Source organism: Mesorhizobium sp. J8 (assembly GCF_016591715.1).
Lineage (GTDB): Bacteria > Pseudomonadota > Alphaproteobacteria > Rhizobiales > Rhizobiaceae > Mesorhizobium.
This window is the reverse complement of record NZ_AP024109.1, coordinates 3,490,907-3,547,057: the sequence shown is the minus strand read 5'-3', so window position 1 is coordinate 3,547,057 and position 56,151 is coordinate 3,490,907. Positions and strand designations below refer to the sequence as shown.

Below are 56,151 nucleotides of genomic sequence, written 5' to 3'. Positions count from 1 at the left end.
GGGTTTGTGAACGAAAAAGAGGCGCCGATCGGTCGAAATGGCTACTGCTCGGTGACTGGAATGCCCGAAAATTTGCCGTCGATGAGCTTTTCAGACCTGCCTGATTCGTCGTTTCCCGAGCCACTGAAATGACCGGCAATGGTCTTTGCGGCAGCGTCGTATTTGTCGATGACGATCTCGCCGCTGGCGAAACGGACGTGGCCGACCATGGCACCGGAATCGAGGATATTGAAATTGGCGCTGTTCGGGGCGGACCCGGTCTTGAGTTTATAGCTGCCGGCAAGGTCGTTCGGATTCTTGAGCACCAGCATCGAATTGAAGGTCTTGGTCGGCGAGCCCTGCTCGGTTCCCGACAGGTTCAGCATTGGCTTGCCGGCCATCAGCATCGTCTGGGCCAGGGTGAAGGATGCCGTCCAGGGTTTGCCTTCGAAAGTCGCCGACATGACCGCTTCCTCGGCGGAGACGTGCTGCAATGTCAGCGGAAGCCCTAGTGCGAAAGGCAAGCACAGCAGCAACAATGCGCGACGCCTGACGGCCATTCGGTGCCCTTCAAATCGGCTAAACCCGAGATGGTTCTAGCTGAGCGTCGTCTTCAGGGCGATTCACCAGATCGTGTGTGCCGACTGTTCAGTAGCAATCCAGGAAAAGTGCGCGACGGCTTTCCGCGCGAAATTGCGCAGATGGAACACTCAACCCGCGGCGGTTTCCAGCTCGCCGCGCGCCTTGGCCTGGGCCACCTGACGGATCGCGTCGGCAAGCGTGTCGGCATCCTGCGCGCCCATCACAGCGTATTTGCCTTCGAGCAGGAAGCAGGGCACACCGGTGATGCCCATGCGCGAGGCGGTGGCGATCTCGTTGCGCACGGCATCGACATCGGCGTCGGTCGGCAGCAGCGTCTCGACCACCGACGCATCCATGCCGGCCTCGCCGGCGGCCTTCACCAGCACGGAATGGTCGCCGATATTGGCCCCTTCCTCGAAATTCAGCTGGAAGAGGCGACGCACCAGCCGGTTCTGTACGTCCTCGCCGGCAGCGCCCGCCCAGCGGATGACGCGATGCGCGTCCAGCGTGTTGGCGGCGACCTTGATGGCGCCAAAGGCAAAATGGATGCCGTCGGCCTCGCCGAGAGGCTCGATGCGCGCATGGATCTCGCGGATGCGTTCCTCGCTGCCGAATTTGCCGAGCATGTATTGGCGGCGATCCATGCCTGCGGGAGGGATGGTCGGATCGAGCTGGAACGGCCGCCAGCGGATGTGCACGTCGACGTCGCCTGCCGCAGCAACAGCCTTATCCAGACGCTTCTGGCCGATGAAACACCAGGGACAGACGACATCGGACACCACGTCGACGGTGATGGAGTTCTCGGCGCTCATGCTCGTCTCCTGTTTGGTTCCGATTTGGTCGGGGCTGCGTCAATTGGGCTTTCGCCACCAGGTCGGCAGCTGATAGCCGAATATGGGGGTCTTTTGCGGATGTTCCAGATAGCTCCAGTAAGCGAGCCATTGCTGGGTGTTGTACTGCATCGGCACGATATAATTGCCGGAGATCAGCAGCCGGTCGAGCACGCGCACCGCAGCAACATAGTCTTCCTTGGTGCGGGCGTTCAGCATGGCGTCGATCGCGGCGTCGATCGCGGGATCGGCGACGCCGGCGAGATTGAACGATCCTTCCGTTTTCGCTGCGACCGATCCCCAGCGGCCGACCTGCTCGCTTCCCGGCGACAGCGAATTGCTGAAGCCGCTTGTCCCGATCAGCACTTCGAAATCGTAACGCTGCTTGCGCGACTGGATCTGGTCGCCGTCGAGGGCGCGGATGCGGACGTCGATGCCGATCTTTTCCAGCGTGCGCTGGTAGATGGCTGCCAGCCGTTCTTCGTCCTGAGATGAGGTCAGGATCTCGAAGCCGAAAGGATTTCCCTGCGGGTCGAGCATCTTGCCGTCCCGCACGCGGAAGCCGGCGCCCTTCAGCAAGTCGAAGGCGGCTTTGAGCACCTTGCGATCCTGGCCCAAACCATCCGTCACGGGCGGGCGCCAGGTACCGTCCATCACATCCGGCGGCACGCGGCCGGGGTAGGGAGCAAGCAGCGCCTTTTCCCGGTCGTCGGCCGGATGGCCGAGCGCGGACAGCTCGGAATTTTGCCAATAGCTCATGGTGCGGTTGAACTTGCCGCCGAACAGGTTCTTGTTCGCCCATTCGAAGTCGTAGAGCATGCCGAGCGCGCGGCGAACCACGGGATCGGCGAATTTGGGCAGCCGGGTGTTGAACAGGAAGCCGGTCACCACCGGAGGAATGCCGGTGTTGAAATATTCTTCCTTCACATCGCCCCTTCGAAACGCCGGAAAATCGATGTCGCGCTCGCGCTTGACCGGATCGGTCTCGTCGTCGAGGGCGCAGATGCCTTTCTTGAACGCTTCCGTCTTGGCGTTGGCGTTGAGAAAATACTCGATGGTGACCTGGTCGAAATTGTCGAAGCCGCGTTTCGACGGAACGTCCTTGCCCCAGTAGTCCGGATTGCGCTTGAAGACGATACGCTGCCCCGGCAGCACCTTGTCCACGGTGTAAGGGCCGCTGCCGATCAGCGGCTTCAGCGTGGTCTTGTCGAAAGTGTCCTTGTCGAAGGCGTGCTTGGGAACGATCGGCGTCAGCGCGACGATCAGCGGGAATTCACGGTTGGCCTTGTCGTTGAAGGTGAATTTCACGCTGTGCTCGCCGGTCTTCTCCAGCTTGGCGATCATGCTCATGCGGTCGCTGTAGGGAGGGCGGCCCTTGTCCCTAAAGACGTCGTAGGTGAACAGCACGTCCTCCGGTGTCACCGGCTGGCCGTCCGACCATCTTGCGTTGGGATTGAGATGGAACTCGATGCTCTTTCGTTCCGGATCCATGTCGGCGCTGTCGGCCAGCAGCCCGTAGAGGCTGAAAGGCTCGTCATAGTTGCGCTGCATCAGCGGCTCGAAGACGAGGTTACCGTAGACCGTATCGATCATCCCGCGCGCGGTGGTGCGCAGGCTCTTCAGGATGAAGGGGTTGAGGTTGTCGAAGGAGCCGACGACGCAATAGGTGACGCTTCCGCCTTTCGGCGCGTCCGGATCGACGTAGTCGAAATGCTTATAGTCGGGCGGCAGCGCCGGCTCGCCCTGCATGGCGATGCCATGCTTCGGCTCCGATCGTGCCGGAAGGAGCGAAAGGGCCAGAAACGACGTCGCGGCGATCAGCCGAACGAGAACGCGGTCCATGACCGTCTCCTTGCCGGGCGGCTTTGTGATTCGCCATGCACGGTAGAGCATTTCGCCGTCCGATTGAATCGGCGCGCCAACGGGAATCGGCTTCAGCCGCTGCATCGCCGACCGCACTCTCCCCCGGACACCAAACCGCAAAGAAATCGCGGAAACCGGGCTGGATTCGACGCCGCTGGCAGTGTAACACGCGCTCCGAAGTCATCCTGTTGCCTCATTTGGGCAACAGGTAGCTGGACCACACGGCACGAAGAAGCCGGTCCCCGGGATCATTTGAGAGGAAAGTGCACCATATGACGATCAACGCGTACCGCCTTTCGGTGCTGGCCGCAGGCGTGGTCGGCGTTCTGGGCGCCGGGCTTTTCACCGCCTCGGCCCAACAGCAGCCGCAGATTCCTCAGGGCTGGTTCAAGGCCTGCACCAAGCAGGAAGACGTCGACATCTGCAACGTGCAGAACATCGTCACCGCCGGCAACGGCCAGCTCGTCACCGGCGTCAGCCTGATCGAGCTCAAGGGCAAGGTGAACCGCAAGGTCTTCCAGGTCACGGTGCCGACCGGCCGCCTCGTTCCTCCGGGCATCGCGCTGCAGATCGATTCCGGCAAGGCGCAGAAGCTCGATTATGTGATCTGCTTCCCGGATCGCTGCGTGGCGGAAGTGCCGCTGAGCGACCAGCTCGTCGCGTCCTTCAAGAAGGGGCAGGGGATCACGCTCACCTCGATCAATTTCCAGAACCAGCCGAACCCGATCAAGATCGCGCTTACCGGCTTCAGCGGCGCCTATGACGGCCCGCCGCTACAGCAGTCGGACATCGAGGACCGGCAGAAGAAGCTGCAGGACTTCGTCGCCAAGAACAACCAGGATTTCGCCAAGAAGCTCAAGGACGAGCAGGACAAGGCCAAGACCGCGAACTGATCGCCGGAGCATCGTCCGGAAACAAAAGCGGGGCAATTGCCCCGCTTTTTCGTTGTCGACGCTGTGCGCCCTGGAAGACGCGTTTCCGACTAGTGCTTCGATTGGCGCTTCGGCTCGTAACGGCCGTCCGGCAGCTTGTCGAACATCTCGCCGATCTGCGGATGCCGCACCGGCTCGCCCGACCGGTCCTCGAGCAGGTTCTGCTCGGACACATAGGCGATGTATTCGGTCTCCGAGTTCTCCGCCAGGAGATGGTAGAAAGGCTGGTCCTTGCGCGGACGCACGTCGGCGGGAATGGCTTCGTACCATTCCTCGGTGTTGGCGAATTCGGGATCGACGTCGAAGATCACGCCGCGGAACGGAAACAGCCTGTGGCGAACCACTTGCCCGATCGAGAATTTGGCCGTCTTCATCACGTTCACCACTTAGGTTCCGAGGCGCCTTTCGTGGCTGCGCACAGGGCGCCTAAGACCTTGAATTTACACGTCACGCAGCCAGAAATCGACCCCGACTTTCGGCTTGGGCCTATTTGGCGCAGGCACTGCCGCAATTCAATAGCCAAGTCATTGACCTCGGGCGAAACAACGGGCTAGCCCGCGCGGGAGTTTTCCCGCCCGAGCGAAAAATGTCTGACGTCATCGGCCTCGTCCTTCCGTTCTTCGGCATGATCTTCATCGGTTTCCTGGTGGCGCGCATCACCAGGCAGCCGCTGGAGGCACTCGGCTGGATGAACATTTTCATCATCTATGTCGCACTGCCGGCCTTGTTCTTCCAATTGCTCGCCAAGACGCCCTTCGAGCAACTGACGGAATGGAGTTTCATCCTGGGCTCGCTCATCGCCACCTACGCGATATTCACGCTGATGTTCGCCTGGTCGGTTATCGTTTCCCGCGGCGGCATCGCGCAGGCGACGATCACCGCCCTTGCCGCGGCTTACGGCAACATCGGCTATATGGGGCCGGGTCTTGCCTTGCTGGCGTTCGGCGAACAGGCGGCGGTGCCCGTGGCGCTGATCTTCTGCTTCGAGAACATCGTGCATTTCACCGTCGCGCCGATGATGATGGCGCTGTCGGGCAAGGAGAAGGCGCCACCGCTCCAACTGGCGCTCGGCGTCCTGAAAAAGATCGCGCTGCACCCCTTCATCATTGCGACGGCGCTTGGCGTTGGCGCCGCCTATATGGAGTTCCGCCCGCCGCTGCCTGTCGACCGTTTCCTCGACTATCTCGCACGCGCGGCCGCGCCTTGCGCCTTGTTCGCCATGGGTGTGACGCTGGCGCTGAGGCCGCTCAACCGCGTTCCGCACGAGTTGGCGTTGATCGGCGGGCTGAAGCTGATTGTCCATCCGCTGCTTTGCTATGTCGTGCTGAGCTGGATCGGCAATTTCTCGCCGACCTGGGTCTTCTCCGCCATGCTGCTCGCGGCGCTGCCGACGGCGACCAATGTCTTCGTGATCGCGCAGCAGTACGATGTATGGGTGCAGCGGGCCTCGGCCAGCGTGCTGATCACGACATGCTTTTCGGTGGTGACGGTGACCGCTCTGCTCTACGCGATCCGGCACGGAATCCTACCGGCCGACCTCTTTCCGTAGGCCGCCGGCAATGGCGCGAAAGCCGCTGCCCGGCCGCAATCCCTCGCGCATGAAGAAGGCGCGTAGCGGGGCGAAGCTGCCCAATGCATTGAGGCCAGCGCTGCGCGCCAGCTGCGCCGGCAGCATATCGGACAAGAGCGACATGTTGAGCAGGTTCACCGCGCCGCTGCGCGCCCATATGTCGGGCCGGCGCCTCGTGTCATAGGCGGCGAGGGCTCGGCGCGATCCGGGATCGCTGACGTTTTCACTCGCGATTCCAATCAGATCTTCGATATCCCTGATGCCGAGGTTGAGACCTTGGGCGCCGATCGGCGGAAACACATGCGCCGCTTCGCCGACCAGCGCCACGCGGTTTTGCGCGAAGCGGCCGGGCGAGGCCGCCGACAACGGATAGACCTGCCTACCCGGCTCGACCGAGACCCGGCCGAGCATCGATTGCATCTGTTCCTCGACACGCCCCGACAGGGCCGCATCATCGAGCGCGGCAAGCTCTTGCGCCGTCTCAGGCTTCACCACCCAGACAAGACTCGAGCGCTTGCCGGGCAGCGGCACCTGTGTGAACGGCCCCGTTTCGGTGTGGAATTCGGTCGAGACGAAGCCGTGCTCGCCGCGGTGGCCGAAATTGAGGACGAGCGCCGACTGCGGATAGGACCGCGCGAAGGCGCGAATGCCGGCGGCTTCCCGCGCCGGAGACAGGCGTCCGTCGGCGGCGACTGCGAGCGAAGCCGAGACTTCGCTGCCGTCGGCCAGCCCTGCATGGGCCTGGTCGGCGTCAAGGGCCCAGGACTCGACGGTGGATTTCAGCCAATGAATGCCGTCATGAGCTGAAACGGCTCTGGCAAGGACGGGGATAAGAGCCTTGTTCGGCAAATTGAGCCCGAACTGTTCCTCGCCGATCTCGCCGGCGCGGAAGGTCACGGTCGGACTGCGGATCAGTCGCCTTGTGGCATCGACGATTCGCATCGCCATGAGCGGCGCGGCCTGCGTCCTCAGTTCGGCAAGGACGCCCAGCCGTTCAAGGACCTTCAGCGCCGGATTCATGAGGGCGGTGGTGCGGCCGTCGGCGGTGTTGGCCTCAGGGCCGACCAACGTCACGTCGAAGCCGGCCCCGGCAAAGCCGAGCGCCGCGATCAGGCCGGCCGGACCGCTGCCGGCAACCAGGATGCGGGCTTTGTCGTTGTGCTCCACGCCAGGCTTCCACGATGCGAGGCGACCCGTCGGGCCTTTATCCGGATATAGGTCAGATCGGCCGGCTTGATCAACGCGGCGATTCAGCCCATTCGAGTGCCATGAGCGGCGAGCAGCACGATTTCAGCCATCTCGACCGCGCCGGCCGCGCGGCGGCGGGCGTCGCGCGCAGCCCGCGTCTCGCGGTCATGCTGACGATCGGGATCGGCATCGCCTTTGCCTGGTTCCTCCTCGGCGCGATGGCGATCCGTGGCGCCGAAGGCCGCCCCGCCGGCGCGCCCGGCGACATGCTGCTGAAAAACCTGCCGAGCCTGCCGTTGCCGGATTTTCTCGACCGGTTCTTTGCACTTTGCCTCGCGCCGGCACCGCTTGCAGGCCCGATCGGCCTGCAAGCGCCGGCGCTTGTGCTCATGTGGTTCCTGATGGCCGTCGCGACGATGCTGCCTTCGGCGGCGCCGCTGATCCGCACCTATTGCGAGATCGCGGATACCGCGAGGATCAATGGCGAAGGCGTCGTTCATCCGCTGGTGCTTGTTGCCGGATACCTCGGCACGTGGCTTGCAGCATCCGCCGGCTTCACCGCGTTGACGCTCGCGGTCTACGCCCTTGCCGACTCCGGCCGGATGCTCGATCCTGCCGTCGGCTTTGCCGGCGCCGCGGCGCTGCTCGTAGCCGGCCTCTATCAATTCAGCGGCCTCAAGCAGGCATGCCTGGAAAAATGCCGCAACCCGTTCTCGATCCTGTTCGCCAACTGGAGCGCGAAACCGGGCCGCGTCTTCCGGCTTGGCCTGAAAGAGGGCGTCTGGTGCCTCGGCTGCTGCTGGGCGCTGATGCTGGTGATGTTCGCCGTAGGCGCCATGAACATCTTCTGGATGGCGCTGATCGGCCTGTTCACCCTGATCGAAAAACAGACCACAGGCAGGGTGGCCAGCCGGGTCGCCGGTGCGATACTGCTTGTGTGGGCGGCAGCCCTGCTATTAGTTTCGGCATGAGGGGAGAATTCGATGACCGACCAAAGCTGGGCGATGAAAGGAGAGCTGGTACTCTCCTGCAATTGCACGGTTTTCTGTCCCTGCGTGCTGTCGCTGGGCAGCCATCCGCCGACCGAGGGTTACTGCCAGACCTGGGCCGGCTTCCGCATCGACGCGGGCCATTTCGGCGAAGTCGACCTTTCAGGCCTCAATCTCGGTCTGATCATGGAAATCCCCGGTTACATGAGCCGCGGCAACTGGACGGCCGGCCTGTTCATCGACAAGCGCGCCTCGATCTATGCGGTGAAGGCACTGGCCAAGATCTTCACCGGCAAGGCCGGCGGCACCACCTCGCTGCTGTCGATCCTCGTCGGGAAATTCCTCGGCGTCGAGCAGGTGCCGATCACCTACGAGACGCGCGACAAGACGCGCGTCTTCCAGATACCGAAAATCATCGACGGCGCGGTGACGCCTATCCCCGGCAAGGACCGCGAAAAAGATACGGTGATCACCAATTCCGAATATTGGATCGCGCCGGAGATCATCGTGGCGAAGTCCGACAAGAGCAAGATGCGCGCCTTCGGCCGCAACTGGAATTTCGCCGGCCGCTCGGCCGAAATCTGCAAGCTGGACTGGCGGGGACCGTGAGCAAGAACACAAGGGCCGGCAAGGCAGCCAAGAAGATCGCGGAGCGGATCCCGTTGCCGAAGAAGAAGGTGACGTGGCCGCAGGCGCGCGCGTTCTCCGTGCACCTGCTCACCGCGTCGGGATCGTTCCTTGCCTTCCTGTCGCTGGTGGCGGCGAGCGAGGAGCGCTGGACGGCGATGTTCTGGTGGCTGGGGTTGGCGCTGTTCGTCGACGGTATCGACGGGCCGATCGCCAGAAAGCTCGAGGTGAAGGAAATCCTGCCGACGTGGTCGGGCGAACTCCTCGACAACATCATCGACTACGTGACTTACGTGCTCATCCCGGCCTTCGCGCTCTACCAGCGCGGCTTCATGGGCGAGAACCTGTCTTTCCTGTCCGCGGCGATCATCGTCGTCTCCAGCGCGATCTACTATGCCGACACCGGCATGAAGACGAAGGAGAACTTCTTCAAGGGGTTCCCGGTCGTCTGGAACATGGTGGTGTTCACGCTCTTCGTCATCGAGCCCGGGCAATGGGTGTCTTTCGCCGTGGTGGTGGTTGCCGGCATCTTGACCTTCCTGCCGATCAACTTCATCCACCCGGTGCGGGTGGTGCGGCTCAGGTCGCTCAATCTCGGCATGATCCTCTTGTGGTGCGCCTTCGGCGCGCTGGCGCTGGCGCAGGCCGCGCTTGCCAGCTTCTACAACAAGATCGGAGTGCTGGGTGAGCAGGTCAGCGACTTCACCAAGATCGGTATCACCATCACCGGGCTCTATCTCGCCTGCATCGGGGGCGTCATGCAGATGTTCCCCAATCTGGGTGCCAAGAAGCCCTGATCCTGGATCAGGATATTTTTGGCCGAATGGTCATCCTGACCTAGCTATCTATCGGCGCACGATCTTCCGAAAATCGGCTCTCCCCGTTTCGGGGGTCATGCTCCGGTTCACGTACCCTTCAGAGAGTTGAGCGATGTCCAAGGCAATCCGCATCCACGCCAATGGCGGCCCCGAAGTCCTGGCCTATGAAGATGCCGATCCGGGCCAGCCCGGAGAAGGCCAGATCCTGGTCCGGCATACGGCGATCGGCCTCAACTTCATCGACGTCTACTATCGCTCCGGGCTTTATCCGCCACCCGGCGGTCTCCCGCTGATCCCGGGCGGCGAGGCGGCGGGCGTCGTGCTGGCGCTCGGCGCCGGCGTCGATTGGCTGAAACCGGGCGACCGCGTCGCCTATGCCGTCAATGTCGGGGCTTATGCCGAGCAACGGGTGATCGCAGCCGACCGCGTGGTCAAAGTGCCGGACGGCATCAGCGACGAGCAGGCGGCGGCGATGATGCTGAAGGGCATGACGGCGGAGTATCTCCTGCGCCGTACCTTTCCGGTGAAGGCCGGCGATACGATCCTCTACCACGCGGCGGCCGGCGGCGTTGGCCTCATCCTCGGCCAGTGGGCAAAGCATCTCGGCGCGACCGTGATCGGCACGGCGAGCTCCGCCGACAAGATCGAACTCGCACGGGCGCATGGCTTCGACCACGTCATCAACTACAAGGAGCAGGATTTCGTCGCCGGTGTCGCCGCGCTTACCGGCGGAAAGAAATGCGACGTCGTCTACGATTCCGTCGGCGCCGACACATTTCCGGGCTCGCTCGATTGCCTGCGGCCGTTGGGCATGTTCGTCAGCTTCGGCCAGTCGTCCGGCCCGATCCCGCCTTTCTCGATGTCGCTCCTGGCACAGAAGGGCTCGATCTATGCGACCCGGCCGACGCTCTTCGTCTACAACGCCAGCCGCGAGGATCTGGTGAAGTCGGCCGAAGCACTTTTCGACGTGGTCAAGAGCGGCGCCGTCGAGATCAAGATCAACCAGCGCTATGCGCTGAAGGACGCCGCAAAGGCGCAAGCCGATCTCGAAGCCCGCAAGACGACGGGAACGACTATTCTCATTCCCTAGAGCTTTCACGGCTTCACGCTTCCAGGCACCGTACCTCTAGCCGGCTGCCTTGTTTTTCAGCGGCTTGCCGTGCCCGAAGGCATGGCTTGCCTGAAAAGCGATGCTGATTTGCCGTTGTTCTCAGGAGATCTATCTTAACCCTTGAGTTTCCGCTGAAATTCTTGAAGCTCTTTCAAGTTGGGTGCTGCTTTCCGATGGGAGCCGGCCGCGCATACCATGCTTTCGGGAACACAGAACATATCCGGGAAACTGGATGGGAGGCACTGTGAGTGCAAATCATGACAGGTCGAACCTGCTCGAGGTTCGTGGCCTTACCAAGGTTTTCGGCACGCTGACGGCGTGCGACCACATCGATCTCAACATCGCGAAGGGCGAGATCCATGCGCTGCTCGGCGAGAACGGCGCTGGCAAGTCGACGCTGGTCAAGATGTTGTTCGGGTCGCTGGAGCCGAACTCAGGCGAGATCTTCTGGGATGGCAGGCCGGTCAAGATCACCAGCCCGGGCGTGGCCAAAAAGCTCGGCATCGGCATGGTGTTCCAGCATTTCTCGCTGTTCGAGGCGCTGACGGCGGCCGAGAACATCGCGCTTTCGCTCAATGACGGTTCGCCGATCAGCACCATCGCGGCGAAGGCGAGGGCGCTGTCCTTCAGCTACGGCCTGCCGCTCGATCCGGATACGCTGGTCGGAGACCTCTCCGTCGGCGAACGCCAGCGCATCGAGATCATCCGCTGCCTCCTGCAGACGCCGCAGCTCATCATCCTCGACGAGCCGACCTCGGTGCTGACGCCGCAGGAAGCCGATAAGCTGTTCGAGACGCTGGAGCGCCTGCGCTCGGAAGGCAAATCGATCCTCTACATCTCGCATCGGCTGGAAGAGGTCAAACGCATCTGCGACCGCGCCACGGTGCTTCGCCATGGCAAGGTCGTCGGCCACTGCAATCCGCGCGAGGAGACGGCCGCATCGCTTGCCCGCATGATGGTCGGCAGCGAGGTGAAGGCGGTGGTGCGTGCGCCGGCCGAGGGCATCGAGACCGCGCCGGCGCTGCTGGAAATCCGCGATCTCAGCCGCAAGCCGGCGACGCCCTTCGCAATCCCGCTCAAGAACATCAACCTCACCGTGCGCGCCGGCGAAGTGATCGGCATAGCCGGGGTCGCCGGCAACGGCCAGGGCGAGTTCTTCGAATCCGTCTCCGGCGAAGTGCTGCAGCAGGATGCCGGTTCCGTGCGCATCCGCGGCAAGGACGCCGGTGGCCTGTCGATCACCGGCCGGCGGCTGATGGGAGCCGCTTTCGTGCCGGAGGAGCGGCTCGGCCATGGCGCGGCGCCGCGCATGAAGCTTTCGGAGAACCTGCTGCTCTCGCGCCACGCCACCGACGGCAAGGCTTTCGTCGGTTCGGGCGGCACGGTCAAGAACGGGGCCGTTTACAGCGCCGCCCAGCGCATCATCAAAGCCATGGACGTGCGCAAGAGCGCGCCCGATCCGGAGGCCGCCGCGCTGTCGGGCGGCAACCTGCAGAAGTTCATCGTCGGCCGCGAGCTCGACCGCAAGCCGAGCGTCATGATCGTCAACCAGCCGACCTGGGGCGTGGACGCAGGTGCCGCCGCCCACATTCGTCAGGCGCTGATCGAGCTTGCCCGCAGCGGCTCCGCTGTCCTGGTCATCAGCCAGGACCTCGACGAATTGTTCGAGCTGTCGGACGCGATCGCCGTCATGCACAACGGAGAATTGTCGGCGCCACTGCCGATTGCCGAGGCGACGTTCGAGAAGATCGGCCTGTTGATGGGCGGCGCCGAGCCCGGCCACGCCGAACACACAATGGAGGTGGCATGATGCGCATCGAACTCGTCAAACGCCCGCAGCGCTCGGCGCTGTTCTCGATGCTGTCGCCCTTCATCGCCTTTGCGCTGACGATCATCGCCGGCGCCATCATGTTCGCGCTGCTCGGCGTCAATCCGCTCAATGCGTTCGAGATCTATTTCGTCGAGCCGATCAGCCAGGTCTGGCAGTTGCACGAACTGGCGATCAAGGCGGCGCCGCTGATCCTGATCGCGGTCGGCCTGTCGGTCTGCTACAAGGCCAACATCTGGAACATCGGCGCCGAAGGCCAGTTCATTTTCGGCGCGATCTTCGGCTCGATCATCCCGGTGCTGTTCCCGCAATTCGAAGGTCCGCTGGTGATCCCGCTGATGCTCCTGCTCGGCATGGTCGGCGGCGCCCTTTACGCATCGATCCCGGCGTTTTTGAAGACGCGCTTCAGCACCAATGAGATCCTAACCAGCCTGATGCTGGTCTATGTCGCGCAGCTTTTCCTCGACTGGCTGGTGCGCGGCCCGTGGCGCGATCCGCAGGGCCATGGCTTTCCGCAGACCATCCAGTTCGGCGATTCGGCCGTGCTGCCGGAACTGATGCCGGATGCAGGCCGCGCCAATTGGGGCTTCGTCTTCGCCCTGGTGGCCGCCGTAGCGATCTGGCTGATGATGAGCCGGATGTTGAAAGGTTTCGAGGTGCGCGTGCTGGGTTCCAGCCCGAGGGCAGGGCGCTTTGCCGGCTTCGGCTTCAACCGGATGGTGTTCTTCACCTTCCTTCTGTCCGGGGCGCTGGCGGGTCTGGCGGGCATCTCCGAGGTCTCCGGCGCCATCGGCCAGTTGCAGCCGGTGATCTCGCCCGGCTACGGCTTCACCGCCATCATCGTCGCCTTCCTTGGTCGCCTCAACCCGCTGGGCATCGTCGCCGCGGGCCTGGTGCTGGCGCTGACCTATCTCGGCGGCGAGGCAGTGCAGAGCGCGCTCGGCATTTCCGACAAGGTGGCGCGCGTGTTCCAGGGCATGCTCCTGTTCTTCGTGCTCGGCTGTGACACACTCATCCATTACCGCATTCGCCTGATCGGCATGGCGCTGATGAAGCCGAACGGCGGGAAGCTCGAAGCAGCGCCGAAGCTCGAGGAGGCCCGCTGATGGACATCACCGTCAACATCCTTTTGACCATCGCGACCGCGGCGACGCCACTTCTGATCGCGGCCATCGGCGAGCTGGTTGTCGAGCGCTCCGGCGTGCTCAATCTCGGCGTCGAGGGCATGATGATCATGGGCGCCGTCGGCGGCTTCGGCGCCGGCTACCTCACCGGATCGCCGTGGATCGGCCTGCTTGCCGCAATCATCGTCGGCGCGCTGTTCTCGCTGCTGTTCGCCGTCATGACGCTGTCGCTCGCGACCAACCAGGTGGCGACCGGCCTGTCGCTGACGCTGCTCGGCCTCGGCCTCTCCGGCATGATCGGCACCAGCTTCGTCGGCCAACCGGGCGTCAGGCTGCCCAACCTCGACATTCCGAGCATCAGTTCGATCCCGGTCGTCGGCAAGCTGATCTTCGGCCAGGATCCGGTGTTCTATATCTCGATCGCGCTGACAGCGGCGGTGATGTGGTTCCTGTTCAGGACGCGCACAGGGCTTACGCTGCGCTCGATTGGCGACAGCCATACGTCGGCGCACGCGCTCGGCATCAAGGTCATCCGCTACCGCTATCTCGCCGTGATCTTCGGCGGCGCCTGCGCCGGTCTGGCCGGCGGGCACCTGTCGCTGGTCTATACGCCGCAATGGGTGGAGAACATGAGCGCGGGCCGTGGCTGGATCGCGCTGGCGCTGGTGGTGTTCGCGTCCTGGCGCCCGTGGCGGGTGCTGGCCGGCGCCTATATCTTCGGCGCGGTGTGGATCGGCCAGCTTCATGCACAGGCTTTTGGCATTCCGGTGCCTTCGCAGTTTCTTTCTTCGCTGCCCTATCTGGCAACCATCGTGGTTCTCGTTCTAATCTCCCGAAACAAGCGGCTGACGATGATGAACACGCCGGCTTCGTTGGGGCAGCCATTCGTTCCGGATCGTTGAAAACAACAAAAAGACGGGAAGCTCCAAGGCTTAACTCAGAGAGGTAACACAATGAAAAAACTGCTTATTGCGTTGATGACCACGGCGGCGGCCCTGTCGCTGGCGGCAGCCGCCGAGGCCGCCGACAAGCTGAAGGCCTGCTGGGTCTATACGGGTCCGATCGGCGACTTCGGCTACTCCTACCAGCACGACCAGGGCCGCCTCGAGGTCGAGAAGGCGCTGGGCGACAAGGTCGAGACCGCCTATCTCGAGAACGTCTCGGAAGGCCCGGACGCCGACCGCGCTTTCGAGCGCCTGGCGCGCGAGAACTGCAAGATCATCTTCGGCACCTCCTTCGGCTTCATGGATGCCGAGGTGAAGGTCGCCAAGAAGTTCCCCAAGGTGATGTTCGAGCATGCCACCGGCTTCAAGACCGGCGACAATCTCGGCATCTACAACGCCCGCTTCTATGAAGGCCGCTACGTGCTCGGCCAGATCGCGGCCAAGGAATCGAAGAAGGGCCTCGCCGGCTACATCGTCTCCTTCCCGATCCCGGAAGTGGTGATGGGCATCAACTCCTTCATGCTCGGCGCGCAGTCGGTCAATCCCGACTTCAAGGTCAAGATCGTGTGGGTGAATTCCTGGTTCGACCCGGGCAAGGAGGCCGACGCCGCCAAGGCGCTGTTCGACCAGGGCGCCGACATCATCGTCCAGCACACCGATTCGACCGCCGCGCTGCAGGTCGCCGAGGAGCGCAAGCTGCACGGCTTCGGCCAGTCGTCCGACATGATCAAGTTCGCGCCGAACGCGCAGCTGACCTCGCTGACCGATGAATGGGGCCCGTATTACATCAGCCGCGTTCAGGCGGCGCTCGACGGCACCTGGAAGCCTGACAATGTGTGGCTTGGCATCAAGGACGGCGCGGTCAAGCTCGCTCCCTACACCAACATGCCCGACGACGTGAAGGCGATGGCGGAAGCCACCGAGAAGAAGATCGCCGGCGGCTGGAATCCCTTCACCGGACCGGTGTCCAAGCAGGACGGTTCGCCCTGGCTGAAGGACGGCGAGGTCGCGGACGACGGCACGCTGCTCGGCATGAATTTCTACGTCAAGGGCATCGACGACAAGCTGCCGCAATAAGGCGGGCACGTCGCAAAATCAGAAATGAAAAGGGCGCCGCGCGGCGCCCTTTTCATTTGGTGTCCCTTCGCGGTCGAGGCCGGTCAGACGGCCGATCCATAAAGATCATACGCATCCGCGCGCTCGATCTTGACGGTGACGATCTCGCCGGCGCGCAGCGGCCGCCGCGACTGGATATGCACCGAGCCGTCGATCTCCGGCGCGTCGTATTTGGTGCGGCCCTTGCCGGAGGTGCCATGCGCCTCGTCGATCAGCACGGGCAGGCGCTTGCCGACCTTCTTGGTCAGTTGCGCGGCCGAGATCTTCTGTTGGCGCTGCATGAAACGATGCCAGCGCGCTTCCTTGATCTCCTGCGGCACCTGCTCCAGCCCGAGGTCGTTGGAGCGGGCACCCTTGACCGGCTCGTATTTGAAGCAGCCGGCGCGGTCGATCCTGGCTTCGTCCAGCCAGTCGAGCAGCATCTGGAAATCATCTTCCGTCTCGCCGGGGAAACCGACGATGAAGGTCGAGCGGATGGCGAGGTCCGGGCAGACCTCGCGCCAGCCGCGGATGCGGTCCAGCGTCTTTTCGCCATGCGCGGGGCGCCGCATGTTCTTCAGCACCTGTGGCGAGGCGTGCTGGAAGGGAATGTCGAGATAGGGAAGGATCTTTCCTTCAGCCATCAGCGGAATGACGTCGGCGACATGCGGGTAGGGGTAGACATAATGCATGCGTATCCAGATGCCGAGCTTGCCGAGTTCCTCGGCGAGGTCGAGGAATTTCGCCCGCACCTCGCGGTCGCCGAACATCGATGTCTGGTACTTGATGTCGATGCCGTAGGCGCTGGTGTCTTGCGAGATGACGAGAATTTCCTTGACGCCGGCCTTGGCGAGCTTTTCGGCCTCGCGCAGCACGTCCGCGGCCGGGCGTGAGACGAGATCGCCGCGCAGCGCCGGGATGATGCAGAAGGTGCAGCGGTTGTTGCAGCCCTCGGAAATCTTCAGATAGGCGTAGTGGCGCGGCGTAAGCTTCACGCCCTGCGGCGGCAGCAGATCGACATAGGGATCGTGGCTGGGCGGAGCCGCCTCATGCACCGCCGCCATCACGCTCTCATAAGCCTGCGGACCGGTGATGGCCAGCACATTGGGATGTTTTTCGCGGATGACGTCCGGCTCGGCGCCGAGGCAGCCGGTGACGATGACGCGGCCGTTCTCGGAAAGGGCGGAGCCGATGGCGTTGAGCGACTCATCGCGCGCGGAATCGAGGAAGCCGCAGGTGTTGACGACGACGAGGTCGGCGCCGTCATGCTTGCGCGCGATCTCGTAGCCTTCGGCGCGAAGCCGCGTGATGATGCGCTCGGAATCGACGAGCGCTTTCGGGCATCCGAGACTGACGAAGCTGACGCGTGGGGCGGACATAAACTTGTTTTCCAAGAGGTGAGGGCGAGATCGAGGATCGAGCCTTTGGCTCCGAAGATCAATCTACGGCGGGCTTTGAGCCATTTTCGCGCGGCGCAATAGCACGCTTCGGCCCGGATGCAAACCTGCCAGCCGGCCGGAACAAGAGTGGCTCGGCAACCTATCCTCAATCAGCCTCAGTGGCCGTCCGGCCCGAACCAAGGCGCCAGGAAGGCAAAATGGTCGGGAAACTGCTGCACGGCGCCTCCGAGCAGCATGTTGATCGCCACGTACAAGATGATCAGCAGGCCGAGATAGGCGATCCAGCGATATCTATGGAGCAAGCGCGCAACGAAGGAAGCGGCAAAACCCATCAGGGCGATCGAAAGGGCCAGCCCGATGATCAGCACGGTCGGATGCTTCATGGCCGCACCGGCGACCGCGAGCACGTTGTCGAGCGACATCGAGACGTCGGCGATGACGATCTGCCAGGCGGCCTGAGAGAAGGTCTTGCGCGGCGCTGCACCGGCGATCCTGCCGTCCTTGTTGTAGTCGCCGTTCGACAGCGCTTCGGTCGCGTCGCGCTCATCCTCGTGGCTGACGCGCAGCTCGCGCCACATTTTCCAGCACACCCACAGAAGCAGAAGCCCGCCGGCGATGAGCAGCATGGGCCCGATGCTCAGCAGCCATTGCGTGATCAGTGCAAAGATGATGCGCAGGACGGTGGCTGCCGCGATGCCGACAAGGATGGCGCGCTTGCGCTGGTCCGCGGGAAGGCCGGCCGCCGCGAGGCCGATCACAATCGCGTTGTCGCCGGCAAGGGCCAGATCGATTGCGACGACCTGGAGGAGAGCTGAAAGGCCTGCGGCAGTGAATATTTCCATCGACTAGAAATCCTTGCCTGAAATGAGCATAGCCTTTACCCAGACGGGCCTAAAGGCATGGTCCATCGGCGTCAAGACGCAGGTTCGGGCATCGCCGGAAAACACGCCGCCCGCGCAAGCCCTCAAGGATTTCGGGTGGTTGCCGGCAAGGGCAAGGCCGAAACCAAAGCATGTCTCCCGGAAATGGGGACCGGTTTCGGGATGAAGACATAAGCAAGATCAAAACCTAAAGCGCATGGAGCGAACCTGAAAGATCGCGACGCGCTTTAGTCGTAGAGATTATATTTGGCCCACTCGGATTCTGGGATTTCATCGCCGATCTTGTAGCGGAACTGAAGAACCTGCATGTGGTCCGGCGCAGTCAGGCATTTGAACTTTAGCCGGTACCATTGGCCCTTGCTGCGGAAGGCGGCGCCGGAACTCTTGATGGCATCGGCGCTCATCTGCGGCGTAGCGAAGGCGTAGGCGACGACGCGGTCGGCCTTGTAGTTGCGATCGTCGTGACTGATCCGGTCGAGCACTTCGGCGTCACAGCGCTGCTCGAGGCGAGTCTGCGGGTCGAGTTTCATAAGGCCGGCGCGCAACGCGTTGTCCATCGCCTTGGCCGGCAAGGCCAGCGTCAGCGACGCCAGAACCATCAGGCAGAGCTTTTTCATGGGCGCGACAAGCAGCATATTTTGTCTGAGAAATCAAATAAACGCTGCTTCACCAACCGTTGACCTCATGCCGGAGGGCGGCGAGGAGCTACGGCGGCAAAGTCGCCTTCTCGCGCTAAAGCCTGGGAGGGGATCCCGCTTCACCCGAAGGATCGCGCCGGTCCTGCGAAGCTCGAAGAGCGAAAATGCGATCTGGCGGAGGGAGTGGGATTCGAACCCACGGTGAACTTGCGCCCACGCCGGTTTTCAAGACCGGTGCCTTAAACCGCTCGGCCATCCCTCCATCGTCCTGCCGACCGCAGAGCCGGCACGAACGCAGCGCCCATGCTCTAGTGCGCGGTGCAAAGATCTGTCAATCGCAGGAAAGGCTCAATCAACATTCTCGGGAGCCGGGGCGGTTGCAGGAAGCCGGTCAGATGCAATTGACAATGCCGCCAAGACCCTGCCAATCTCCGTATGCTAATATTCTAACGGGGGAATTTATGAAAAAGATTTATGAGAAGCCGGTTTTGACGAAGCGTCAGAAGCTTTCGAACGTTGTGGCCAACGCGTCGCCGGTACCGCTATAACATACATACTGGCAACTTGATCGGATCGGCGCTGGCGCTTTGACGCCGTGGGGCGTGGTCGTGCTGGGAAACTGGCTTTGGCTGTCACGTCGCCGTCCGATCATTGCCAGCCCTATCTCTCCTTGCCACAATCTCGCCCTGTTGCAGCCACAATCGGTTAACATCGTAATAAGCAATTCCTGTGCAAAAGGGATTGGGGATCAAGGTGTTGGCCTAAGGGGCAACTTCTGGCCTCATTAGGTGCAGCAGGTAGGGGACAATCGAAAACATGCAGGCTTTGGCGCGCCCGCGTCTTCGTCGCGCTTCTGCTTTCGCCCTGTGCGCCCTTTCGGGCTTGCTTTTGGCTGCCTGCGCCTCACAGCCTGAGCCGAAGGGGATGGTCTACAAGAAGGCCCGCTCCAAGGAATATTTCGCCGAATCGGAATATGGCGTGAAGGCGAGCCCGCGCGTCCAGTTCATGCGTCGCGGCGGCGGCCGCGATCAGCTCGGCAAACCCTACCAAGTGCGCGGCAAGTGGTATTATCCCAAGGAAGACAAGAACTACGCCAAGGTCGGCCTGGCCTCCTGGTATGGCGATGCCTTCCACGGTCGTCTGACCGCCAATGGCGAAGTCTATGACATGACGCATCTGACGGCGGCGCATCCGACGATGCCGCTGCCGAGCTATGCCCGCGTCACCAATCTGGAGACCGGCAGCTCGGTGATCGTGCGCGTCAACGATCGCGGCCCCTATCATGAAGGCCGCATCATCGACGTCTCCGAGCGCGCGGCGCAGATGCTCGACTACGACAAGGTCGGCACCGCCAGGGTCAAGGTCGAATATGTCGGCCGCGCGCCGCTCGACGGCGACGACGACCAGTATCTGATGGCTTCCTACCACCCCGGGAAGAACCGGCCGGATCCGTCGGACGGCCTGCCGACCGGCGTGATGGTGGCCATGAACGGCCCGTCGCCGAGCATGCCGGTCGGCGCGCCGCCGGCCGCCGTGCCGTTCCCCGGACAGTTGACCAATTCGGGCCAGGCCTTTGCCGCGCAGCCGAGTCTGTCGGATGAAGCCACCGTTCAGCCGGCGGCCTTCCAGGTGCAGGGCGCCAGCGATGTCGCGCTGCCCGATTTCGGACCGATCGTGCCGGAACGGCCGGATTTCGGTCTTCCCGCGAACTCGCCCTTCGCCATGGCTTCGCTGTCCTACGCGGATGAGCGGGTCAAGCGCGCCGATGTCTTTGCCGCCCTCGACACCGGCGGCATGTCGCCTGCCGACATCCTTCGGTCGTGGAAGAAATCGACCCGCCAGGAGCAGGCACCCGCGTCCGACTATGTCGCCGCCGGCTCCTTCGACGAGGCCGCGGAGGCAAAGCGCGTCGCCGCCGCGCTCGAGCCGTTCGGCCGGACCGAGATCCAGCGTACCGAGCTCGACGGCAATGACTGGTATGCGGTCAACGTCTATCCGGACGGCCATGGCAGCATCGACGACCTGCTTCAGGCAGCCTGGTCTCATGGCGCGCCGGACGCGCTGGTTGTGCGTAACTGAGCAAATTCGCACTGCCCGTTGATCCGGTCGGAAAAACCCTGATAGCTTGGCTGTGGGGTAATATTGCGCAATTCCGGGGTGGGAAGTCGCTTGGCACCACCCGGTGTTGCTCAGATTGGGTCGACATTTCATGCAATTGCGTGTTTTTCCGCCTTTCGCCAGCCTTCTGGGATTGGTGCTGGTGCTGCTTTGCGCCGTTCCGGCGAACGCGCAGCTTTTCGAGACCAAGGCGGCGCAGGCGTTCATGATCGATGCCGATACCGGCACGGTGCTCTTCGCCAAGGACCCGGACAAGCCGATCCCGCCGGCTTCGATGGCCAAATTGATGACGATGGAGGTGGTCTTCAACGCTCTCAAGGCGAAGCGGATCACGCTCGACGACACCTTCGTGGTGAGCGAAAACGCTTGGCGCACCGGCGGCGCCCCGTCCGGCACCTCGACCATGTTCGCCAAGCTCAAATCCGAGGTCCGCGTCGAGGATCTGATCCAGGGTGTCACCGTGCAGGCGGCCAATGACGGCTGCATCGTGCTGGCCGAGGGCATGGCTGGTTCGGAAGCGAATTTCGCCGCGCAGATGACCGATCGAGCCCGTCAGCTCGGTCTCTCGAAATCGACCTTCGTCAATTCAACCGGCCTGCCGGCGGACGGGCAGCAGACGACGGTGCGGGAACTGACGATGCTGGCGCTGCATCTGTGGCGCGACTATCCGGAGTTCTTCCACTATTATAGCCAGCCGGACTTCACCTGGAACAAGATATCGCAGAAGAACCGCAACCCGCTGATCGCCATGGGCATCGAGGCGGACGGCTTCGTGGCGGGCGCCAGCGAGCAGGCGGGATTCGGTCTGGTCGGCACCGTCAGCCACAACGGCATACGCGTGATCGCCGCCCTCAGCGGACTGGCGAACGACCGCGAACGCGCCGAAGAGGCGCGCAAGCTGCTCGACTGGGGTTCACGGTCATTCCAGAAGACGGAGATCTTCGCCAAAGACGAGGTGGTCGGGGAGGCCCAGGTTTTCGGCGGTGCCAAATCCGATCTGGCCTTGAAAGCCAAAGGCCCCGTGGACATCTTTCTGCCGATAGCAAACCGCGACAAGCTGACCGCGAGGATCGTCTACCAGGGTCCGGTGTCGGCGCCGGTCGAGGAAGGGCAACCGGTCGGAGAATTGCGCGTTTGGATAGGCGATACGCTGAGCCAGCAGACGCCGCTCTATGCCGCCGAGTCGGTGAAGGTAGGCACGCTGCCGCAGCGTGCGCTCGACGCGGCCAAGGAACTCGCTGTCGGCTGGCTGCGCCAGAAACATTTGTGATCGGGCAAGTTCGTGGACCTTTTACCGGACGGGAGCTATGACAGCGGCCAGCGCGAGCAAAGGCAGTCTCGATTGGCGAGCGGATTTTTCATCACCTTCGAGGGCGGCGAAGGAGCAGGCAAGTCGACACAGATCGAGCGGCTGGCGCGGCGCATGCGCGCCAAGAAATACGAGGTCGTGGTCAGCCGCGAGCCAGGTGGATCGCCCGGCGCCGAGGCCGTAAGGCACGTGCTTCTGTCGGGGGCGGCCGAGCCGTTCGGCCCGAAGATGGAGGCGATCCTGTTCGCCGCCGCGCGCTCCGACCATGTCGAGCAGGTCATTCGTCCGGCGGTCGAGCGCGGCTCGATCGTTTTGTGCGACCGTTTCATCGATTCCTCGCGCGTCTACCAGGGCGTCACGGGTGGTCTGGATGCCGATTTCATGAAGGCGCTGGAGGCGGTGGCCATCAACGGCATGATGCCGGACATGACATTGATCTTCGACATCGATCCCGCCGAGGGCTTGAAGCGTGCCGCCGCGCGGCGCGGGGCAGGGGACGCCGCCGATCGCTTCGAGAAGGAGACCTTGGCCATCCACCGGCGGCGGCGCGAGGCTTTCCTGGCCATCGCCGCGGCGGAACCGGAGCGCTGCATCGTCATCGACGCCTCCGCCGATCCGGATATGGTGGAGAATGTGGTCACCGCGGCCGTTTTCGCGGCGTTGGAAGAGCGGATGCCGGCGCAAAGGATCGAGACGGCGCCGGCATGATCTTCGAACGCATCGCCCCTGAACAGCACGACACGCTGGACGGCGTGCCCGAGCCCGCCGAAACGCCGAGGCTGATCGGCCACGCGTCCGCGGCAGGAATGCTCGCCAGCGCCTATCGCGCCGGGAAGCTGCCGCATGCGCTGATTTTCGCCGGGCCGCAGGGCATCGGCAAGGCAACGCTCGCGTTCCACATCGCGCACCATCTTCTGAAGAATCCGGATTTCAAGACGGCGCCCGAAACGCTCGCCGTTCCCGACCCGGCTTCCTCTTTGTTTCGCCAGATTGCCACCGGAGCGCATCCGGGAGTGCTGCATCTCACCCGCCCGGCCAACGACAAGACCAAGAGCTTCAAGACGGTGCTGACCGTCGACGAGATCCGCAAGGTCAGCCGCTTCCTTTCGATGACCTCGCATGACGGCAGCTACCGCGTCGTCATCGTCGATCCGGCTGACGACATGAACACCAGCGCAGCCAACGCCTTGCTCAAGAATCTCGAAGAGCCGCCGGCGCGCACTTTGTTCATCCTCATCGTGCATGCGCCAGGCAGCCTGTTGCCGACGATCCGGTCGCGCTGCCAGGTGCTGCGCCTGGCGCCTTTGACCGCCGACGAGCTGATGGCGGTGCTGGAGAATGTCGAACCGCCGCCGCCGGACGATCCGGCCGCGCGCGCGGCACTGGCCGAGCGGGCAGGGGGCAGCGCACGCAACGCGATCCTGCTCACCCAATATGGCGGGCTGGAGATCGCCGGCGCGCTCGACACGCTGGTGGCGGCCAAGAAGCCCGACATCGCCGGCGCGCATCACCTTGCCGAGGCCGTGGCGGGACGCGAGCAGGCGATCCAGTTCGACATCTTCAACCGCCGCGCGCTCGATCTGCTTTCGGGCGCGGCCAGCGAAGCGGCGTTGTCCGGCGACCTCGCTCGGGCCAAAACGCTGTCCGAGGCTTGGCAGGACGCGCTGAACACGATATCTGAGGCTGAGACCTACAATCTCGACAAGAAGCAGCACGCCCTGACCATGATCGACCGCCTGAATTCTGCAATGCGAATGTGACGGCTCGTTCGATGCATGCCGTTGGCCCACTTTCGGGCGGCATGCATTGGCCTCGGGATGGCAATCGACGTTCCGATGCGATATCCACCGCCACAACTCACATTCAGATATTCTTGACGGTTCATTCATGTCACGCGACACATTCTACATCACGACCGCGATCTCCTATCCGAACGGCAAGCCGCATATCGGCCATGCCTATGAGCTGATTGCCACCGACGCGCTTGCCCGCTTCCAGCGGCTCGACGGCAAGGACGTGTTCTTCCTGACCGGCACCGACGAGCACGGCATCAAGATGCTGCAGACCGCGCGCAAGGAGGGCATCACGGCGCGCGAGCTCGCCGACCGCAACTCGGCCGAGTTCCGGCGCATGGCCACCGCGCTCAACGCGTCCAACAACGATTTCATCCGCACTACAGAGGAGCGGCACTACGCCTCCTCTCAGGCGATCTGGAAGGCAATGGCCGCCAATGGCGACATCTACAAGGGTGGCTATGCCGGCTGGTATTCGGTGCGCGACGAGGCCTATTACGGCGAGGAGGAGACCGAGGTCCGCGCCGACAATGTGCGCTACGGACCGCAGGGAACGCCTGTCGAATGGGTCGAGGAAGAAAGCTATTTCTTCCGGCTGTCGGCCTATCAGGACAAGCTCATCGCGCTCTATGAGAGCCAGCCCGATTTCATCGGTCCGGCCGAGCGTCGCAACGAGGTGATGCGCTTCGTCAAATCGGGGCTGAAGGATCTGTCGATCTCGCGCACCACGTTCGACTGGGGCGTGCCGGTGCCGGGCGACGAGAAGCATGTGATGTATGTGTGGATCGACGCCTTGACCAACTACATCACCGGCGTCGGCTATCCCAATGAAAACGATGAGAAATGGCGGTTTTGGCCGGCCGACGCACACATCATCGGCAAGGACATCGTCCGCTTCCATACGGTCTACTGGCCGGCCTTCCTGATGTCGGCGGGAATCCCGCTTCCGAAGCGCGTCTTCGCCCACGGCTTCCTGTTCAACCGCGGCGAGAAGATGTCGAAGTCGGTCGGCAACGTCATCGACCCGTTCACCATGGTCGAGCACTACGGCGTCGACCAAGTGCGCTATTTCTTCCTGCGCGAGGTGCCGTTCGGCCAGGACGGCAACTACAGCCATGAAGCGATCGTCAACCGCACCAACGCCGACCTCGCCAACGGCCTCGGCAATCTGGCGCAGCGGTCGCTGTCGATGATCGCCAAGAATTGCGGCGGCGCGGTGCCGAAGCGCGGCGAACTGGTGGAGGTCGACACGGCGATCCTCGACCAAGCGATCGAAGCGTTGGCCGTTTCGCGGCGGGCGATGGCGGAGCAGGGGATCCATCAGGCGCTGGCGGCGATCTTCGGCGTGGTGGCGGAAGCGGACCGCTATTTCGCGTCCCAGGAGCCGTGGGCGCTGAAGAAGACCGATCCGCAGCGCATGGAAACGGTGCTTTGGACGACGGCCGAGTTGGTCCGCCGGGTGACGGTGCTTTGCCAGCCCTTCATTCCCGGATCGGCCACCAAGCTGCTCGACCTGCTGGCCGTTCCGGCGGACAAGCGCGCTTTCGAGCATGTCCATGCTGATCACGCGCTTGTGCCGGGCACGGCGCTGCCGGCGCCGGAGGGCGTGTTCCCGCGTTATGTCGAGCAGGATGGCAAAGCCTGATGCTGGTCGACAGCCATTGCCATCTCGACTTCCCGGATTTCGCCGAGGAGCGGGCGGCTATCGTCGCCCGCGCCCTCGCCGCCGGGGTAGGCCGCATGGTCACGATCTCGACACGCGTTAAGCGATTTCAGCAGATCCTTGAGATCGCTGAGACTTTCGACGAGGTCTATTGCTCGGTCGGCACCCACCCGCACAATGCGGCGGAAGAACTCGACATCACTGCCGACGAGTTGGTCCGGCTTTCCGGCCATCCAAAGGTGGTGGCGATCGGCGAGGCCGGGCTGGACTACTATTACGACAAGGCGCCGCGCGATGCGCAGGCGCAAGGTTTTCGCACCCATATTGCGGCAGCGCGCCGGACCGGGCTGCCGCTGGTCATCCATGCGCGCAATGCCGATGACGACGTGGCGGCGATCCTCGAGGACGAAACAGGAAAGGGCGCCTTCCCCTTCATTTTGCACTGTTTTTCGTCCGGGCGCAGGCTGGCCGAAACCGGCGTGGCGCTGGGCGGCTATGTCTCCTTCTCCGGCATCCTGACGTTCAAGAATTCCGCCGAGCTGCGCGCCATCGCCGCCGACGTCCCGCGCGACAGGCTGCTGGTCGAGACAGACGCGCCCTACCTGGCGCCGATTCCGCATCGCGGCAAACGCAACGAACCGGCCTATGTGGCGAACACGGCGAAGGTACTTGCCGAGACCATCGGCGTCAGCGAGGCCGAAATCGCCGATATCACCACCGGGAACTTCTTTCGGCTGTTCACCAAGATGCCGCGTCCGGACATGGCGGCAGGCTGAGAGACATGGGCGACCGGCTGCGTTTCACCGTTCTTGGCTGTGGCTCGTCGCCCGGCACGCCGCGCATCACCGGCGACTGGGGCAATTGCGACCCAGCCAATCCGAAGAACCGGCGCATGCGCACGGCAGCCCTGGTCGAGCGGATTGCCGCCAATGGCGCGCGCACCACGGTCGTCATCGATACCGGGCCGGATTTCCGGGAGCAGATGCTGCTCGCCTCCGTCAAGCGCCTCGACGCGGTCGTCTACACGCATCCGCATGCCGACCACATCCATGGCATCGACGATCTGCGCGGCTATGTGCTCGAGCAACGCCGCCGCATCGACATCCATGCCGACGAGCCGACCATGCTGCGGCTGCGCCAGGCGTTCGGCTATTGCTTCGAGACGCCTCCCGGCAGCTCTTATCCGCCGATCGTCGAGGCTCACATCATCGACCACGCGAGGCCCGTTGTGATCGAAGGCGAGGGGGGCGCCCTCACCCTTGAGCCGCTGCCGCAGTTCCACGGCGACATCATATCGCTCGGCTTCCGCGTCGGCGGGCTCGCCTATTGCCCCGATATCAGCGGCTTCCCGGATGCCACCGCCGAGCGATTGCTGGGCCTCGACATGCTGGTGATCGACGCGCTGCAATACAATACCCATCCCAGCCACCTGTCGCTCGGCCAAGCGCTGGAGTGGATCGAAAGGCTGGCGCCCAGAAACGCCGTACTGACGCATATGCATGTGCCGCTGGATTATGCCGCCGTGATGGCCGAGACGCCGGAGCACGTGGCGCCGGCCTATGACGGCATGGTGGTCGAAATTCCTTACGAGTCAGAGCGCTAGCAGGAACTGCTCAGTTGGTGTCACAGCCTGTCGTTGTGCGCTCAGCCGGTAGCTGGGTTAGCACGGGGCAGCCCACACGGCCTGTCGCCAATGGCGAAAGCCTGCCAATTCTTCGTGGCTCGCTTGGCACGATAGTTCCATAATCTATCTTATGCGACTTTCTTGTGTGACCATGGTGATGCCGATGTCACACAGCCCCACTCGCCAGTCGCACGGAGCTATTGCGCATGCGCACGCCGTCACCTCCCATTTCAAACACGCCTTCATCCGCAAGCGCCCGGACCCGCGACCAGAGGACCAGATCTCCGCAATAAGTGCCATCGTCCCAAAGCGCGCCAAGGCAATTGGCGACGACGTAACTGCATTTGCGCCAATCATCTGTCACATGCGTCGCGACGGCTTTGTCGAAAAATGTGATCGGCGCTGACTGAAGACTATGGTCGGAAACAACGCGAAAAGGCGCGTTCTCGGCGCGAAGTCTTTTCCATAGGCCACGGTATGCCTGCAGTTCCTGTTCGGTCAAAATCGCCTGGCGCTCCGTGAGCCGTTCTTTGACGATGTTGTCTGCCGGAACATGCCCGAACGATACGGTCCGCCAGGGGGTCGACTCTGAACGATCGGGCCTGGGAGCGAATTCGACCTCGGTTACGTCGACCGCCCGGAACGGATGATCGCCGATCCGCGAAACGAATTCGAGGAAGCCGGCAAACTCCATGGCGCTTCGACGGCAAACCCAAGCCACAGCCGCGACGTCTCGGTCCGTTGCTCGGCGCCAGAATTGATCGGCCTCTTGTTCGAGGTCCGGACGCCTTTCGAAGCCCAATACGTCTTCCATCCAACGGGCGCGAAGATCGATCGCGGGAGGGTCGATAGGCCCAAAGCTGAGGTCGTCCGGCAGCCCGATGACCGTTTCGTGTCGCCCCATGTGAGCGAGCGCGTGCCGCAAGCTGCCGGCGGCCGACATGTTGAAGACCACATGCACGACGGGTTTTTCAAGCTTCGTCATCCGCAGGCCTCATTGTTCAGGCCCGGATCAGGCCCTTTGCTGCCAAATTTTATCCGTGTTCCGCCGCCGCTACGATCCCCCTAGAAATAGTCGAGAACGCCGCTGAAGGCTGCTGCGACTGCAGCGAGATGGACGAGGACGAGCGCCAGCCATCGGCTGCTGCCGCCTGGAGCAGCGAATGCTCCATAGGCAGGAAACGGTGCCACGGCCAAGCCCACGGACAGGCTGGTGACGGTTTTGTCCGTCAACAGCGTCACCAGCATGGGTATCGGATAGAGCGCCCGTGCCAAGACCCAGTGGCCATGCCCGGCTCCGGCGGAGAAGAGTGCCAGCAGTAGGGCGACAGGCGTCGCGCACAGGCCGAAAATGAGCCCTGCCCGCCATGAGAGCTTTGGCATTATGCCTCCGGGGTTGATATTGCCATCGAGATTTCCCGCTCAGCGTCTCAGTTGAGATCTGACAGCTCATCATCGAGGATCAGCGCCTGCCGGGCTGTTGCGTCGAGCGCGCAGCTCACCATGATGTTGCTCTGGCGATCGGTGTTGACAGTTTCGGCGGACGCTTCCGCCGCGCATCGCGCGTCGCGGTAGGCGATCCAGGCGCGCTGCATCTTGCGGTAGCCTTCCCGCGCCTTGGGCTGGGCCTTGGCCATCAGCGCCGCATAGGTCGTGTTGAGACGATCCTCCCACACGGCAACCTCGCGGTTGGCGCAGTCGATCAATCCAAGCTGCGACCGGCCGTCGTCGCTCTCGAAGGAACACAACTCGGTCACGTAGTTGATGCATGAGGCAGCCTCATGTCCGGCGAGCTTGATGGCGTTGTCGATATGGATAGCCGGCGTCGGCGTATCGTTCACGCCGGGAACGTCACCTTGAAAATCGCCGACATATTTCAGGCACTCGGCAAGCGCCGCCTTGTCTGAGGCACGTGGTTTCTCCTCGGCCATCGCGGGCGAAAAGGTGGTAAGGAACAGAGCCACCGAGATTAGAACACTCTTCATCACCGTAACTCCATTTGTCGCCTGAGATGCGAATTGTCGCAAAACTCCAGGCCGAAGCAACTACCCTGCCCCAAGCCGCCATCGCGCCGCTGCGCAACAATGAAAGCATCCAGAAAATGACGGTCTCGTTTTCCTTTCTCGGCCTTCCCGATCGCCTCGCCGACGGACGCGTGCCGCGAGCGGTGATCTTCGGCGCTGGTCACGGCACGACCTATCCCGGCCAGGACAGCAGCGGCTATGCCTTGGCCGCCGGCGCCGTCCGAGCTGCCAGCCAGGACGACGCGCCATTACTGGGGCACTGGGATTTCGACCTCGGCGGTCCGCTGTTCGATGGCGGGCCGGTCTGCTGCATCGATAGCGGCGACCTCTCGACCACCATGCATGATAACGCGGGCAACCGGACCCGGATCGAGGCGAAGACACGCGAGGTTCTGTCCGTGCCGGCCGTGCCGATCATGCTCGGCGGCGACGATTCCGTCGTCATTCCGTTCCTGGCCGGCTTTGCCGGCTATGGACCGATCTGGATCCTGCAGATCGACGCCCATATCGACTGGCGCGACGAGGTGCATGGCGAACACTACGGCTATTCGAGCCCAATGCGCCGGGCAAGCGAGATGGCGCATGTCGCCGGCATGGTGCAGGTCGGCCTGCGCAGCGTCGGCAGCGCGCGTCCCGCCGAAATAGAAGCGGCGCGGCGCTATGGCAGCCGCTTCGTCACCGCGCGCGAGGTTCATGCCCACGGCGTCGAAGCCGCTCTACAGCATATCCCGGAAGGCGCGCGTGTCGTCGTCACGTTTGACTGCGACAGCCTCGATCCCTCGATCATGCCCGGCGTGGCCGCGCGCACGCCTTGCGGCCTCACCTACGCGCAGGCGATCGACCTTATCGCGGGCCTCGGCCGGCGGGCCAGGATAGCGGGGTTCGACCTCGTCGAGCTTTACCCTCCCGCAGACATTGACAGCCTGTCGGCGCTGACCGCCGCACGGCTTCTCGTCAATGTGATCGGCGCCGTTGTCCGGCAGACCGGCTGAGATCATCCGATCGGTGGTTTAGAAAAACCCGTCGAGAAAGGCCGCCGCCTTGTCCGAGATACCGACGATTTTGTTGGTCGCCTGACGGTAAAATTTGAAGTTGAGCTCGGTCTCGGGCCGCTCGTCTTTCCAGTCCTTGAAGTGCTTGAGCTCATCGCGGCCCAATCGCTTCGCCGCAAGAGCGATGCGACGCACGGCAATGCTGACGCGCGGCGTCTGTCGTTCGAGATCGGGGCGCCTCGGTGTGGCCTCCGCAGAAGTCACGACGCCACGCGCGACAAGCCCCTGCCCGCCTTCGTTCTCGCTGGCGAACAGGAAGACGACGTCGCCATTGACGATATGCTTGCCGCCATACATGGTCTTCTGGGCGGCGAACACGAAGGTTTCCGCCCGTGGGTCCTCTATCTCGGCCTTGATGGCGTATGCCATGCCCTACGGTTCCCGGCTGAGGCCGAACCGGTAGCTCAGCTCGCGGCGGCCGCCGGGCTCGATCAGCATGACACCAGGCTTGTCGGCGAACTCGCCGTCGAAATCGGCGGGACTGGCGATACCGTGCCATGGCTCGATGCACAGGAACGGCGCGCCGCCGGGCTTGGACCAGATGCCCAGCTCGTTGAACCCTTGCCACGACATCTCGATCGCCGGTCCGCGCCCGGCGGCGTAGCGCACGCTATTGCTCACCGGCTTGTCGAGGATGACGGCATCATCGACGAACAGTTTTTCGGACAGCGGCAGCGTCTTTCCCTGGATGGGCGTCGGCTGCGGGTCCGGCAGCAGCAAGCCGTCTTTCAGGCGGCGCACCGGCGCCGGCTCATTGTCGGCGAAGGTCAGCCGGTAGGCTTCCTTTGGCAATTCCGGCAGCAGCGGCCAGTTGAAGGCCGGATGCGCGCCGATCGAGGCCGGCAAATGTTCGTCGCCGATGTTGGTGATCACGAACCTCACGCCAAGCTGCCGGGGCTTCAGCTCGTAGGCAATGGCCAAATGAAAGGCGAAGGGGTAGTGCGTCCGCGTTTCGGCGTCATCCGCCAGGACCAATGAGCAAAAGGTTGGCCCCTGCTCCGCCCAGTCAAAGCGCCGGTCGCGGGCAAAGCCGTGCTGCGTCATCGGATAGATTTGGCCGCGATGCCGCAGCTGATCGCCCTTGAGCCGGCCGACGATCGGGAACAGCACCGGCGAATGGCGGCGCCATTCAGGTCCCGCCTGCCAGAGCAGCTCCGTGCCATCGCCATCGCGCAGCGAGACCAACTCGGCCCCCTGCCCGACGATGGTCGCCGAGATGCCGTCAGCGTGAAGCGTCAACTGGTCCATCGCATCCTCGCGACTGGCTGGTCTGGCCGGCAGGCTAGCAAAAGGCCGCGCGTGAACTCAAGCGCGGCAGCCAGATCGCACCTTGGTCGTGTTCGGTTTGGTGCGCATGCGAGGAAAAAGGCCGGAAGTTTCCCTCCGGCCAGCCGAGGTCAGCAGTGTTGCCTGCTACGGTTCGGCTTATTCGCGCTCGCCGGTGAAATTCAACAGCAGCTGGAAGATGTTGATGAAGTTCAGATAGAGCGAGAAGGCGCCGAACACGGCGAGCTTCTGCTGCGATTCGGCATCGAAATTCTCCGCATACTGCTCCTTGATGGTCTGCGTGTCCCAGGCGGTCAGGCCGACGAAGACGGCAATGCCGATCACCGAGACGGCGAATTGCAGCGCGGTCGAGCCGAGGAACAGGTTGACGAGGCTGGCGATCACCACGCCGATCAGGCCCATGATCAGGAAGGACGAGAACTGCGTCAGGTCGCGCCTGGTCGTGTAGCCGTAAAGGCTGGTGGCGCCGAACATCGTGGCGGCGATGAAGAAGGTGCGCGCGATGCTGGTCGAGGTGAAGACCAGGAACACCGAGGCGAGCGACAGGCCCATCACGGCGCAGAAGGCCCAGAACATCGCCTGCGCGCCCGCAGCCGACATGGTCTGCATCTTGAAGGAGAAGATCATGACGAAGGCGAGCGGCGCCAGCATCACCACCCATTTCAGCGGGCTGGAGAAGATCGGCACATAAAGCGCCGGCGTCGAAGCCACGAAGAAGGCGACGAGGCCGGTGACGACAAGGCCCAGGCCCATATAGTTGTAAACACGCAGCATGTGCTTGCGCAGGCCTTCGTCATAGACGGCTCCGGACTGGACGCCGGTGCCCATTCGGTATCCCAGATTGGGGCTGTTCATTCGGTTTCTCCTTGGTTTCTCGGTAGAGCGTCGGTTTCAGTAGAGCGTTCTGGCGAGTTTCTCGGCGGCGCGGTCAAGGCTGCCGGCGTCGCCGCGTCCGACCACCGCATAGGCGACCTCGCCGATCTGGAAATAGGCCGATGAGATGTCGTCGGTGGGCGCGAGCGTCGGCTTCACGACATCGAACGTGCCCGGCCTGATGGCGAACAGCGAGACAAGGCCGAGGTCCTTGGTCTCGACCGCCACTTCGACGCTCGGCCCGAATTGCGAGGGATAGACCTGGACGTCGCGGATCTTCCAGTCGTCGGGCAGCGACGGCATGACGATCGCCGTGGCGGCGCGGATCTCGTCGGCGTCATAGCCCGGCGCCTCTTTCTGCGACGGCATCGTCTCGCGCACCAGGGTGGTGCGGTGCGCGCGGACCGCATCCTCGACATAGGCCGGCGGCTGCGTCGAGGCGACCACCTTGGTGACCGCGATCGGCCCGAAAATGCCATTGGCCAGCCAGCCCGCCGCGACCAGCACGGCCGCGGCCGCCGCGCGCTGCAGCACGGCAAGGATACGCCCCCTGGCAAGCGCCCTCTCCAGCCGCCGCGCCGCTTCGGTCGTGGCCGGCCGCGCCATGCCGACGGGTCCGGCAAGCGCGACACGCAGTTCGTCGCGCGTCCTCAAATCGGACATCACGCGCGCCGCCGCTTCCGGGCGCGCGGCAAGGTGCGCTTCGACCTCAATGCGGCGGGCGACATCCAGTTGGTCGTCGACATAGGCGTCGAGATCGGCATCGGTTACGGGGTCGACAATGGCGGTCATTGATCGTCTCCCACGATCCTGAGGTGAGTCCGGGTTTTCGGCGCTGCGCCCTCCTCCATTTCGCGCAGCGCAGCACGCGCGCGGCCGATGCGCGACATCAGCGTTCCGAGCGGCACGCCGATGACCTCGGCCGCCTGCTGATAGGAGAGCCCTTCGATCGCAACGAGATGGAGCGCGGAGCGCTGTTCCTCCGGCAGCGAAAGAAAGGCCTCCCGGACCTGCGACAGGCGCACCGAATGGTCCTGCGAGGCCGGCACGCTTTGGTCGGCGACAAGGCCGGCCTGTTCGATGCGCGCCGCTTCGGAGCGGCGCGAGCGCACGCGGTCGATGAAGATGTTGTGCACGATCGCCAGCAGCCAGGCGCGCAGATTGCCGCTTGACCGAAAGGTCGCGCGCCGCTCATAGGCGCGCACCAGCGCGTCATGGACGAGATCCTCCGCATCGGCGCTGTCGCGCGTCAGCGAGCGCGCGTAACGCCGCAGCGACCCCAATTGCCCGACAATATCGAAGCGTACCATCGACCCTTTCATGCCCTGTTTACGGAGCATGTGGGGATTTTAATCCGCTGCCCGGCGATTTCTTTTGCCTATTGCTGGCACCGAGGAAACCGCTGGCGCGGCGCGATCGATTTCAGTATCACTCCGCCGCCATTGGAGCCCTATCGATGTTCGAAACCCTGCAGCCAGCGCCCGCCGACAAGATCCTTGCCCTGATCGGCCTCTATCGCAACGACCCGCGGCCCGGCAAAGTCGACCTCGGCGTCGGCGTCTACAAAGATGTCGACGGCAGGACGCCGGTGATGCGCGCCGTGCGCGAGGCAGAGAAGCGGCTGCTGGCGAGCCAGGATACCAAGACCTATCTCGGCCTTGCCGGCGACACCGGATTCAACGCCGCCATGATCAATCTCACCTTTGGCGAGAAGGCCGACCATTCGCGCATTCGCGCGGCCCAGGCGCCGGGCGGATCGGGCGCACTCCGGCTGGTGGCCGAGCTTCTGCAGCGCACGCGCCCCGGCGCCACCGTCTGGCTGTCCGATCCGACTTGGCCGAACCATCCGCCGGTGATGCGCGCCGCAGGCCTCGAGGTTCGCAACTATCCCTATTTCGATGCCGCTTCCGGCGCCGTCCGCTTTGACGAGATGCTGGCGGCGCTCAGCACGGCCGACAGCGGCGATGTCGTGCTGCTGCATGGCTGCTGCCACAATCCAACCGGCGCCAATCTCGATGTCGCGCAATGGGCCAAGGTTGCCGACGTCCTCCTGGAGCGCGGGCTGCTGCCCTTCGTCGACATCGCCTATCAGGGGTTTGGCGAGGGTCTCGACGCCGACGCTGCCGGTCTGCGGCTGTTGGCCGGCAAGGTGCCGGAAATGGTCGTCGCCTCGAGTTGCTCGAAGAATTTCGCCGTCTATCGCGACCGCGTGGGCGCGGCGATGATCATGGCCAAGGACGGCGCCCAGGCCGACGTGGCGATGAGCCAGATGCTGGCGGCGGCACGCGCGCTTTATTCGATGCCGCCGGATCACGGCGCGGCAGCGGTGCGCATGGTGCTCGAAGACGCTGCCCTGAGAAAGGACTGGGAGACGGAACTCGAGGAGATGCGGCTGCGGATGTTCAGGCTTCGCGTCGCCTTTGCGGAGGCGCTGCGCCGGCAGTCCAACTCCGATCGCTTCGATTTCGTTGCCGACCATCGCGGCATGTTTTCGCGGCTCGGACTGACCGAGGCGCAAGTCGAACGCCTGCGCACCGAGCATGCCGTCTACATGGTTGGCGACAGCCGCATCAACGTCGCCGGCCTGCCGGAGGACGGCATAGATGATCTCGCCAAGGCGATCGTCTCGGTGCTCGACTAGAGAGTCCGCGCAACTGTGGACAATAGGCTTTTGCCAGCCGGCGGGATTGGTGGCCCGCCGCGCTGCGCGCTAGGGTTTGCAGGATGAAACCCTCAAAAGACATTTCCCGGCTGATCGAGATCATGGCGGCGCTCAGGGCGCCGAAGACCGGCTGCCCCTGGGATATCGAGCAGAATTTCTCGACAATCGCGCCCTACACGGTCGAGGAGGCCTATGAAGTGGCCGACGCGATCGCGCGCGGCGATTTCGACGACCTGCGCGAGGAACTGGGCGATCTGCTGCTGCAAGTCGTCTACCACGCGCAGATGGCCGAGGAGATCGGCGAGTTCGCTTTCGGTGATGTCGTCGAGGCTATCACCACCAAGATGATCCGCCGCCATCCACATGTCTTCGGCGACGAGAAGGCGCGTAGCGCCGGCATGGCCAAGGGCATGTGGGAGAAGATCAAAGCTGAGGAGAAGGCCGAGAAGCGCAGCGCCCGCATCGCACGCGGGCTCGATCCGGAGGATCACGGCAAAGGTTATCTCGACAGCGTGCCGGTGGCGCTCCCTGCCCTGACGCGCGCGCTGAAGCTGCAGGAGAAAGCAGCGCGTGTCGGCTTCGACTGGAGCGAGGCGGCACCGATCCTCGACAAGATCGAGGAAGAGATCGGTGAATTGCGCGAAGCGCTCGCCACGGGCGACGCCGCGCCCATCAAGGACGAGTTCGGGGACATGCTGTTTGCCGTCGTCAATCTCGGCCGCCACCTCAAGCTCGATTCGGAAGCGGCGCTCAGCGGCACGAACGAAAAATTCCGCTCGCGATTCCACTATGTCGAGCAGGCCCTGGCAGCTTCCGGCGGTTCGCTGGAGAAGGCGACGCTCGACGAGATGGAAGCGCTCTGGCAGCAGGCCAAAAGCGCCAAGTAAACAGCCGGTTAGCTGCCGTTCTTGCGATGCAGGCGGTTCTCGATTTCCTGCCGGGCGCTGTGCGTCGCCGTCAACGAGAGGGTGACGCTGCCGTCCTCATTGTCTGTGCGCGACACGACATCGCCGTTGCGGTAGAGCCAGTCGACCTGGCCGAGCTGGGCGGGGCTCAATGTCACGGTCATCGTTTCCAGCTCGCCCGACACGCGGGCCTCGATCAGCGCTTTCAGCGTGTCTATTCCCTCGCCGGTCACCGCAGATATGGCGATCGGCGGCGACTTGCCGCTTGCCCCTTCGGCAAGCAACCGCTCGCGATTGCCTTCGTCGAGCAGGTCGATCTTGTTCCAGACCTCGATCACGCGGTTCGTGTCGGCGGCGTCGACGCCGAGATCGCCAAGGATGCGTTCGACATCTTCTGCCTGGGCCGCCGTGTCGGGATCGGAGATGTCGCGCAGATGCAGCACCAGATCGGCCTCGACGACCTCCTCCAGCGTCGCTCGGAAGGCGGCAACCAGATGCGTCGGCAGGTCGGAGATAAAGCCCACCGTGTCCGACAGGATGATCGGCGTGCCGTGAGGCAGCCGCACGCGCCGCAAGGTGGGGTCGAGCGTCGCGAACAGCATGTCCTCGGCCAGTACCCCTGCCCCGGTCAGCCGGTTGAACAGCGTCGACTTGCCGGCATTGGTATAGCCGACGATCGCCACCACCGGAAACGGAACCTTCTTGCGCTTGGCGCGGTGCAGGTCGCGCGTGCGGCGCACCGTTTCCAGCTCGTGCTTCAGCTTGGTGATCTTGTCCTGCAGGATGCGGCGGTCGGATTCGATTTGGGTTTCGCCGGGGCCGCCGAGGAAGCCGGCGCCGCCGCGCTGCCGTTCGAGGTGGGTCCAGCTGCGCACCAGCCGGCCCTTCTGGTAGTTGAGATGCGCAAGCTCGACCTGAAGCGTGCCTTCCTTGGTGCGCGCCCGCTCGCCGAAGATCTCGAGGATCAGTCCGGTGCGGTCGAGCACCTTGGCGTTCAGTTCCTTTTCGAGATTGCGCTGCTGCACCGGCGTCAGCGGATGGTCGACGATGACCAACTCCGCCTTGCGCTCCTTCACGATGTCGGCGAATTCGGCCACCTTGCCGCTGCCGAGCAGCGTCGCCGGCCGCGGATCGGCGACCGTCACCACGGCCGTGTGAACCGGATTGAGATCGATGGCGCTGGCAAGTCCGACCGCCTCGTCGTGGCGGGCATCGGCCGAGCGTGTCAGACGCGGACGGTTGGTTTCCTCGTCGCCGCGCGGCTGGCGGGTAAGAACGGGCACAATGACAACGGCCCGGGTCGGATCCTTGGCTTCCGGCCCGAGTTGATGTCCTTGTTTTCCGCGAACGCTGCGGTCCGCGTCCTTCTCACGTGCCAATCAGGCGCCCTGGCTTTCCTCGCCATCGAACATCTGAACCGGCTGGCTCGGCATGATCGTGGAAATAGCGTGCTTGTAGACGAGCTGGGAGTGCCCGTCACGCCGCAACAACACACAAAAATTGTCGAACGAAGTGACGACGCCGGTCAGCTTCACGCCGTTGATGAGGAAGATGGTAAGTGGATTTTTGCTCTTGCGAACTGAATTCAGGAACAGGTCCTGAAGGTTTTGCGATCGTTCCGCCATTTTTCTTGTCTTTCGCCGATCCCCTTCGGTTTGCGGCCAATGCGCCAAATTACGCGGCACCTGTCAAGCGCGCAAACCCCCTCTTGCCGATACAAAGGCAAGCAGAACGAGATAGTTGAGGTTCATTCCAGTTGTGCGGTTATCAGGCTGGACTTTTTTCCGCAACGTCAAAAAAGGCCTGCCGCAACGAAAGTGTCATGGAACCGGGATGGCCATTTGCGATCGGCGCCCCGTCGATTTCGACCACCGGCATGGCGATTGTGGTCGCCGAGCTGATGAACGCCTCGCGCGCCGCCTTGGCTTCGGCGACCGAAAAACCGCGTTCCTCGATCTTGAGGCCGAGCTTGGCGGCGACATCGAAAAGCGTCGTGCGGGTGATGCCGCGCAGGATGCCGTGCTCGGCCGGCCGGGTCACCAGGACGCCGTCGCGGGTGACGATCCAGGCGTTTGACGAGCCGCCTTCCTTGACGTTGCCGTCGGTGTCGACGAACCAGGCTTCCTGAGCGCCTGCTTCCTTGGCCTTCTGTTTGGCAAGTACATTGGGCAAAAGGCCCGTGCTCTTGATGTCGACGCGGTCCCAGCGATTCTCCGGAACCGTGATGACCTTGATGCCGCTCTCCACTCGCTTGGCGTTCGCGGCCGGATCGGCCTTTCTGGCGGTTATGACCAGGGACGGTTTCGTGCCCGCCGGCGGGAAGACGAATTCGCGGCTGGCGACGCCGCGAGTGACCTGTACATAGACGAGGCCGTTGACCACGCCGTTGCGATTGACCACCTCGCGCAGCAGCAGCGGCAGCACGCCTTCCGAGACGGGCCAGGCGATCGAGAGTTCCTTCAGCGAGCGCTTGAGCCGGGCAAGATGGCGCGGCATGTCGACGATATGGCCGCGCGCCACTTCGCAGACCTCATAGACACCGTCGGCGAACTGGTAGCCACGGTCCTCGATATGGACGCTGGCTTGGGCATGGGCGACATAGCGCCCGTTGACATAGGCAATGCGCGGCATGGGCATCCCTCAGGAAAAACGTCCGGCTTTCTTAGGCGATTCCGCCGCAGTCGTAACAGACAATCGGCTGAGCCAGGCTGGTCCTACACTCCCAGCGACTTCAGCTTGCGGTGGAGCGCCGAGCGCTCCATGCCGATGAATTCGGCCGTCTTCGAGATGTTGCCGCCGAAGCGGTTGATCTGGGCGATCAGGTAATCCTTCTCGAACTGCTCGCGGGCCTCGCGCAGCGGCAGCGCCATGATGTGCTGGTCCGACTGGTTGGGCGTGCGTGGCATGACGTCGCCGATCTCGGAGGGCAGAAGGTCGGCGGTGATCGGGGCATCGGGATTTTCCCCTCGCGCCAGGATCATCAGCCGTTCGACATTGTTGCGCAGCTGGCGAACATTGCCCGGCCAGTTATGCGCCTGCAGCACGGCCAGCGCATCGTCGCCGATGCGGCGCGGCTTGATGCCGGCTTGGCGCGCGATCTGCTTCATGAAATTGTCGACGAGGTAGGGGATGTCCTCGCGACGTTCGGCGAGCCCCGGCACCATGACTGGAACCACCGCCAGGCGATGGTAAAGGTCCTCGCGGAAGCGTCCGTCGGCGATCATCGCCTCGAGGTTCTGCGAGGTGGAGGAGATGATGCGGACATCGACCTTGACGCGCTTGGTGCCGCCTACCCGCTCGAACTGCTGCTCGACCAGCACGCGCAGGATCTTGTTCTGCGTCTCGCGCGGCATGTCGGCCACTTCATCGATGTAGAGAATGCCGCGATGCGCCTCTTCCAGCGCGCCGACCTTGCGCTCGGTGCCGTTCGATTCGGTGCCGAACAGCTCGATCTCCATGCGCTCGGGCGTGATGGTGGCCGCGCTCAGCGTGACGAAGGGGCCGGCCTTGCGCGACGACAGCGCGTGGATGGCGCGCGCCGTCAGTTCCTTGCCGGAACCGGACGGGCCGACGATCATGACGCGGCTGTTGGTGGGGGCGACGCGCTCGATGGTCTGCCGCAGCTGGCTCATGGCCGACGACATCCCGATCAGGTCGAAGGTCTCGCCGCTGCGCTGCTTGAGGTCCGAGACCTCGCGCCGAAGCTTGGAGGTCTCCAGGGCGCGCTCGGCGATCAGGATCAGCCGGTCGGCCTTGAACGGCTTCTCGATGAAGTCGTAGGCGCCGCGCCGGATGGCCGACACCGCCGTTTCGATGTTGCCGTGGCCAGAGATCATCACCACCGGCATGTTCGGATGCATGGTCTTGATCTCGTCGAGCAGCGCCAGGCCATCAAGGCGCGAGCCCTGCAGCCAGATGTCGAGGAAAATCAGCCGCGGCGCGCGATCGGCGATCGCCGCAAGCGCGCTGTCGGCGTCATGCGCCGTACGGGTTTCATGACCCTCGTCGCTCAGGATACCGGCGACAAGTTCGCGGATGTCTTCCTCGTCATCGACGATGAGAATGTCAGACGCCATTATCGACCTTTTCAGTTTCTCGTTCGTGTTCGTTTCGGCCTTCACCGCGTGGCGGCGCGGCTACGACCGTCGCCGGCGGCAGGATGATCGAGATCATCGCGCCCCGGCCGCCATGGAAATCCTCTGGCGCGTCGTGCAATTCGAGACGGCCGCCATGGTCCTCCACGATCTTCTTGACGATAGCGAGGCCGAGACCGGTCCCCTTCTCGCGCGTCGTCATATAGGGCTCGAGAAGCCGTTGGCGATTCTCCCGCGGCAGCCCCTTGCCGTTGTCGATAACGTCGATTCGTATGGCGCCATCTTGGCGTCCGGCCTGAATCCGGATTGTGCCGTCCGAACGGTCGTCGGCATCAAGTCCGTCGATCGCCTCGGCCGCGTTCTTGATGACGTTGCCGAAGGCCTGCGCCATCAGGCGGCTGTCGAAAGTGCCTTTCAACGGTTCGCTGCCGAAGTCGCGTTCGAAGGCGATGTCGGAGCGGCTGACCTCGACCAGGAAGGACGCCTCGCGCAACGACTCACGCAGGTCTATCGCCTTCATCTCCGGCTTCGGCATGCGGGCAAAGGCCGAGAACTCGTCGACCATGCGGCCGATGTCCTCGACCTGGCGGATGATGGTATCGGTGCACTGGTCGAAGACCTCGCGGTCCTCGGTGATGACCTTGCCGTAGCGGCGCCTGATGCGCTCGGCCGAGAGCTGGATCGGCGTCAGCGGATTCTTGATCTCATGCGCGATGCGCCGCGCCACGTCCGCCCAGGCCGACGAACGCTGCGCCTGGACTAGATCGGTGATGTCGTCGACGGTGACCACATAGGATTTCTCCTCCTCGCCGTCGTCGCCGGCCTCGACCGTGACCTGGACATTGAAGGTGCGCTCCAGGCCGGCACGGAAGAAGGTCACCTGCTCGCGATAGACCGGCTTCCCGGACTGCCGCCCGATCTCGAAGACGCGGCCGACAAGTGGCAGGACCGTCGAAAGGTTCTGGCCGAGCGTCGCATTTGCTGAAATTGCCAGCATGGTCTCGGCCGAGCGATTGACGATGGTGATGATGCCGTAAGGGTCGACGCCGATGACACCGGCGGTGACGCCGGCGAGCACTGCCTCGGAGAAACGCCGGCGCTCGTCGATCAGATCCTTGGCCGACAGCAGCTCGTTGCGTTGCGATTTGAGCTCTAGGATCATGTTGTTGAACGTCTCGCCGAGCGAGGCGACGTCGCCATCCGACTGGCGCACGGGAACGGCAACGTCGAGATTGCCGGTCGCCACCTCGTCGGCGGCGCCGATCAGCTGGCGGATCGGCCGCACAAGCCGGTCGGCGACCGCAATGCCGGTCCAGATCGCCGAGAGCGTGATGATCAGCGTGAGCGACAGATAAGGCAGCGCGAAGGCGACCTGCGAGGTCCGGCGATTGTCTTCCAGATTGCGGTATTCGTCGGTGTTGGACCTGACGATCTGGCGCGCCTTGATCACGTCGGGATCGACCAGACGGATCGTATAGAGGTACAGCCCTTCAAGCTCGCGCAGCTTGATGATGGCGCCCATGATGTTGCGGGTGCGCGGCTCGATCAGCACCGGCTTGCCGTCGGACGCGGTGTCGACAGCGCCCGCGGGCGGCTCCGGCATCGGAAAATCGGCATCGGTCTTGGCGTTCATGACGAACGAACCGTCCGGCTTGATCAGGGCCGCATGCGCCAGTCCGCGCCCGACTGCCTCCTTGTTCAACAGGTCGAGGAAACCGCCCTTGTCGAGGCCGTAGAGCGTGCGCGAGGCGTCGAGATCATATGCCATCGACAATGTCGTGCCCTGCAGGTTGCGCGCGTTTTCCTGCACATAGGCGTCGGCAATCGACAGCGACGAGTTGACGATCGTCTTGGTGCGGATTTCGAACCAGCGGTCGAGGCCGATGTCGAGCGTGATCGATGCGATGATCGCCACCATGATGGCCGGAATGGCGGCGACCAGCGCGAACATGGCGACGATGCGCACATGCAGCCGGGAGGCTGCCCTGCCGTGGCGCCGCGCCAGGACGATGCGGCGCACCTCGCGGGCGATCAGGGCAATGAGGAACAGGACGAAGACGGCATTGGCCGCGACCAGGGCCCAGGTCGCGTCGGCAGTCGGCGCGATCGGGGTTGCGCCGACCAGGATCGCAAAGGAGATGGCCGCCGTGATCATCGCGCCAGCAATCGCGACCACGCCGGGCAGAGCCAGCAACCGTCGCCCGTCACGCGTGCCGGTCTGGTTGAAAAGCGGTTGGTTCAGGGTCGGAGCCTCAGCGGCCATGTCGCGGTACAGAGTCGGTCATCGCGTTGGATGTATGCAACGCATTGTGGCGATTATGCAACAAGTGTGGCCGGGAAGATAATCTTTCCCGGCAAAATCCACCGAAAGGACGAAGTGACGCTACGGCTGCCTGGACGACTTGTAGACGTTGACGCCAAGCTCGCGGATCTTCTTGCGCAGGGTGTTGCGGTTGAGCCCCAGAAGCTCCGCGGCCTTGATCTGGTTGCCGCGCGTCGCCGTCATCGAAGCCAGCACCAGCGGATATTCGACCTCGGCGAGAATGCGCTGGTAGAGCCCGGCCGGCGGCAATTCGCCGGCGAAGGAGGCGAAATAACGCTGCAGGAAATGCTCGACCGCCTGGCCGATCGACAGATCGTCGGGGATAAGCGCGCCGCCGTCCGGCACGACCGGCCGTTCGCCGGTCTTGAGCTCGGACTCGATGATCTCCGACGAAATCTCGTCCTGCGAGTAGAGCGCGGCCAGCCGGCGCACCAGGTTTTCCAGTTCGCGCACATTGCCCGGCCACGGGTACCGCTTCATGAGCTCGATGCCGCCGGACGATATGCGCTTGGTCTGCAGGCCCTCGCTGGCGCCTTGCTTGAAGAAATGCCGGACCAGGTCGGGAATGTCCTCGGAACGCTCGCGCAGCGCCGGCAGCCTGAGCGGCACGACGTTGAGACGGTAGAACAAATCCTCGCGGAACAAGCCCTGGTTGATCAGCGTGCGCAGGTCCTTGTTGGTGGCCGCGACGATGCGCACGTCGGTCTTGATCGGCGTGCGGCCGCCGACGGTGGTGTATTCGCCCTGCTGCAGCACACGCAGCAGCCGGGTCTGCGCCTCCATCGGCATGTCGCCGATCTCGTCGAGGAACAGCGTGCCGCCCTCGGCCTGCTCGAAGCGGCCGCTGGAGCGGTTCTGCGCGCCGGTGAAGGCGCCCTTCTCGTGGCCGAACAGTTCCGATTCGATGAGGTCGCGCGGAATCGCCGCCATGTTGATGGCCACGAACGGGCCGCCGCGACGGCGGCCATATTCATGCAGCGCGCGCGCCACGAGTTCCTTGCCGGTGCCGGACTCGCCGCTGATCATCACCGTGAGGTCGGTCTGCATCATGCGCGCCAGCATGCGGTAGATGTCCTGCATGGCGGCGGAGCGGCCGACCAGCGGCATCGTCTCGGGCTGGTCCTCCGGGCGGGCGTCGAGCTTCGGCCGCTTCGGCTCGGCCAGCGCCCGGTTGACGATGTTGAGCAGCTCGGTGAGGTCGAAAGGCTTCGGCAGATATTCGTAGGCGCCGGTCTCGGAGGCGCGGATGGCGGTCATGAACGTGTTCTGGGCGCTCATGACGATGACCGGCAGCTCCGGCCGGGCCTTCTTGATGCGCGGCAGCATGTCGAAGGCGTTCTCGTCCGGCATCACCACGTCGGTGATGACCAGATCGCCCTCGCCCGCCGCCACCCAGCGCCACAGCGTCGAGGCATTAGAGGTCACGCGCACCTCGTGGCCGACACGTGACAGCGCCTGGTTGAGCACGGTGCGGATCGCCGCGTCGTCGTCAGCGACCAGGATATTGCCGCGAGCGCTCATTTGCGGTCTCCTTCAGCTTCGTCGCCCGAGCCTTGCGACGTCTCTTTCCAGGCCGGCATCAGGACGCGGAAAGTGGTGCCGCGAGGAGTCGAATCGCATTCGATGATGCCGCCATGCTCGCCGACGATCTTGGCGACCAGCGCCAGCCCGAGGCCGGAGCCGTTCGGCTTGGTGGTGATGAACGGATCGAACAGGATTGGCAGGATGTCCTCGGAAACGCCGGGACCGTTGTCGTGGACGCAGAATTCCAGCGGCAGCGAGACTCGGTCCTGCGTGCCGGGCACGGAAACGCGGATGCCTGGACGGAAGGCCGTCGACAGCACGATCTCGCCCTGCGGGTCGGCGCCGATCGCCTCGGCGGCGTTCTTCACCAGGTTGAGAAAGACCTGGATCAACTGGTCGCGGTTGGCGAAGACCGGAGGCAACGATGGATCATATTCCTCCAAGATCTTGATCCGCCTTGCAAAACCATTCTTGGCAATCGCCTTCACATGATCCAGCACAACGTGGATGTTGACCGGATAACGCTCGATCGGCCGCTCGTCGGAAAACACCTCCATGCGGTCGACCAGCGAGACGATGCGGTCGGTCTCGTCGGTGATCAGGCGGGTGAGCGCGCGGTCCTCGTCGGATGCGGAAAGCTCGAGCAGCTGGGCGGCGCCGCGGATGCCGGAGAGCGGGTTCTTGATCTCATGCGCGAGCATGGCGGCAAGGCCGGTGACGGAGCGCGCAGCGCCCCGATGCGTCATCTGGCGGTCGATCTTGTCGGCCATCGACCGTTCCTGGAACATCACGACGACCGAGCCCGGAAACTCCGGCACCGGCGCGACATAGAGATCGACCATCTTCTCGATGCCGAGCCGGGGCGACGACACGTCGACGCGGTATTCATTGACCGGCGCGCGGCGCTCGCGCACCTGGTCGACCAGCGTCAGCAACGGGCTGCCGAAGGGCACCAGCTTGGAGAGCGTATTGCGGGCAAGCATATTCGCGCTGGAGCGGAAGAAGTCCTCGGCATCCGCATTGGCAAAAGTGATGAAGCCGTCGGGGTCGACCATGATGACCGGGCGGCGGATGGTGTTGAGCACGATGTTGGCGGCATCCGCCATGTCGGCTGGCTGTGGAACATCGGCCTTCATGCCGCGCTCCGCAGGCTAACCGAGGGCGTGTGGTCCGCGAACGCGCGGCGCAGCTCGGCGACGACGTCGCGTGGCTCGAAGGATGTCAGAATGCGTTTGCGCTGCTCGGCGCAAACATCGGGCGCATGGCGATCGAGGTACCAGCCGAGATGCTTGCGCGCCTGGCGCAGCCCGCTTTCAATACCGTAGAGCGAGAGCATGTCCTCGTAATGCGAGACGACGTAATCGGTTAACTCTTGCGGCGTCAGCGGGATGCCTTGTCTGCCTGCACCGGCCGCTGCCGTTGCAATGCCGCCCGCGACCCAGGGCGCGCCATAATGCGCGCGGCCGATCATCACCGCGTCGGCGCCTGACTGTTCGAGGATTGCCGCCGCCTCTTCCGGTGAGCCGACATCGCCATTGGCCACCACGGGAATCGAGACCGCTTGCTTGACGCGCGCGATGGCGCGCCAGTCGGCCTTGCCCTGATAGAACTGGCAGCGCGTGCGGCCGTGCACGGTCACCATGCTGACGCCGGTCTGCTCGGCCCGGCGCGCGAGCATCGGCGCGTTGAGCGCGCTTTCGTCCCAGCCGAGCCGCATCTTGACCGTCACCGGCACCGACACGGCGCCGACCACCGCCTCGATCAGCGACAGCGCGTGGTCGAGATCGCGCATCAGCGCTGAGCCGGCATAGCCGCCGGTCACCTTCTTCGCCGGGCAGCCCATGTTGATGTCGATGATGTCGGCGCCCTCGCCCGCCGCTATACGCGCGCCCTCGCCCATGTGGGCGGCCTCGCGACCGGCCAACTGCACCATATGCACCGGCAGGCCGGAATGGCGGATGCGCAGGTCGCAGCCGGCCCTGCCTTTGGCCAGCTCGCCGCTCGCCACCATTTCCGACACGACAAGGCCGGCGCCATGCGCATGAGCACGCTGGCGGAAAGGCTCGTCGGTGATGCCAGACATCGGCGCGAGGAAAACCCGATTGCGGATTCTCACGCCGCCGACATCGAGTGGCGATGCCAATGTGGTCAGTTCAGCCATGCACAAAAACCAAGCATGTTCGATCGTTGCACATTCTCTAGCCAGAACTATTGCATTGTGCAACGCGCAATGACGTCACATTAAGGCGCATTTTGGAAAATGCTGGCCTTCGGCCGAGAGCGCGACTAGGACCGATCCGAATGAGCGAGGCAAGCGAAAAGCAAGCGGCGTCCCCAGGCGGCGGGATCGGGGTGGTGATCGTCGCCGCCGGCCGTGGCGCGCGCGCCGGACAGGCCGACGGTCCGAAGCAGTATCAGCGCATCGGCGGCCGCGCCGTCATCGCGCACACGCTGGATATCTTCCTCTCCCATCCGATGATCGGCCCGGTGGTCGTGGCCATCCATGCCGACGACGCCGAGCTCTTCCAACGCGCGGCCGAGGCGCATGGCGACCGCCTTGTCGCGGTGATCGGCGGCCCTTCGCGTCAGGCATCCGTCCGGCTCGGCCTCCTGGCGCTGAGGGAGCAGGCACCGGCAAAGGTGCTGGTGCATGATGCCGTGCGTCCGTTCGTCGACGCCGGGCTGATCGACCGCACGATCGAAGCCATCGGCGAGCGCCAGGGCGCGCTGCCGGCGCTGCCCGTCGCCGATACGCTGAAGCGGGAATCGGCCACCGGCATGATCGACGAGACGGTGTCGAGGGCCGGCCTGCATGCCGCGCAGACACCGCAGGGTTTTCCGTTCTGGCCGTTGCTCGCCGCGCATGAGAAGGCGCATCGTCTGGGCAAGACGGAGTTCACCGACGATGCGGCGATCGCCGAATGGGCGCAGATACCGGTCAGGATCGTTCCCGGATCGCCGGACAACGTCAAACTCACCTGGGCAAGGGACATCGCATTGGCCGACCAGCGGCTCTCCAGCGCGCAGCAGCGCTTCCCGGATATTCGCACCGGCAATGGCTACGACGTGCATGCGTTCGAGCCCGGCGACCATGTGACGCTCTGCGGCGTCGCCATTCCCCATGAACGAAAGCTCTCCGGCCATTCGGACGCCGATGTCGGGCTTCACGCGCTGACCGACGCGCTGCTTGCCACCTGCGGCGCCGGCGACATCGGCACGCATTTCCCGCCATCCGACCCGCAATGGAAGGGGGCGGCCTCGAAGATATTCGTCGAGCATGCGGCCAAGCTGGTGCGCGAGCGCGGTGGCCGCATCGCCAATGCCGACATCACGCTGATCTGTGAGGCGCCGCGCGTGGGGCCGCATCGCGCGGCGATGACGGCGGCGCTTTCGGCCATGCTCGGCATTGCGCCTGAGCGCATTTCGATCAAGGCCACGACCAATGAGAAGCTCGGCTTTGTCGGGCGCGGCGAAGGCATCGCCGCGATCGCCACGGCGAGCGTCGTCTATCCGGGTGAGGTGCCGGCATGAGCAACGCTGAACTTGCAAACGCCCTGCTCCAGGCCTGCCAGCAACGCGGCATTATGCTGGCGACGGCCGAGAGCTGCACCGGCGGCTTGATCATTGCCGCGCTGACCGACATCGCCGGCTCCTCCGCCGTGGTCGATCGCGGCTTCATCACCTATTCCAACGAGGCGAAGATGGAGATGCTCGGCGTTTCCGCCGCCACGCTCGAGGCGCATGGCGCGGTCTCGCGCGAGACGGTGCTGGAGATGGCGGCAGGCGCGCTGGCGCATTCGCAAGCCAGCCTTTCGCTCGCCGTCACCGGCATTGCCGGCCCCAGCGGCGGCTCGGCGGACAAGCCGGTCGGTCTCGTCTGGTTCGGAATTGCTTTGAGCGGGCAGCCTGTCGTCGCCGAACAGCAATTGTTCGGCCAAAAGGGCCGCGAATTCATCCGGCACGAGACGGTGCGGCACGCGCTGCAGCTCGGGTTGCGGGCGCTTGGCGAAAGTTAGGCCGGCTTCGCGCCGTAGATGACGTCGGCGCGTTTTTCGAAAGCTTCCGAGAACATGCGGAAGGCGCGGTCGAACATCGTGCCCATCAGAGCGCCGAGAATGCGGCTCTTGAATTCGTAGTCGATGAAGAAATGCACTTCGCAGCCGCCGTCGGCGGGATCGAAACGCCAGATGTTGCTGAGATATTTGAACGGGCCGTCGATATATTTGACATCGATGGCGCTCTCGTCGGGCTTGAGCAGCACCTGTGTCGTGAAGGTCTCGCGGATCGCCTTGTAGCCGATGCTCATGTCGGCAACCAGGATGGTGCGGCCATCGCGCTCCTTGCGCGAGCGCACGGTGAGCGATTCACAGAGCGGCAGGAATTGCGGGTAGGCCTCGATGTCCGCAACCAGCGCGAACATCTCCTGCGGTGTATGCGCGACGCGGCGTGTCGCCTCGAATTTCGGCATTGAAGGTCAGCTGGCCTTCGCGAGCTGCGCCTCGCGCGCCGCGCGCAGCCTGGCGAAATCCTCGCCGGCATGGTGCGAGGAGCGTGTCAGCGGGCTCGACGCCACCAGGAGGAAACCCTTGGTCTTGCCGATGGTCTCGTAGGACTTGAATTCGTCCGGCGGGATGAAACGGATCACCGGATGGTGCTTCTTCGAAGGCTGCAGATACTGGCCGATGGTCATGAAGTCGACATTGGCCGAGCGCAGATCGTCCATCAATTGCAGCACTTCGTTCCGCTCCTCGCCGAGGCCGACCATGATGCCGGATTTGGTAAAGATCGACGGATCGAGTTCTTTCACGCGCTGCAGCAGGCGAATCGAGTGGAAGTAACGCGCGCCGGGACGAACCGTCAGGTAGTTCGACGGCACGGTTTCGAGATTGTGGTTGAAGACGTCGGGCTTGGCCGCAACGACGATTTCCAGCGCGCCGTCCTTGCGCAGGAAGTCGGGCGTCAGGATCTCGATCGTCGTCGAAGGGGCTTCCGCGCGGATGGCGTGGATGACGTCGGCGAAATGCTGCGCGCCGCCGTCGGCCAGATCGTCGCGGTCGACAGAGGTGATGACGACGTGGCTGAGGCCCATTTGTTTCACGGCGTGCGCCACCCTGGCGGGCTCATCCGGATCGAGCGCGGTCGGGATACCGGTCGCGACATTGCAGAAGGCGCAGGCGCGCGTGCAGATCTCGCCCATGATCATGAAGGTGGCGTGCTTCTTGTCCCAGCATTCGCCGATATTCGGGCAACCGGCCTCCTCGCACACCGTCACCAGCTTGTGCGACTTCACGATCTCGCGCGTTTCGGCATAGCCCTTGGAAACCGGCGCCTTGACGCGGATCCAGTCGGGCTTGCGCAGCACTTCCTGATCGGGCCGGTGCGCCTTCTCGGGATGCCGCGGGCGCGGCCGGTTGGCGATCGTGTCTACGACTGTGACCATCTCAAATCCTTCGCAGCCACGATTTCGGCGGCCGCCTGTCCTTCGTCATCTAGGACTTTTCGAGGCAAAGAAAAAGGCCGCGGCGGCGCATGCCGCCACGGCCTTTTTCGCATAGCGGCATTGGTTCAGCGACGCATTCGCGCGCCTTACCGACGAACAAGCCGCCCCACGAAGATCAGCAGGCAGGCGCCGATGAAGCCGGTGATCAGATAGGCGACCCAGCCGACGCCGAAAGACTGGATGTTGAGGGCCTGCAGGATCGCATTCAGCACCACCGCGCCGACGATGCCCATGATAATGTTCATGAAGATGCCGGTATTGCTCTTCATGACCATTTCGGCGAACCAGCCCGCCAGACCGCCGACGATGATGGCCGTGATCCAGCCGACGCCATTCATATGCATGTGCCAATTCCTCCTCGATCAGGTGAAAATGCATCCGGATAGGAACTGCCTTGCCGTCAGCTTTCTCCGGCTGCCGCGTGTGAGTCTCGCCCGACCAACTTAGCACGGATTGGCCAACTGTCGCCGACCGGCGATTTATCACCGATTGATGATCCATCACCGACTGGTGGCTTGTCATGCGTTCAAAGCGCGGCCATAGGCGTCGAGCACGCTCTCCTTCATCATCTCCGACAGCGTCGGATGCGGGAAGATGGTGTGCATCAGTTCTTCCTCGGTGGTCTCCAGGTTCATTGCAACGACAAAACCCTGAATGAGCTCGGTCACCTCGGCGCCGACCATATGCGCGCCGAGAAGCTGACCGGTCTTCTTGTCGAAGATGGTCTTGACGAAGCCCTGGTCCTCGCCGAGCGCGATCGCCTTGCCGTTGGCGCTGAAGGGGAAGCGGCCGACGCGGATGTCCTTGCCCTCGGCCTTGGCCTTTGCTTCCGTCAGGCCGACGGACGCGACCTGCGGGCTGCAATAAGTGCAGCCGGGGATCTTCAGCTTGTCGATGGCGTGCACGCCCGGGAAATTGGCTATCTTTTCGATGCAGACCACGCCCTCATGCTCGGCCTTGTGGGCGAGCATCGGTGGGCCGGCGACATCGCCGATGGCATAGATGCCGGGCACATTGGTCTTGCCGTAGCCGTCGACGACGACACAGCCGCGGTCCGTCTTCACGCCGAGCGCTTCCAGGCCAAGATTTTCAATGTTGCCCTGCACCCCGACCGCCGAAATCATGCGATCGGCGCTGATCTTCTCGACCTTGCCGTCCTTCATCTCGACATGCGCGGTAACCGAATTGGCTGATTTCTCGACCTTGGTCACCTTGGCTTCGAGGATGATCTTCATCCCCTGTTTCTCGAACTGCTTCTGCGCGAATTTAGAGACCTCGGCATCCTCGACCGGCATGACCTGCGGCAGCAGCTCGACCACGGTCACGTCGGCGCCCATGGTGCGGTAGAAGGAGGCGAATTCGATGCCGATGGCGCCGGAACCCATGACCAGCAGCGATTTCGGCATTTCCTTCGGCACCATGGCCTCGAAATAGGTCCAGATCAGCTTGCCGTCCGGCTCGATGCCGGGCAACGCGCGCGGCCTGGCGCCGGTCGCCAGGATGACGTGCTTGGCGGTGTAGGTGCCCTCGCCCTTGACGCCTTTCGGAACCGGTGGCTGCGGCTCCGTCGCCTTCTTGGCCGTCTTCGAAACGACAACTTCACCGGGCTTGGAAAGCTTCGCCTCGCCCCAGATGACGTCGACCTTGTTCTTCTTCATCAGGAAGCCGACGCCGTTGTTCAGCCTGAGCGACACTTTTCGCGAGCGGTCGACGACGGCGGCGGTATCGGGACTGACCTTGCCGCCTTCGAGCTTCAGGCCATAGTCCTTGAGGTGATCCGAATAATGCATGATCTCGGCCGAGCGCAGCAGCGCCTTGGTTGGGATGCAGCCCCAGTTGAGGCAGATGCCGCCCAGATGCTCGCGCTCGACGATCGCCGTCTTGAAGCCAAGCTGGGCTGAGCGCACCGCCGTGACATAGCCACCGGGGCCTGAGCCGATGATGATGACGTCGTAATTTTGATCAGACATTTTTCAAACCTTCAAGAAACGCAACGAGATATGACCCATCCATGCACCCCACAAGGCAGACGGCCACGAGATGCCCGGCAGCAACGCTCCTCCAAACACCATCAGTAGAGGTCTCTTTTCTTCACCTAGCATTGCCGAAATCCCATAAGCGACCGCGATCGCCATCGCGAGCAGGGTCCAAATGCCCGTCGACAAGAATCCCAAAGCGGCGCCTGACATACGTAGGCGTCCGCCGCGCCTTCTGTTCGAAAAGACATAGAGAAGGAAAGCCACGGGCGCGGGGATTAGCGGCCACAACCCCAAAGACAACCCTGCTCCCAGCCCCCGCCAAACAACATGAGCGCCACGGCAAAGCCCGCCGTTAGCAAAGCGAACATCCCACAAGCTTTCAACCAGCCATCAACTGCTCGCCTGGTGTGGATGGGTTCGCTCGTCATCCCTAGAGTTCCAGCATGACGCGCACGAGCGGCGCCAGCGCCTGGCCGATCCGCCGCGTGTTCTCGGCATCGAGATGGACGCCGTCGAGCGGCGTGGTGACGGCGACCGTGCCGGCATCGAAGAAGCCGCAGCCGGCCTCGTCGGCGAGCGCCGAATATTGCGGCGCCAGACGCTTCGAGGCGTCGTCGCCGCCGGCGAACATTTCCTTGAACTCGGCATTGTCGGTGCGCGTCACCGCCGGCGGCGCGACGATGAGGATTTGCGGCGCAGGCCAGTCGAACGGATAGTCATGGCCGCGCACGATGTCGATCAGCCGCTGGATGCCCTGCTTGGCGGCGACCGGGTTGCCGTGGATCCAGGGCTTCATGTCGTTGGCGCCGAGCATGAAGATGACGAGATCGATCGGCGCATGGCTGGTCAGGACGGTCGGCAGGATGCGGGCGCCGTTGCGGTCGGCGCCGGCCAGATGGTCGTCAAAGGCCGTGGTGCGGCCGTTCAGTCCTTCGGCGATAACCTCGACACCCTCGCCCAGTGCAGCTCCGAGCACGCTCGGCCAGCGATCTTCGAGCGCATGGCGGCCGAGGCTGGCGGCGTCATAGCCCCAGGTCAGCGAGTCGCCGTAGCAGAGAATTGTCTTCATGCGGTTGCCCCACCCTTGCCGAAACCCGGCTGCGAGCGCCTGGCGCTCCGACATGCGAAGAACTCGTCTTCAGGGTCGAAAGTGATCAAGGTAAAAAGGCCGGTGAAGAATTTCCGCACCGCCTTTTCCTTCCTAGACCAGCATGCCCATCGGGTTTTCGATCATGCGCTTGAAGGCGCCGAGCAGTTCCGCGCCGAGCGCGCCGTCGACGGCACGATGGTCGGTCGACAGCGTCACCGACATCATGGTCGCTATCTTGATCTCGCCCTTCTTCACCACAGCCCGCTCCTCGCCCGCGCCGACCGCAAGGATCGTCGCATGCGGCGGGTTGATGACGGCGGCAAAGTCCTTGATGCCGAACATGCCGAGATTCGACACCGCCGTCGTGCCGCCCTGATATTCTTCCGGCTTCAGCTTGCGGCTCCTGGCGCGGCTGGCAAGGTCCTTCATCTCGTTGGAGATCACCGACAGCGTCTTTTCATCCGCATGCCGGATGATGGGCGTGATCAGGCCGCCGGGGATCGACACGGCAACGCCGACATCGGCATGCTTGTGCTTGACCATGGCGTTCTCGGTCCAGGACGCATTGGCATCCGGCACCGCCATCAGCGCCATGGCCATCGCCTTGATGACCATGTCGTTGACAGAGAGCTTGTAGGCCGGAACCTCGCCCTTGTCGGTCTTGCGCATCGGGGCCGCGGCATTGAGCTGCGTGCGCAGCGCAAGCAGCGCATCGAGCTCGCAGTCCAGCGTCAGATAGAAATGCGGGATCGTGCTCTTCGCCTCGACCAGCCGGCGCGCGATGGTCTTGCGCATGTTGTCGTGCGGCACAAGCTCGTAGGAGCCTTCGGTAAACAGCTTCAGCACCTGATCGTCCGACATCGGCTTCGGCGCGGGCGCCGGAGCGGATGGGGCGCCGGCGGGCGCCTTCGCAGCCGGCGCGGCCTTGGCGCCGCCGGAGGCGATCGCCGCCTCGACGTCGACCTTCACCACGCGGCCATGCGGGCCGGAGCCGGTCAGCGCCGTCACGTCGACGCCGGCATCCTTGGCGATGCGGCGGGCCAGCGGCGATGCAAAGACCCGATCACCGGCGGCGTGTCCGTTGGCGGCGGGAGCGGGCTCGGCCTTGGCCGGTGCGGGCGCCGGGGCCGCCGCTTTCGGAGCCTCCTTGGTCGCTTCGGCCTTCGGAGCGTCCGCTTTTGGCGCTTCGGCCTTGGGCGCGGTGCTGCCACCGCTCTTGGCCGCAGCGGCAGCGTCCTCACCCTCGCCGGCCAGGATTGCGATCAGCGCGTTGACCTTGACACCTTCGGTGCCGGCCGGAACCACCAGCTTGGCGACCGTACCTTCATCGACGGCTTCGACTTCCATCGTCGCCTTGTCGGTCTCGATCTCGGCGATCACATCGCCCGGCGAAACCTTGTCGCCTTCCTTGACCAGCCACTTGGCAAGATTGCCCTCTTCCATGGTTGGAGAGAGCGCCGGCATGGTGATGTTGATTGGCATGATGTCCTCCCGACCGGCTCAGCGATAGGTGACGGCTTTGACCGCCTCGACGACCTCGCCGACATTGGGTAAAGCCAGCTTTTCCAGATTCGCCGCGTAAGGCATCGGCACGTCCTTGCCGGCGATGGTGATCACCGGGGCGTCGAGGAAGTCGAAGGCGCGCTGCGAAACCTGGTTGGCGATGTGATCGCCGACCGAGTTTTGCGGGAAGCCCTCTTCCACCACCACGAGACGGTTGGTCTTCTTCACCGAGGCGATGATCGTGTCGAAGTCGAGCGGCCGGATCGTTCTCAAATCGATGATTTCGGCATCGATGCCCATGCCGCGCAATTCGGCCTCCGCCTTGACCGCATAGGTCATGCCGATGCCGAAGGAGACGAGCGTGACGTCCTTGCCCTGCTTGTGGATGCGTGCCTTGCCGATCGGCAACACGAAATCGTCGAGCTTCGGCACCTCGAAGGAATGGCCGTAGAGGATCTCGTTCTCGAGGAAGATGACCGGGTTCGGGTCCCGGATCGCCGCCTTGAGCAGGCCCTTGGCGTCGGCGGCCGTGTAGGGCATCACCACCTTCAGGCCGGGGATGTGGCTGTACCAGGCGGCATAGCACTGCGAGTGCTGGGCGGCGACGCGGGCGGCGGCGCCGTTCGGGCCACGGAAGACGATCGGCGCTCCCATCTGGCCGCCGGACATATAGAGCGTCTTGGCGGCGGAGTTGATGATCTGGTCGATCGCCTGCATGGCGAAGTTGAAGGTCATGAACTCGACGATCGGCTTTAGGCCCGCCATCGCGGCACCCACGCCGACGCCGGCAAAGCCGTGCTCGGTGATGGGCGTGTCGACGACGCGGCGCGGCCCGAATTCCTGCAGCAGGCCCTGCGTGATCTTGTAGGCGCCCTGGTACTCAGCGACCTCCTCGCCCATGACGAAGACATCGCCGTCGCGGCGCATTTCCTCGGCCATGGCGTCGCGGAGCGCCTCGCGTACCGTGGTGGAGACCATCTCGGTGCCGGCGGGAATATCCGGGTCGGCGGCAATCTCAGCCTTGGGCGCGGCGGCGAGAGGAGCGGAAGCCTCGCTCTTGGCGGCAGCAGGCGCCGGCGCAGGCGCGGCTTCAGCCCTGGCAGGTTCTTCTTCACCGATGCCTTCGCCGGCCTTGTCGACATCCTCACCGTCGACCGCCAGCACGGCGATGACGGCGTTGACCTTGACGCCTTCGGTGCCGGCGGGAACCACGATCTTGGCGAGCGTGCCTTCGTCGACCGCCTCGACCTCCATCGTCGCCTTGTCGGTCTCTATCTCGGCGATCACGTCACCGGCGACGACCTTGTCGCCTTCGTTCTTCAACCATTTGGAAAGATTGCCCTCTTCCATCGTCGGCGAGAGCGCGGGCATGAGAATTTCGATCGGCATGTCCTTGCCCTCCCGTTAGAGTACGATATCGGTCCAGAGCTCGGACGGATCCGGCTCGGCGTCGTTCTGGGCGAATTCGGCGGCGTCGGCGACGATGTCGCGGACCTCCTTGTCGACGGCCTTGAGCTCGTCCTCGCTTGCCCACTTCTTGTCGAGCAATCGCGCCCTGACCTGCTCGATCGGGTCGTGCTCGGAGCGCATCTTCTGCACTTCCTCCTTGGAGCGGTATTTCGCCGGGTCGGACATCGAGTGGCCGCGATAGCGGTAGGTCTGCATCTCTAGGATCAGCGGGCCGTTGCCGGCGCGGCACCATTCGGTGGCGAGATCGGCCGCCGACTTCACGGCGCGGACATCCATGCCATCAACCTGGATGCCGGGGATCTTGAAGGAGGCGCCGCGATGCGAGAAGTCGGTCTCGGCCGACGAGCGCGACACGGACGTGCCCATGGCGTAGCGGTTGTTCTCGATGATGTAGATCACCGGCAGCTTCCACAGCGAGGCCATGTTGAAGCTTTCATAGACCTGGCCCTGGTTGGCCGCGCCGTCGCCAAAATAGGTCAGCGAGACGTTCTTGTTGTCGCGGTAGCGGTTGGCGAAGGCGAGACCGGTGCCGAGCGACACCTGGGCGCCGACGATGCCATGGCCGCCATAGAAATGCTTCTCCTTGGAGAACATGTGCATGGAGCCGCCCTTGCCCTTCGACAGGCCGCCGCGGCGCCCTGTGAGCTCGGCCATGACGCCGCGCGGCGACAGGTCCATCGCCAGCATGTGGCCGTGGTCGCGATAGGCGGTGATCATCTGGTCGCCTTCGACCAGCGCCATCTTCATGCCGGTGACGACGGCCTCCTGGCCGATATAGAGGTGGCAGAAGCCGCCGATGAAGCCCATGCCATAGAGCTGGCCGGCTTTCTCCTCGAAGCGGCGGATCAGGAGCATGTGCCGGTAGGCGGAAAGCTCTTCTTCCTTGGTGAAATCAGCGGGCTTGGGCGCTGACAGGTTGTGCTGTTTGTCGGATCTGGATTTGGCTGGCGCTTTTTTGG

Annotated in this window: 54 protein-coding genes and 1 tRNA gene (1 of these 55 running past the window's edge); 22 read left to right on the top strand and 33 right to left on the bottom strand. The window is 63.7% G+C overall.

The features are described 5' to 3' along the window. Positions 1-41: 41 nt before the first annotated feature. The 3 genes from MJ8_RS17035 to MJ8_RS17025 form a co-directional block, all read right to left on the bottom strand. Positions 42-443, bottom strand: a complete 402-nt coding sequence (locus MJ8_RS17035; protein ID WP_201410005.1) for a DUF6252 family protein — start codon at positions 441-443, stop codon at positions 42-44. Positions 444-689: 246 nt separating this feature from the next. Further along, the gene (locus MJ8_RS17030) at positions 690-1,373 is read right to left on the bottom strand and encodes a DsbA family oxidoreductase (protein ID WP_201410004.1); all 684 of its coding nucleotides are present in this window, start codon (positions 1,371-1,373) and stop codon (positions 690-692) included. A 39-nt stretch (positions 1,374-1,412) separates the two neighbouring features. Beyond that, on the bottom strand, positions 1,413-3,233 hold the full coding sequence (locus tag MJ8_RS17025) for an extracellular solute-binding protein (RefSeq protein WP_201410003.1): 1,821 nt from the start codon (positions 3,231-3,233) through the stop codon (positions 1,413-1,415). A gap of 293 nt (positions 3,234-3,526) precedes the next feature. Here MJ8_RS17025 and MJ8_RS17020 point away from each other — a divergent pair, with 293 nt between their 5' ends. Next, positions 3,527-4,147, top strand: a complete 621-nt coding sequence (locus tag MJ8_RS17020) for an invasion associated locus B family protein (protein ID WP_040982846.1) — start codon at positions 3,527-3,529, stop codon at positions 4,145-4,147. Between the two features lie 89 nt (positions 4,148-4,236). On the opposite strand, the gene hspQ is transcribed toward MJ8_RS17020, so the two are convergent. Continuing rightward, positions 4,237-4,560 (bottom strand): heat shock protein HspQ, encoded by a 324-nt coding sequence (gene hspQ / locus MJ8_RS17015; RefSeq protein WP_040983419.1) that lies wholly within the window; start codon positions 4,558-4,560, stop codon positions 4,237-4,239. Between the two features lie 212 nt (positions 4,561-4,772). On the opposite strand from hspQ, the gene MJ8_RS17010 reads away from it, so the two are divergent. Then, the gene (locus MJ8_RS17010) at positions 4,773-5,735 is read left to right on the top strand and encodes an AEC family transporter (protein ID WP_201410002.1); all 963 of its coding nucleotides are present in this window, start codon (positions 4,773-4,775) and stop codon (positions 5,733-5,735) included. Here MJ8_RS17010 and MJ8_RS17005 read toward each other — a convergent pair. Beyond that, positions 5,712-6,923 (bottom strand): UbiH/UbiF family hydroxylase, encoded by a 1,212-nt coding sequence (locus MJ8_RS17005; protein WP_201410001.1) that lies wholly within the window; start codon positions 6,921-6,923, stop codon positions 5,712-5,714. The two genes, MJ8_RS17010 and MJ8_RS17005, sit on opposite strands and share 24 nt — an antisense overlap. A 101-nt stretch (positions 6,924-7,024) precedes the next feature. Here MJ8_RS17005 and MJ8_RS17000 point away from each other — a divergent pair, with 101 nt between their 5' ends. The 8 genes from MJ8_RS17000 (at position 7,025) to MJ8_RS16965 (ending at position 15,462) form a co-directional block, all read left to right on the top strand. Continuing rightward, a complete protein-coding gene (locus MJ8_RS17000; protein WP_201410000.1) occupies positions 7,025-7,915 on the top strand; it encodes a DUF2182 domain-containing protein in 891 nt (296 codons plus the stop codon). 12 nt (positions 7,916-7,927) lie between these two features. Beyond that, entirely contained in the window at positions 7,928-8,542 is a 615-nt protein-coding gene (locus MJ8_RS16995) for a DUF1326 domain-containing protein (RefSeq protein ID WP_201409999.1), read from the top strand. A 53-nt stretch (positions 8,543-8,595) separates the two neighbouring features. Further along, positions 8,596-9,357, top strand: a complete 762-nt coding sequence (gene pcsA, locus MJ8_RS16990; RefSeq protein WP_201415466.1) for a phosphatidylcholine synthase — start codon at positions 8,596-8,598, stop codon at positions 9,355-9,357. A gap of 133 nt (positions 9,358-9,490) precedes the next feature. After that, positions 9,491-10,468 carry a quinone oxidoreductase family protein gene (locus tag MJ8_RS16985; RefSeq protein WP_201409998.1) on the top strand — a complete coding sequence of 326 codons (978 nt, stop codon included), beginning with the start codon at positions 9,491-9,493 and terminating at the stop codon, positions 10,466-10,468. 253 nt (positions 10,469-10,721) lie between these two features. Further along, on the top strand, positions 10,722-12,299 hold the full coding sequence (locus MJ8_RS16980) for an ABC transporter ATP-binding protein (protein WP_201409997.1): 1,578 nt from the start codon (positions 10,722-10,724) through the stop codon (positions 12,297-12,299). Continuing rightward, positions 12,296-13,423 (top strand): ABC transporter permease, encoded by a 1,128-nt coding sequence (locus tag MJ8_RS16975; RefSeq protein ID WP_201409996.1) that lies wholly within the window; start codon positions 12,296-12,298, stop codon positions 13,421-13,423. The genes MJ8_RS16980 and MJ8_RS16975 overlap by 4 nt, the downstream gene beginning before the upstream one ends. Further along, positions 13,423-14,343 (top strand): ABC transporter permease, encoded by a 921-nt coding sequence (locus MJ8_RS16970; protein WP_201409995.1) that lies wholly within the window; start codon positions 13,423-13,425, stop codon positions 14,341-14,343. The genes MJ8_RS16975 and MJ8_RS16970 overlap by 1 nt, the downstream gene beginning before the upstream one ends. Positions 14,344-14,394: 51 nt before the next feature. Then, a complete protein-coding gene (locus MJ8_RS16965; RefSeq protein WP_201409994.1) occupies positions 14,395-15,462 on the top strand; it encodes a BMP family ABC transporter substrate-binding protein in 1,068 nt (355 codons plus the stop codon). An 83-nt stretch (positions 15,463-15,545) separates the two neighbouring features. Here the strand turns inward: MJ8_RS16965 and rimO are convergent, their stop codons facing one another. The 4 genes from rimO to MJ8_RS16945 all read right to left on the bottom strand — a co-directional run bounded on the left by rimO (position 15,546) and on the right by MJ8_RS16945 (position 18,661). Then, positions 15,546-16,859, bottom strand: coding sequence for a 30S ribosomal protein S12 methylthiotransferase RimO (gene rimO / locus MJ8_RS16960; RefSeq protein WP_201409993.1), 1,314 nt, complete (start codon positions 16,857-16,859; stop codon positions 15,546-15,548). 176 nt (positions 16,860-17,035) lie between these two features. Then, complete coding sequence (locus MJ8_RS16955) at positions 17,036-17,722, bottom strand: TerC family protein (protein ID WP_201409992.1); 687 nt, start codon at positions 17,720-17,722, stop codon at positions 17,036-17,038. Between the two features lie 266 nt (positions 17,723-17,988). Beyond that, positions 17,989-18,396: a DUF930 domain-containing protein gene (locus MJ8_RS16950; RefSeq protein WP_201409991.1), complete on the bottom strand. Its 408-nt coding sequence runs from the start codon at positions 18,394-18,396 to the stop codon at positions 17,989-17,991. 175 nt (positions 18,397-18,571) lie between these two features. Beyond that, positions 18,572-18,661 (bottom strand) — tRNA-Ser (locus tag MJ8_RS16945). Positions 18,662-19,215: 554 nt separating this feature from the next. On the opposite strand from MJ8_RS16945, the gene MJ8_RS16940 reads away from it, so the two are divergent. The 7 genes from MJ8_RS16940 (at position 19,216) to MJ8_RS16910 (ending at position 26,885) form a co-directional block, all read left to right on the top strand. Further along, positions 19,216-20,478, top strand: a complete 1,263-nt coding sequence (locus MJ8_RS16940; protein ID WP_201409990.1) for a septal ring lytic transglycosylase RlpA family protein — start codon at positions 19,216-19,218, stop codon at positions 20,476-20,478. A 130-nt stretch (positions 20,479-20,608) separates the two neighbouring features. Continuing rightward, entirely contained in the window at positions 20,609-21,787 is a 1,179-nt protein-coding gene (locus tag MJ8_RS16935) for a D-alanyl-D-alanine carboxypeptidase family protein (RefSeq protein WP_201409989.1), read from the top strand. Between the two features lie 72 nt (positions 21,788-21,859). Then, the gene (gene tmk, locus MJ8_RS16930) at positions 21,860-22,534 is read left to right on the top strand and encodes a dTMP kinase (RefSeq protein ID WP_201409988.1); all 675 of its coding nucleotides are present in this window, start codon (positions 21,860-21,862) and stop codon (positions 22,532-22,534) included. Next, positions 22,531-23,586 (top strand): DNA polymerase III subunit delta', encoded by a 1,056-nt coding sequence (locus MJ8_RS16925; RefSeq protein WP_201409987.1) that lies wholly within the window; start codon positions 22,531-22,533, stop codon positions 23,584-23,586. Before tmk ends, MJ8_RS16925 begins: the two co-directional genes overlap by 4 nt. A 127-nt stretch (positions 23,587-23,713) precedes the next feature. Next, positions 23,714-25,264 carry a methionine--tRNA ligase gene (metG, locus tag MJ8_RS16920; protein WP_201409986.1) on the top strand — a complete coding sequence of 517 codons (1,551 nt, stop codon included), beginning with the start codon at positions 23,714-23,716 and terminating at the stop codon, positions 25,262-25,264. Continuing rightward, entirely contained in the window at positions 25,264-26,058 is a 795-nt protein-coding gene (locus MJ8_RS16915) for a TatD family hydrolase (RefSeq protein ID WP_201409985.1), read from the top strand. Before metG ends, MJ8_RS16915 begins: the two co-directional genes overlap by 1 nt. A 5-nt stretch (positions 26,059-26,063) precedes the next feature. Next, on the top strand, positions 26,064-26,885 hold the full coding sequence (locus MJ8_RS16910; RefSeq protein ID WP_201409984.1) for an MBL fold metallo-hydrolase: 822 nt from the start codon (positions 26,064-26,066) through the stop codon (positions 26,883-26,885). A gap of 187 nt (positions 26,886-27,072) precedes the next feature. On the opposite strand, the gene MJ8_RS16905 is transcribed toward MJ8_RS16910, so the two are convergent. From MJ8_RS16905 to MJ8_RS16895, 3 genes are all read right to left on the bottom strand, one after another. Beyond that, positions 27,073-27,891 carry a DUF3658 domain-containing protein gene (locus MJ8_RS16905; RefSeq protein WP_201409983.1) on the bottom strand — a complete coding sequence of 273 codons (819 nt, stop codon included), beginning with the start codon at positions 27,889-27,891 and terminating at the stop codon, positions 27,073-27,075. Between the two features lie 80 nt (positions 27,892-27,971). After that, positions 27,972-28,289 carry a hypothetical protein gene (locus MJ8_RS16900; protein ID WP_201409982.1) on the bottom strand — a complete coding sequence of 106 codons (318 nt, stop codon included), beginning with the start codon at positions 28,287-28,289 and terminating at the stop codon, positions 27,972-27,974. 47 nt (positions 28,290-28,336) lie between these two features. After that, the gene (locus MJ8_RS16895; RefSeq protein ID WP_201409981.1) at positions 28,337-28,891 is read right to left on the bottom strand and encodes a lysozyme inhibitor LprI family protein; all 555 of its coding nucleotides are present in this window, start codon (positions 28,889-28,891) and stop codon (positions 28,337-28,339) included. 116 nt (positions 28,892-29,007) lie between these two features. Here MJ8_RS16895 and MJ8_RS16890 point away from each other — a divergent pair, with 116 nt between their 5' ends. Then, positions 29,008-29,922: an agmatinase gene (locus MJ8_RS16890; protein ID WP_201409980.1), complete on the top strand. Its 915-nt coding sequence runs from the start codon at positions 29,008-29,010 to the stop codon at positions 29,920-29,922. Positions 29,923-29,940: 18 nt separating this feature from the next. Here MJ8_RS16890 and MJ8_RS16885 read toward each other — a convergent pair whose 3' ends face one another. The 5 genes from MJ8_RS16885 to MJ8_RS16865 form a co-directional block, all read right to left on the bottom strand. Continuing rightward, positions 29,941-30,351, bottom strand: coding sequence for a hypothetical protein (locus MJ8_RS16885; protein WP_201409979.1), 411 nt, complete (start codon positions 30,349-30,351; stop codon positions 29,941-29,943). Positions 30,352-30,354: 3 nt separating this feature from the next. After that, positions 30,355-31,230 carry an aldose 1-epimerase family protein gene (locus MJ8_RS16880; protein ID WP_201409978.1) on the bottom strand — a complete coding sequence of 292 codons (876 nt, stop codon included), beginning with the start codon at positions 31,228-31,230 and terminating at the stop codon, positions 30,355-30,357. Positions 31,231-31,407: 177 nt separating this feature from the next. Next, on the bottom strand, positions 31,408-32,124 hold the full coding sequence (locus MJ8_RS16875) for a Bax inhibitor-1/YccA family protein (RefSeq protein ID WP_201409977.1): 717 nt from the start codon (positions 32,122-32,124) through the stop codon (positions 31,408-31,410). A gap of 36 nt (positions 32,125-32,160) precedes the next feature. Beyond that, positions 32,161-32,934 carry an anti-sigma factor family protein gene (locus MJ8_RS16870; protein WP_201409976.1) on the bottom strand — a complete coding sequence of 258 codons (774 nt, stop codon included), beginning with the start codon at positions 32,932-32,934 and terminating at the stop codon, positions 32,161-32,163. After that, the gene (locus MJ8_RS16865; RefSeq protein WP_263649051.1) at positions 32,931-33,452 is read right to left on the bottom strand and encodes a sigma-70 family RNA polymerase sigma factor; all 522 of its coding nucleotides are present in this window, start codon (positions 33,450-33,452) and stop codon (positions 32,931-32,933) included. Before MJ8_RS16865 ends, MJ8_RS16870 begins: the two co-directional genes overlap by 4 nt. Before the next feature lie 146 nt (positions 33,453-33,598). Between MJ8_RS16865 and MJ8_RS16860 the strand changes: the two genes are divergently transcribed. Beyond that, positions 33,599-34,783, top strand: coding sequence for an aromatic amino acid transaminase (locus tag MJ8_RS16860; protein WP_201409974.1), 1,185 nt, complete (start codon positions 33,599-33,601; stop codon positions 34,781-34,783). 83 nt (positions 34,784-34,866) lie between these two features. Further along, on the top strand, positions 34,867-35,691 hold the full coding sequence (gene mazG / locus MJ8_RS16855) for a nucleoside triphosphate pyrophosphohydrolase (protein WP_201409973.1): 825 nt from the start codon (positions 34,867-34,869) through the stop codon (positions 35,689-35,691). A gap of 8 nt (positions 35,692-35,699) precedes the next feature. Here the strand turns inward: mazG and hflX are convergent, their stop codons facing one another. The 8 genes from hflX to dusB form a co-directional block, all read right to left on the bottom strand. Continuing rightward, entirely contained in the window at positions 35,700-37,088 is a 1,389-nt protein-coding gene (gene hflX, locus MJ8_RS16850) for a GTPase HflX (protein ID WP_201409972.1), read from the bottom strand. Continuing rightward, positions 37,089-37,334 carry an RNA chaperone Hfq gene (gene hfq / locus MJ8_RS16845; RefSeq protein ID WP_006202172.1) on the bottom strand — a complete coding sequence of 82 codons (246 nt, stop codon included), beginning with the start codon at positions 37,332-37,334 and terminating at the stop codon, positions 37,089-37,091. A 142-nt stretch (positions 37,335-37,476) separates the two neighbouring features. Further along, positions 37,477-38,340: a D-amino-acid transaminase gene (locus MJ8_RS16840; protein WP_201409971.1), complete on the bottom strand. Its 864-nt coding sequence runs from the start codon at positions 38,338-38,340 to the stop codon at positions 37,477-37,479. Between the two features lie 83 nt (positions 38,341-38,423). Next, positions 38,424-39,785: a sigma-54-dependent transcriptional regulator gene (locus MJ8_RS16835; RefSeq protein WP_042642304.1), complete on the bottom strand. Its 1,362-nt coding sequence runs from the start codon at positions 39,783-39,785 to the stop codon at positions 38,424-38,426. Then, complete coding sequence (locus MJ8_RS16830) at positions 39,775-42,066, bottom strand: sensor histidine kinase NtrY-like (protein WP_201409970.1); 2,292 nt, start codon at positions 42,064-42,066, stop codon at positions 39,775-39,777. Before MJ8_RS16830 ends, MJ8_RS16835 begins: the two co-directional genes overlap by 11 nt. 120 nt (positions 42,067-42,186) lie before the next feature. After that, complete coding sequence (gene ntrC / locus MJ8_RS16825) at positions 42,187-43,647, bottom strand: nitrogen regulation protein NR(I) (RefSeq protein WP_201409969.1); 1,461 nt, start codon at positions 43,645-43,647, stop codon at positions 42,187-42,189. Continuing rightward, entirely contained in the window at positions 43,644-44,786 is a 1,143-nt protein-coding gene (locus MJ8_RS16820) for a two-component system sensor histidine kinase NtrB (RefSeq protein WP_201409968.1), read from the bottom strand. The genes ntrC and MJ8_RS16820 overlap by 4 nt, the downstream gene beginning before the upstream one ends. Then, on the bottom strand, positions 44,783-45,811 hold the full coding sequence (gene dusB, locus MJ8_RS16815; RefSeq protein WP_201409967.1) for a tRNA dihydrouridine synthase DusB: 1,029 nt from the start codon (positions 45,809-45,811) through the stop codon (positions 44,783-44,785). Before dusB ends, MJ8_RS16820 begins: the two co-directional genes overlap by 4 nt. A gap of 140 nt (positions 45,812-45,951) precedes the next feature. Here dusB and MJ8_RS16810 point away from each other — a divergent pair, with 140 nt between their 5' ends. Both MJ8_RS16810 and MJ8_RS16805 read left to right on the top strand, forming a co-directional pair. After that, positions 45,952-47,181 carry a bifunctional 2-C-methyl-D-erythritol 4-phosphate cytidylyltransferase/2-C-methyl-D-erythritol 2,4-cyclodiphosphate synthase gene (locus MJ8_RS16810; protein ID WP_201409966.1) on the top strand — a complete coding sequence of 410 codons (1,230 nt, stop codon included), beginning with the start codon at positions 45,952-45,954 and terminating at the stop codon, positions 47,179-47,181. After that, complete coding sequence (locus MJ8_RS16805) at positions 47,178-47,666, top strand: CinA family protein (protein WP_201409965.1); 489 nt, start codon at positions 47,178-47,180, stop codon at positions 47,664-47,666. Before MJ8_RS16810 ends, MJ8_RS16805 begins: the two co-directional genes overlap by 4 nt. Here the strand turns inward: MJ8_RS16805 and MJ8_RS16800 are convergent. The 8 genes from MJ8_RS16800 to pdhA form a co-directional block, all read right to left on the bottom strand. Then, entirely contained in the window at positions 47,663-48,118 is a 456-nt protein-coding gene (locus MJ8_RS16800; protein WP_201409964.1) for a type II toxin-antitoxin system RatA family toxin, read from the bottom strand. The two genes, MJ8_RS16805 and MJ8_RS16800, sit on opposite strands and share 4 nt — an antisense overlap. A gap of 6 nt (positions 48,119-48,124) precedes the next feature. Beyond that, positions 48,125-49,090, bottom strand: coding sequence for a lipoyl synthase (gene lipA, locus MJ8_RS16795; protein WP_073986878.1), 966 nt, complete (start codon positions 49,088-49,090; stop codon positions 48,125-48,127). Between the two features lie 146 nt (positions 49,091-49,236). Further along, a complete protein-coding gene (locus tag MJ8_RS16790) occupies positions 49,237-49,494 on the bottom strand; it encodes a GlsB/YeaQ/YmgE family stress response membrane protein (protein ID WP_040982931.1) in 258 nt (85 codons plus the stop codon). Positions 49,495-49,668: 174 nt separating this feature from the next. Then, the gene (gene lpdA, locus MJ8_RS16785; RefSeq protein WP_201409963.1) at positions 49,669-51,120 is read right to left on the bottom strand and encodes a dihydrolipoyl dehydrogenase; all 1,452 of its coding nucleotides are present in this window, start codon (positions 51,118-51,120) and stop codon (positions 49,669-49,671) included. Positions 51,121-51,559: 439 nt separating this feature from the next. Next, a complete protein-coding gene (locus tag MJ8_RS16780) occupies positions 51,560-52,198 on the bottom strand; it encodes an SGNH/GDSL hydrolase family protein (RefSeq protein WP_201415465.1) in 639 nt (212 codons plus the stop codon). 132 nt (positions 52,199-52,330) lie between these two features. Further along, positions 52,331-53,701 carry a pyruvate dehydrogenase complex dihydrolipoamide acetyltransferase gene (locus MJ8_RS16775; RefSeq protein WP_201409962.1) on the bottom strand — a complete coding sequence of 457 codons (1,371 nt, stop codon included), beginning with the start codon at positions 53,699-53,701 and terminating at the stop codon, positions 52,331-52,333. A gap of 18 nt (positions 53,702-53,719) precedes the next feature. Then, entirely contained in the window at positions 53,720-55,111 is a 1,392-nt protein-coding gene (locus MJ8_RS16770) for a pyruvate dehydrogenase complex E1 component subunit beta (RefSeq protein WP_201409961.1), read from the bottom strand. A gap of 15 nt (positions 55,112-55,126) precedes the next feature. Continuing rightward, positions 55,127-56,151, bottom strand: the 3' portion of a protein-coding gene (pdhA, locus tag MJ8_RS16765) for a pyruvate dehydrogenase (acetyl-transferring) E1 component subunit alpha (protein ID WP_201409960.1). 13 nt of this gene lie beyond the right edge of the window; only the last 1,025 of its 1,038 coding nucleotides appear in the window; the start codon falls outside the window, past its right edge; its stop codon occupies positions 55,127-55,129.

Excerpts from the sequence above, each read along its gene's own strand:
- MJ8_RS17035 (WP_201410005.1), bottom strand. The coding sequence starts at position 443 with ATGTCGGCGACTTTCGAAGGCAAACCCTGGACGGCATCCTTCACCCTG.
- MJ8_RS17030 (WP_201410004.1), bottom strand. The coding sequence starts at position 1,373 with ATGAGCGCCGAGAACTCCATCACCGTCGACGTGGTGTCCGATGTCGTC.
- MJ8_RS17025 (WP_201410003.1), bottom strand. The coding sequence starts at position 3,233 with ATGGACCGCGTTCTCGTTCGGCTGATCGCCGCGACGTCGTTTCTGGCC.
- MJ8_RS17020 (WP_040982846.1), top strand. The coding sequence starts at position 3,527 with ATGACGATCAACGCGTACCGCCTTTCGGTGCTGGCCGCAGGCGTGGTC.
- hspQ (WP_040983419.1), bottom strand. The coding sequence starts at position 4,560 with ATGAAGACGGCCAAATTCTCGATCGGGCAAGTGGTTCGCCACAGGCTG.
- MJ8_RS17010 (WP_201410002.1), top strand. The coding sequence starts at position 4,773 with ATGTCTGACGTCATCGGCCTCGTCCTTCCGTTCTTCGGCATGATCTTC.
- MJ8_RS17000 (WP_201410000.1), top strand. The coding sequence starts at position 7,025 with ATGAGCGGCGAGCAGCACGATTTCAGCCATCTCGACCGCGCCGGCCGC.
- MJ8_RS16995 (WP_201409999.1), top strand. The coding sequence starts at position 7,928 with ATGACCGACCAAAGCTGGGCGATGAAAGGAGAGCTGGTACTCTCCTGC.
- MJ8_RS16985 (WP_201409998.1), top strand. The coding sequence starts at position 9,491 with ATGTCCAAGGCAATCCGCATCCACGCCAATGGCGGCCCCGAAGTCCTG.
- MJ8_RS16980 (WP_201409997.1), top strand. The coding sequence starts at position 10,722 with ATGGGAGGCACTGTGAGTGCAAATCATGACAGGTCGAACCTGCTCGAG.
- MJ8_RS16975 (WP_201409996.1), top strand. The coding sequence starts at position 12,296 with ATGATGCGCATCGAACTCGTCAAACGCCCGCAGCGCTCGGCGCTGTTC.
- MJ8_RS16970 (WP_201409995.1), top strand. The coding sequence starts at position 13,423 with ATGGACATCACCGTCAACATCCTTTTGACCATCGCGACCGCGGCGACG.
- MJ8_RS16965 (WP_201409994.1), top strand. The coding sequence starts at position 14,395 with ATGAAAAAACTGCTTATTGCGTTGATGACCACGGCGGCGGCCCTGTCG.
- rimO (WP_201409993.1), bottom strand. The coding sequence starts at position 16,859 with ATGTCCGCCCCACGCGTCAGCTTCGTCAGTCTCGGATGCCCGAAAGCG.
- MJ8_RS16955 (WP_201409992.1), bottom strand. The coding sequence starts at position 17,722 with ATGGAAATATTCACTGCCGCAGGCCTTTCAGCTCTCCTCCAGGTCGTC.
- MJ8_RS16950 (WP_201409991.1), bottom strand. The coding sequence starts at position 18,396 with ATGCTGCTTGTCGCGCCCATGAAAAAGCTCTGCCTGATGGTTCTGGCG.
- MJ8_RS16940 (WP_201409990.1), top strand. The coding sequence starts at position 19,216 with ATGCAGGCTTTGGCGCGCCCGCGTCTTCGTCGCGCTTCTGCTTTCGCC.
- MJ8_RS16935 (WP_201409989.1), top strand. The coding sequence starts at position 20,609 with ATGCAATTGCGTGTTTTTCCGCCTTTCGCCAGCCTTCTGGGATTGGTG.
- MJ8_RS16925 (WP_201409987.1), top strand. The coding sequence starts at position 22,531 with ATGATCTTCGAACGCATCGCCCCTGAACAGCACGACACGCTGGACGGC.
- metG (WP_201409986.1), top strand. The coding sequence starts at position 23,714 with ATGTCACGCGACACATTCTACATCACGACCGCGATCTCCTATCCGAAC.
- MJ8_RS16915 (WP_201409985.1), top strand. The coding sequence starts at position 25,264 with ATGCTGGTCGACAGCCATTGCCATCTCGACTTCCCGGATTTCGCCGAG.
- MJ8_RS16910 (WP_201409984.1), top strand. The coding sequence starts at position 26,064 with ATGGGCGACCGGCTGCGTTTCACCGTTCTTGGCTGTGGCTCGTCGCCC.
- MJ8_RS16905 (WP_201409983.1), bottom strand. The coding sequence starts at position 27,891 with ATGACGAAGCTTGAAAAACCCGTCGTGCATGTGGTCTTCAACATGTCG.
- MJ8_RS16900 (WP_201409982.1), bottom strand. The coding sequence starts at position 28,289 with ATGCCAAAGCTCTCATGGCGGGCAGGGCTCATTTTCGGCCTGTGCGCG.
- MJ8_RS16895 (WP_201409981.1), bottom strand. The coding sequence starts at position 28,891 with ATGAAGAGTGTTCTAATCTCGGTGGCTCTGTTCCTTACCACCTTTTCG.
- MJ8_RS16890 (WP_201409980.1), top strand. The coding sequence starts at position 29,008 with ATGACGGTCTCGTTTTCCTTTCTCGGCCTTCCCGATCGCCTCGCCGAC.
- MJ8_RS16885 (WP_201409979.1), bottom strand. The coding sequence starts at position 30,351 with ATGGCATACGCCATCAAGGCCGAGATAGAGGACCCACGGGCGGAAACC.
- MJ8_RS16880 (WP_201409978.1), bottom strand. The coding sequence starts at position 31,230 with ATGGACCAGTTGACGCTTCACGCTGACGGCATCTCGGCGACCATCGTC.
- MJ8_RS16875 (WP_201409977.1), bottom strand. The coding sequence starts at position 32,124 with ATGAACAGCCCCAATCTGGGATACCGAATGGGCACCGGCGTCCAGTCC.
- MJ8_RS16870 (WP_201409976.1), bottom strand. The coding sequence starts at position 32,934 with ATGACCGCCATTGTCGACCCCGTAACCGATGCCGATCTCGACGCCTAT.
- MJ8_RS16865 (WP_263649051.1), bottom strand. The coding sequence starts at position 33,452 with ATGGTACGCTTCGATATTGTCGGGCAATTGGGGTCGCTGCGGCGTTAC.
- MJ8_RS16860 (WP_201409974.1), top strand. The coding sequence starts at position 33,599 with ATGTTCGAAACCCTGCAGCCAGCGCCCGCCGACAAGATCCTTGCCCTG.
- mazG (WP_201409973.1), top strand. The coding sequence starts at position 34,867 with ATGAAACCCTCAAAAGACATTTCCCGGCTGATCGAGATCATGGCGGCG.
- hfq (WP_006202172.1), bottom strand. The coding sequence starts at position 37,334 with ATGGCGGAACGATCGCAAAACCTTCAGGACCTGTTCCTGAATTCAGTT.
- MJ8_RS16840 (WP_201409971.1), bottom strand. The coding sequence starts at position 38,340 with ATGCCGCGCATTGCCTATGTCAACGGGCGCTATGTCGCCCATGCCCAA.
- MJ8_RS16835 (WP_042642304.1), bottom strand. The coding sequence starts at position 39,785 with ATGGCGTCTGACATTCTCATCGTCGATGACGAGGAAGACATCCGCGAA.
- MJ8_RS16830 (WP_201409970.1), bottom strand. The coding sequence starts at position 42,066 with ATGGCCGCTGAGGCTCCGACCCTGAACCAACCGCTTTTCAACCAGACC.
- ntrC (WP_201409969.1), bottom strand. The coding sequence starts at position 43,647 with ATGAGCGCTCGCGGCAATATCCTGGTCGCTGACGACGACGCGGCGATC.
- MJ8_RS16820 (WP_201409968.1), bottom strand. The coding sequence starts at position 44,786 with ATGAAGGCCGATGTTCCACAGCCAGCCGACATGGCGGATGCCGCCAAC.
- dusB (WP_201409967.1), bottom strand. The coding sequence starts at position 45,811 with ATGGCTGAACTGACCACATTGGCATCGCCACTCGATGTCGGCGGCGTG.
- MJ8_RS16810 (WP_201409966.1), top strand. The coding sequence starts at position 45,952 with ATGAGCGAGGCAAGCGAAAAGCAAGCGGCGTCCCCAGGCGGCGGGATC.
- MJ8_RS16805 (WP_201409965.1), top strand. The coding sequence starts at position 47,178 with ATGAGCAACGCTGAACTTGCAAACGCCCTGCTCCAGGCCTGCCAGCAA.
- MJ8_RS16800 (WP_201409964.1), bottom strand. The coding sequence starts at position 48,118 with ATGCCGAAATTCGAGGCGACACGCCGCGTCGCGCATACACCGCAGGAG.
- lipA (WP_073986878.1), bottom strand. The coding sequence starts at position 49,090 with ATGGTCACAGTCGTAGACACGATCGCCAACCGGCCGCGCCCGCGGCAT.
- MJ8_RS16790 (WP_040982931.1), bottom strand. The coding sequence starts at position 49,494 with ATGCATATGAATGGCGTCGGCTGGATCACGGCCATCATCGTCGGCGGT.
- lpdA (WP_201409963.1), bottom strand. The coding sequence starts at position 51,120 with ATGTCTGATCAAAATTACGACGTCATCATCATCGGCTCAGGCCCCGGT.
- MJ8_RS16780 (WP_201415465.1), bottom strand. The coding sequence starts at position 52,198 with ATGAAGACAATTCTCTGCTACGGCGACTCGCTGACCTGGGGCTATGAC.
- MJ8_RS16775 (WP_201409962.1), bottom strand. The coding sequence starts at position 53,701 with ATGCCAATCAACATCACCATGCCGGCGCTCTCTCCAACCATGGAAGAG.
- MJ8_RS16770 (WP_201409961.1), bottom strand. The coding sequence starts at position 55,111 with ATGCCGATCGAAATTCTCATGCCCGCGCTCTCGCCGACGATGGAAGAG.